This is a genomic window from Mesorhizobium zhangyense (genome assembly GCF_011045115.1).
GTDB lineage: Bacteria > Pseudomonadota > Alphaproteobacteria > Rhizobiales > Rhizobiaceae > Mesorhizobium_M > Mesorhizobium_M zhangyense.
Map to the genome: position 1 here is coordinate 1 of NZ_JAAKZG010000001.1, position 56797 is coordinate 56797.

At 62.2% G+C, this 56797-nt stretch carries 53 protein-coding genes (1 of these 53 cut by a window edge); 22 read left to right on the forward strand and 31 right to left on the reverse strand.

Annotated features, from left to right (window positions below):
• Window positions 1–115: 115 nt before the first annotated feature.
• The 3 genes from G6N74_RS00005 to G6N74_RS00015 all read left to right on the forward strand — a co-directional run bounded on the left by G6N74_RS00005 (window position 116) and on the right by G6N74_RS00015 (window position 3541).
• Window positions 116–676 (forward strand): RNA polymerase sigma factor, encoded by a 561-nt coding sequence (locus G6N74_RS00005; protein WP_165112988.1) that lies wholly within the window; start codon window positions 116–118, stop codon window positions 674–676.
• Between the two features lie 2 nt (window positions 677–678).
• A complete protein-coding gene (locus G6N74_RS00010; RefSeq protein ID WP_165112990.1) occupies window positions 679–2730 on the forward strand; it encodes a vWA domain-containing protein in 2052 nt (683 codons plus the stop codon).
• Between the two features lie 205 nt (window positions 2731–2935).
• A complete protein-coding gene (locus G6N74_RS00015) occupies window positions 2936–3541 on the forward strand; it encodes a PadR family transcriptional regulator (RefSeq protein ID WP_165112992.1) in 606 nt (201 codons plus the stop codon).
• Window positions 3542–3616: 75 nt separating this feature from the next.
• Here the strand turns inward: G6N74_RS00015 and bmt are convergent, their stop codons facing one another.
• The 3 genes from bmt to G6N74_RS00030 form a co-directional block, all read right to left on the reverse strand.
• A complete protein-coding gene (gene bmt / locus G6N74_RS00020; protein ID WP_165112994.1) occupies window positions 3617–4639 on the reverse strand; it encodes a betaine--homocysteine S-methyltransferase in 1023 nt (340 codons plus the stop codon).
• Between the two features lie 105 nt (window positions 4640–4744).
• A complete protein-coding gene (locus G6N74_RS00025) occupies window positions 4745–5350 on the reverse strand; it encodes a DUF1989 domain-containing protein (protein WP_165112996.1) in 606 nt (201 codons plus the stop codon).
• 82 nt (window positions 5351–5432) lie between these two features.
• Window positions 5433–6287, reverse strand: a complete 855-nt coding sequence (locus tag G6N74_RS00030) for a helix-turn-helix domain-containing protein (protein WP_165112998.1) — start codon at window positions 6285–6287, stop codon at window positions 5433–5435.
• A gap of 221 nt (window positions 6288–6508) precedes the next feature.
• On the opposite strand from G6N74_RS00030, the gene G6N74_RS00035 reads away from it, so the two are divergent.
• From G6N74_RS00035 to G6N74_RS00045, 3 genes are all read left to right on the forward strand, one after another.
• Window positions 6509–7522: a fatty acid desaturase gene (locus tag G6N74_RS00035; RefSeq protein WP_165113000.1), complete on the forward strand. Its 1014-nt coding sequence runs from the start codon at window positions 6509–6511 to the stop codon at window positions 7520–7522.
• Window positions 7523–7570: 48 nt separating this feature from the next.
• Window positions 7571–8344, forward strand: a complete 774-nt coding sequence (locus G6N74_RS00040) for a phosphate/phosphite/phosphonate ABC transporter substrate-binding protein (RefSeq protein ID WP_165113002.1) — start codon at window positions 7571–7573, stop codon at window positions 8342–8344.
• A gap of 194 nt (window positions 8345–8538) precedes the next feature.
• Window positions 8539–9504, forward strand: coding sequence for a bile acid:sodium symporter family protein (locus G6N74_RS00045; RefSeq protein WP_165113004.1), 966 nt, complete (start codon window positions 8539–8541; stop codon window positions 9502–9504).
• A 17-nt stretch (window positions 9505–9521) separates the two neighbouring features.
• Here G6N74_RS00045 and G6N74_RS00050 read toward each other — a convergent pair whose 3' ends face one another.
• Genes G6N74_RS00050 through G6N74_RS00065 form a run of 4 tightly spaced genes read right to left on the reverse strand, consistent with a single transcriptional unit; the run spans window position 9522 to window position 15495 of the window.
• Window positions 9522–10898, reverse strand: a complete 1377-nt coding sequence (locus tag G6N74_RS00050; RefSeq protein WP_165113006.1) for a M24 family metallopeptidase — start codon at window positions 10896–10898, stop codon at window positions 9522–9524.
• Window positions 10899–10903: 5 nt separating this feature from the next.
• A complete protein-coding gene (locus G6N74_RS00055; RefSeq protein WP_165113008.1) occupies window positions 10904–13477 on the reverse strand; it encodes a GcvT family protein in 2574 nt (857 codons plus the stop codon).
• A gap of 48 nt (window positions 13478–13525) precedes the next feature.
• Entirely contained in the window at window positions 13526–13909 is a 384-nt protein-coding gene (locus G6N74_RS00060) for a RidA family protein (protein WP_165113010.1), read from the reverse strand.
• An 8-nt stretch (window positions 13910–13917) separates the two neighbouring features.
• Window positions 13918–15495: a trimethylamine methyltransferase family protein gene (locus tag G6N74_RS00065; protein ID WP_165113012.1), complete on the reverse strand. Its 1578-nt coding sequence runs from the start codon at window positions 15493–15495 to the stop codon at window positions 13918–13920.
• A gap of 338 nt (window positions 15496–15833) precedes the next feature.
• Between G6N74_RS00065 and G6N74_RS00070 the strand changes: the two genes are divergently transcribed.
• Genes G6N74_RS00070 through G6N74_RS00080 form a run of 3 tightly spaced genes read left to right on the forward strand, consistent with a single transcriptional unit; the run spans window position 15834 to window position 18048 of the window.
• Window positions 15834–17216 carry an aspartate aminotransferase family protein gene (locus G6N74_RS00070; protein ID WP_165113014.1) on the forward strand — a complete coding sequence of 461 codons (1383 nt, stop codon included), beginning with the start codon at window positions 15834–15836 and terminating at the stop codon, window positions 17214–17216.
• Between the two features lie 58 nt (window positions 17217–17274).
• Window positions 17275–17685 carry a carboxymuconolactone decarboxylase family protein gene (locus tag G6N74_RS00075; RefSeq protein ID WP_165113016.1) on the forward strand — a complete coding sequence of 137 codons (411 nt, stop codon included), beginning with the start codon at window positions 17275–17277 and terminating at the stop codon, window positions 17683–17685.
• 9 nt (window positions 17686–17694) lie between these two features.
• Entirely contained in the window at window positions 17695–18048 is a 354-nt protein-coding gene (locus G6N74_RS00080) for a hypothetical protein (RefSeq protein ID WP_165113018.1), read from the forward strand.
• Window positions 18049–18322: 274 nt separating this feature from the next.
• Here G6N74_RS00080 and mmsB read toward each other — a convergent pair whose 3' ends face one another.
• Both mmsB and G6N74_RS00090 read right to left on the reverse strand, forming a co-directional pair.
• Window positions 18323–19207 carry a 3-hydroxyisobutyrate dehydrogenase gene (gene mmsB, locus G6N74_RS00085; protein ID WP_165113020.1) on the reverse strand — a complete coding sequence of 295 codons (885 nt, stop codon included), beginning with the start codon at window positions 19205–19207 and terminating at the stop codon, window positions 18323–18325.
• Between the two features lie 117 nt (window positions 19208–19324).
• Window positions 19325–20503 (reverse strand): isobutyryl-CoA dehydrogenase, encoded by a 1179-nt coding sequence (locus G6N74_RS00090; RefSeq protein WP_165113022.1) that lies wholly within the window; start codon window positions 20501–20503, stop codon window positions 19325–19327.
• Between the two features lie 215 nt (window positions 20504–20718).
• Between G6N74_RS00090 and G6N74_RS00095 the strand changes: the two genes are divergently transcribed.
• Together G6N74_RS00095 and G6N74_RS00100 are read left to right on the forward strand one after the other, a co-directional pair.
• Window positions 20719–21321: a dimethylsulfonioproprionate lyase family protein gene (locus G6N74_RS00095; protein ID WP_165113024.1), complete on the forward strand. Its 603-nt coding sequence runs from the start codon at window positions 20719–20721 to the stop codon at window positions 21319–21321.
• 5 nt (window positions 21322–21326) lie between these two features.
• A complete protein-coding gene (locus G6N74_RS00100) occupies window positions 21327–22796 on the forward strand; it encodes a cobyric acid synthase (RefSeq protein ID WP_165113026.1) in 1470 nt (489 codons plus the stop codon).
• Here the strand turns inward: G6N74_RS00100 and G6N74_RS00105 are convergent, their stop codons facing one another.
• From G6N74_RS00105 to G6N74_RS00120, 4 genes are all read right to left on the reverse strand, one after another.
• Window positions 22797–23228, reverse strand: coding sequence for a VOC family protein (locus G6N74_RS00105; protein ID WP_165113028.1), 432 nt, complete (start codon window positions 23226–23228; stop codon window positions 22797–22799).
• Between the two features lie 77 nt (window positions 23229–23305).
• Window positions 23306–24145 carry an AraC family transcriptional regulator gene (locus tag G6N74_RS00110; RefSeq protein ID WP_165113030.1) on the reverse strand — a complete coding sequence of 280 codons (840 nt, stop codon included), beginning with the start codon at window positions 24143–24145 and terminating at the stop codon, window positions 23306–23308.
• An 85-nt stretch (window positions 24146–24230) separates the two neighbouring features.
• A complete protein-coding gene (locus G6N74_RS00115; RefSeq protein ID WP_091912345.1) occupies window positions 24231–24401 on the reverse strand; it encodes a hypothetical protein in 171 nt (56 codons plus the stop codon).
• Window positions 24402–24452: 51 nt separating this feature from the next.
• Window positions 24453–25238, reverse strand: coding sequence for a TSUP family transporter (locus G6N74_RS00120; RefSeq protein ID WP_165113032.1), 786 nt, complete (start codon window positions 25236–25238; stop codon window positions 24453–24455).
• A gap of 106 nt (window positions 25239–25344) precedes the next feature.
• On the opposite strand from G6N74_RS00120, the gene G6N74_RS00125 reads away from it, so the two are divergent.
• Window positions 25345–25776, forward strand: a complete 432-nt coding sequence (locus tag G6N74_RS00125; protein WP_165113034.1) for a tellurite resistance TerB family protein — start codon at window positions 25345–25347, stop codon at window positions 25774–25776.
• 113 nt (window positions 25777–25889) lie between these two features.
• Here the strand turns inward: G6N74_RS00125 and G6N74_RS00130 are convergent, their stop codons facing one another.
• The 8 genes from G6N74_RS00130 to G6N74_RS00165 all read right to left on the reverse strand — a co-directional run bounded on the left by G6N74_RS00130 (window position 25890) and on the right by G6N74_RS00165 (window position 35356).
• Window positions 25890–27629 carry an ABC transporter ATP-binding protein gene (locus G6N74_RS00130; RefSeq protein ID WP_165113036.1) on the reverse strand — a complete coding sequence of 580 codons (1740 nt, stop codon included), beginning with the start codon at window positions 27627–27629 and terminating at the stop codon, window positions 25890–25892.
• On the reverse strand, window positions 27626–28498 hold the full coding sequence (locus tag G6N74_RS00135) for an ABC transporter permease (RefSeq protein ID WP_376767668.1): 873 nt from the start codon (window positions 28496–28498) through the stop codon (window positions 27626–27628). Before G6N74_RS00135 ends, G6N74_RS00130 begins: the two co-directional genes overlap by 4 nt.
• A complete protein-coding gene (locus tag G6N74_RS00140; protein WP_165113038.1) occupies window positions 28495–29442 on the reverse strand; it encodes an ABC transporter permease in 948 nt (315 codons plus the stop codon). The genes G6N74_RS00135 and G6N74_RS00140 overlap by 4 nt, the downstream gene beginning before the upstream one ends.
• 232 nt (window positions 29443–29674) lie before the next feature.
• On the reverse strand, window positions 29675–31156 hold the full coding sequence (locus tag G6N74_RS00145; protein WP_165113040.1) for an ABC transporter substrate-binding protein: 1482 nt from the start codon (window positions 31154–31156) through the stop codon (window positions 29675–29677).
• Window positions 31157–31333: 177 nt separating this feature from the next.
• Window positions 31334–32611: an acetylornithine deacetylase/succinyl-diaminopimelate desuccinylase family protein gene (locus G6N74_RS00150; RefSeq protein WP_165113042.1), complete on the reverse strand. Its 1278-nt coding sequence runs from the start codon at window positions 32609–32611 to the stop codon at window positions 31334–31336.
• 113 nt (window positions 32612–32724) lie between these two features.
• Window positions 32725–33225, reverse strand: a complete 501-nt coding sequence (locus G6N74_RS00155) for a RidA family protein (protein ID WP_165113044.1) — start codon at window positions 33223–33225, stop codon at window positions 32725–32727.
• Window positions 33226–33290: 65 nt separating this feature from the next.
• Window positions 33291–33704, reverse strand: coding sequence for a c-type cytochrome (locus tag G6N74_RS00160; RefSeq protein WP_165113046.1), 414 nt, complete (start codon window positions 33702–33704; stop codon window positions 33291–33293).
• A gap of 50 nt (window positions 33705–33754) precedes the next feature.
• Window positions 33755–35356: a flavin monoamine oxidase family protein gene (locus G6N74_RS00165; RefSeq protein WP_165113048.1), complete on the reverse strand. Its 1602-nt coding sequence runs from the start codon at window positions 35354–35356 to the stop codon at window positions 33755–33757.
• Between the two features lie 315 nt (window positions 35357–35671).
• Between G6N74_RS00165 and G6N74_RS00170 the strand changes: the two genes are divergently transcribed.
• From G6N74_RS00170 to G6N74_RS00185, 4 genes are all read left to right on the forward strand, one after another.
• A complete protein-coding gene (locus G6N74_RS00170; RefSeq protein ID WP_165113050.1) occupies window positions 35672–36097 on the forward strand; it encodes a L,D-transpeptidase in 426 nt (141 codons plus the stop codon).
• Window positions 36098–36245: 148 nt separating this feature from the next.
• Window positions 36246–39095 carry a molybdopterin oxidoreductase family protein gene (locus G6N74_RS00175; protein WP_165113052.1) on the forward strand — a complete coding sequence of 950 codons (2850 nt, stop codon included), beginning with the start codon at window positions 36246–36248 and terminating at the stop codon, window positions 39093–39095.
• Window positions 39092–39859, forward strand: coding sequence for a 4Fe-4S dicluster domain-containing protein (locus G6N74_RS00180; RefSeq protein ID WP_165113054.1), 768 nt, complete (start codon window positions 39092–39094; stop codon window positions 39857–39859). The genes G6N74_RS00175 and G6N74_RS00180 overlap by 4 nt, the downstream gene beginning before the upstream one ends.
• A 3-nt stretch (window positions 39860–39862) precedes the next feature.
• Entirely contained in the window at window positions 39863–40789 is a 927-nt protein-coding gene (locus G6N74_RS00185; protein ID WP_165113056.1) for a dimethyl sulfoxide reductase anchor subunit family protein, read from the forward strand.
• 264 nt (window positions 40790–41053) lie between these two features.
• Here G6N74_RS00185 and G6N74_RS00190 read toward each other — a convergent pair whose 3' ends face one another.
• The 6 genes from G6N74_RS00190 to G6N74_RS00215 all read right to left on the reverse strand — a co-directional run bounded on the left by G6N74_RS00190 (window position 41054) and on the right by G6N74_RS00215 (window position 46622).
• On the reverse strand, window positions 41054–41995 hold the full coding sequence (locus tag G6N74_RS00190; protein ID WP_205826498.1) for a lipid A biosynthesis lauroyl acyltransferase: 942 nt from the start codon (window positions 41993–41995) through the stop codon (window positions 41054–41056).
• A gap of 72 nt (window positions 41996–42067) precedes the next feature.
• Window positions 42068–43096: a zinc-binding dehydrogenase gene (locus G6N74_RS00195; RefSeq protein WP_165113060.1), complete on the reverse strand. Its 1029-nt coding sequence runs from the start codon at window positions 43094–43096 to the stop codon at window positions 42068–42070.
• Between the two features lie 30 nt (window positions 43097–43126).
• Window positions 43127–44398: a beta-ketoacyl-ACP synthase gene (locus G6N74_RS00200; RefSeq protein ID WP_165113062.1), complete on the reverse strand. Its 1272-nt coding sequence runs from the start codon at window positions 44396–44398 to the stop codon at window positions 43127–43129.
• Window positions 44399–44415: 17 nt separating this feature from the next.
• The gene (locus G6N74_RS00205) at window positions 44416–45606 is read right to left on the reverse strand and encodes a beta-ketoacyl-ACP synthase (RefSeq protein WP_165113064.1); all 1191 of its coding nucleotides are present in this window, start codon (window positions 45604–45606) and stop codon (window positions 44416–44418) included.
• 43 nt (window positions 45607–45649) lie between these two features.
• Window positions 45650–45934 (reverse strand): acyl carrier protein, encoded by a 285-nt coding sequence (locus tag G6N74_RS00210; RefSeq protein ID WP_165113066.1) that lies wholly within the window; start codon window positions 45932–45934, stop codon window positions 45650–45652.
• 133 nt (window positions 45935–46067) lie between these two features.
• Window positions 46068–46622, reverse strand: coding sequence for a histidine phosphatase family protein (locus G6N74_RS00215; protein WP_165113068.1), 555 nt, complete (start codon window positions 46620–46622; stop codon window positions 46068–46070).
• 116 nt (window positions 46623–46738) lie between these two features.
• Here G6N74_RS00215 and G6N74_RS00220 point away from each other — a divergent pair, with 116 nt between their 5' ends.
• Window positions 46739–47686 carry an AEC family transporter gene (locus G6N74_RS00220; RefSeq protein WP_165113070.1) on the forward strand — a complete coding sequence of 316 codons (948 nt, stop codon included), beginning with the start codon at window positions 46739–46741 and terminating at the stop codon, window positions 47684–47686.
• A 7-nt stretch (window positions 47687–47693) separates the two neighbouring features.
• Here the strand turns inward: G6N74_RS00220 and G6N74_RS00225 are convergent, their stop codons facing one another.
• Window positions 47694–48290: a beta-class carbonic anhydrase gene (locus G6N74_RS00225; protein ID WP_165113072.1), complete on the reverse strand. Its 597-nt coding sequence runs from the start codon at window positions 48288–48290 to the stop codon at window positions 47694–47696.
• Between the two features lie 316 nt (window positions 48291–48606).
• Between G6N74_RS00225 and G6N74_RS00230 the strand changes: the two genes are divergently transcribed.
• Complete coding sequence (locus G6N74_RS00230; protein ID WP_165113074.1) at window positions 48607–50064, forward strand: NAD-dependent succinate-semialdehyde dehydrogenase; 1458 nt, start codon at window positions 48607–48609, stop codon at window positions 50062–50064.
• A 166-nt stretch (window positions 50065–50230) separates the two neighbouring features.
• Complete coding sequence (locus G6N74_RS00235; protein WP_165113076.1) at window positions 50231–51244, forward strand: aldose epimerase family protein; 1014 nt, start codon at window positions 50231–50233, stop codon at window positions 51242–51244.
• Here G6N74_RS00235 and G6N74_RS00240 read toward each other — a convergent pair.
• Together G6N74_RS00240 and G6N74_RS00245 are read right to left on the reverse strand one after the other, a co-directional pair.
• Complete coding sequence (locus G6N74_RS00240) at window positions 51237–51572, reverse strand: hypothetical protein (protein WP_165113078.1); 336 nt, start codon at window positions 51570–51572, stop codon at window positions 51237–51239. The genes G6N74_RS00235 and G6N74_RS00240 overlap by 8 nt on opposite strands.
• 27 nt (window positions 51573–51599) lie before the next feature.
• Window positions 51600–52517 (reverse strand): sugar kinase, encoded by a 918-nt coding sequence (locus G6N74_RS00245; protein ID WP_165113080.1) that lies wholly within the window; start codon window positions 52515–52517, stop codon window positions 51600–51602.
• A gap of 152 nt (window positions 52518–52669) precedes the next feature.
• On the opposite strand from G6N74_RS00245, the gene G6N74_RS00250 reads away from it, so the two are divergent.
• Together G6N74_RS00250 and G6N74_RS00255 are read left to right on the forward strand one after the other, a co-directional pair.
• Entirely contained in the window at window positions 52670–53107 is a 438-nt protein-coding gene (locus G6N74_RS00250) for a FixH family protein (protein ID WP_165113082.1), read from the forward strand.
• Between the two features lie 2 nt (window positions 53108–53109).
• Window positions 53110–54318 (forward strand): cytochrome-c peroxidase, encoded by a 1209-nt coding sequence (locus tag G6N74_RS00255; RefSeq protein WP_165113084.1) that lies wholly within the window; start codon window positions 53110–53112, stop codon window positions 54316–54318.
• Here G6N74_RS00255 and G6N74_RS00260 read toward each other — a convergent pair.
• Window positions 54315–54767: an Lrp/AsnC family transcriptional regulator gene (locus tag G6N74_RS00260; protein ID WP_165113086.1), complete on the reverse strand. Its 453-nt coding sequence runs from the start codon at window positions 54765–54767 to the stop codon at window positions 54315–54317. The two genes, G6N74_RS00255 and G6N74_RS00260, sit on opposite strands and share 4 nt — an antisense overlap.
• Window positions 54768–54907: 140 nt before the next feature.
• Between G6N74_RS00260 and putA the strand changes: the two genes are divergently transcribed.
• A protein-coding gene (putA, locus tag G6N74_RS00265; RefSeq protein ID WP_205826481.1) for a bifunctional proline dehydrogenase/L-glutamate gamma-semialdehyde dehydrogenase PutA crosses the window boundary here: on the forward strand, window positions 54908–56797 show its 5' portion. It continues 1734 nt past the right edge of the window; only the first 1890 of its 3624 coding nucleotides appear in the window; the start codon lies at window positions 54908–54910; the stop codon falls past the right edge of the window.

Below are 56797 nucleotides of genomic sequence, written 5' to 3' on the forward strand. Positions count from 1 at the left end.
TGGAGGCGTCGTCCCAGCATCAAACCTCTCCTCAAGCGACAGGAAATCCCCGCCATCAAAAAAATCCTTCCATCACCCAAAGGATTATCGAATAGCTTTCGTCTCAGGAACGATGATGGCGATGACGTTGGATGAGGGCGAGGCCACCGATGCCGATCTGATCGGGCGGGCGCGCGATGGCGACAGGCAGGCTTTCGGCGAACTCGTCGAGAGGCACTATGATTTCGTGCATCGCGTCGCCTGGCGCTGGTGCGGTCGAAAAACCGACGCCGAAGACATCGCCCAGGAAGTCTGCACCCGGCTTGGCCGTGCCATCCGAGACTATCGCGGCGGCGGTGCCTTCACGACCTGGCTCTATGCCATGACCCTGAACGCGGCGCGCGACATGGTGCGCAAGAACGCCCGCGAGAGGGCCAAGACCGAAGCGTTTGGCGTTCACGCGCTGATTGCGGGCGAGGCGACGGCTGAGCCGGAAGATCAGGCGGAAGCGCTCTGGGCGGCGGTGCGACAACTGCCGGACAAGCAGCGCGAGGCGGTTCTGCTGGTTTATGGCGAAGGCCTGAGCCATGCGGCGGCCGCCGATGCCATGGCCTGCGCCGAGGCGACGGTTTCCTGGCATATCCATGAAGCGAAGAAACGGCTGAAGCTCATCATGCGCCCGGCCGGGGAAGATTGATCATGGTCGACGACAACGAACTCAACCGGCTGCGCGACAGTGCCGTGCCGAAGCCGAGCGCGGACGCCAGGGCGCGCGCGCTTAACGCTGCCTTCGAAGCCTTCGACGAGAAAAAAACATCACCTGCCACCCAAGGATCGCAGCCAAGCCTTCGTCTCACTGACCGGATACACAAACTCTGGAGTGAGATGATGCAGAAGAAACTTTACGCCGCACCCGCACTTGCCGGGCTCGTTGCCCTGCCGGTCGCCGGCTATATGACATTCCAGCTTGTCGAGAACTCGCCGTTCGATTTCGGCACGGAGCGCAAGGTGAGCGAGCCGCGTGAACGTGTCGATCAGCCGGCAACGGTTCAACAGGCTCCCGTCGAAGCCGAGCAGGACAAGGATGAGGTCCGCGACGCGCTTGCCAAGCCTGCCGCTTCCCAGCAGGAGCCGGCGCTTTCCGCCAGCGAGGCCACGCCGCAAGCCGCAGGGGGCAGCGCGCCGCCCAGCCCGGCGGTTGTAGCGCGGTCGAAGGGGATCGTGGCCAATCAGAATGCCGCCGACAGCACTACGCTGATGGTAGAGCCGCAGGCGATCATGCCGGCCCCGGCGGATGTCTACGCGCCGTCCGAGGCTTCCAATGACCGCGTCCAGAAGTTCGACACCAATCCGATCCATTCGGCCAAGCAAGACCCGGTCTCGACCTTCTCGATCGATGTCGACACGGCGTCCTACTCCTTCGTTCGCCGCTCGCTGAAGGAGGGCGTCCTGCCGCAGCCCGACACGGTTCGCGTCGAGGAGATGATCAATTACTTCCCTTACGACTGGGCCGGGCCGGACTCTGCTGCGACGCCGTTCAACTCCACCGTCACGGTCATGCCGACGCCGTGGAACGAGAACACCAAGCTCATGCATATCGCCATCAAGGGCTATGACGTGAAGCCGGCCGAGCAGCCCAAGGCCAATCTCGTCTTCCTGATCGACGTTTCGGGTTCGATGAACGAGCCCGACAAGCTCCCGCTGCTGCAATCGGCGTTCCGGCTGCTGGTCAACAGGCTGGGGCCGGACGATACGGTGTCGATCGTCACCTATGCCGGGGAGGCCGGCACGGTGCTGGAACCGACCGTCGGTTCGGACAAGGTGAAAATCCTCGAGGCCATCGACAGGCTGCAGCCGGGCGGTTCGACCGCAGGTGCGGCGGGCATTGCTGAGGCCTACAGGCTCGCCCAAAAGTCCTTCATCAAGGATGGCATCAACCGGGTCATGCTTGCGACCGACGGCGATTTCAATGTCGGCCAGAGCGACGATGACGACCTGAAGCGCATCATCGAGGAGAAGCGCAAATCCGGCATATTCCTGTCAGTGTTCGGCTTCGGCCGCGGCAATCTCAACGACCAGATGATGCAGACCATCGCCCAGAACGGCAACGGCACCGCAGCCTATATCGATACGCTGGCCGAGGCCGAGAAGGTGCTGGTGCAGGACGCGGGTTCGACCCTGTTTCCGATCGCCAAGGACGTAAAAATCCAGGTCGAGTTCAATCCGGAAAAAGTCTCCGAGTATCGGCTGATCGGCTATGAGACCCGCGCGCTGAAGCGCGAGGATTTCAACAACGACCGTGTCGATGCTGGCGAAATCGGCTCCGGGCATTCGGTGACGGCGGTCTACGAGATTACGCCGAAGGGCAGCCCGGCACAGGCGGTGGACGATCTGCGCTATGGCGAGGCTAAGACCGACAATGCGACCGGTGTCGCCAATGCCGACGAATATGCCTTCGTGAAGATCCGCTACAAGCTGCCTGACGGCGACGTTTCCAAACTCATCACCACGCCGGTGACTTCGGCCAACGAAGTGGGCGCGTTCGATGATGCCAGCGACGACCAGCGGTTTTCCGTGGCAGTCGCGGCTTTCGGCCAGAAGCTGCGCGATGCCGACCAGACCGTGAATTTCGGCTATGACCGCATCAGGGAGATCGCTTCGGCGGCGCGTGGAGCGGACCCGTTCGGCTACCGATCGGAGTTTCTGTCGCTGGTGCGGCTGGCGGCGGCACTCGGCGGCGGAGGGCGGTAGCGCAGTGATGCGCCAGCCTTTGAGAGGGCGATACACCGAAGAAAGCTTACTGAAAGGCCGGCGAGGGAAACTTCGCCGGTCTTTTTTTCTCGTGAGATCAATGGCTTGTGAGATTTCTGGATTTCGTTTCAAAGATGTATCTTGTAAAAGATATATCTTTTGATAGATATATCGCATGAAACACAAAATCTGGAGAGACACTCAAATGTTCAATCATCCCCACAATCACGAAAAACGCTGCGGCGGTTGGTTCATGTCCGGCGGGCCGGATGGCGGCAAGGGCGGCGGCCGCTTCGGCCGTGGCGGCGGCGGTGGAGGCGGCCGGTTCGGCCGTCACCGCGGCGGCCCGTTCGGCGGGCGCGGCCCGCGCATGTTCGATCCCGGCGCGCTGCGTCTGTTCGTTCTCGGCCTGATCGCCGAGGAGCCTCGCCACGGCTACGACATCATCAAGGCGCTGGAAGCGAAGTTCCAGGGCGCCTACAGCCCGAGCCCGGGCGCGATCTATCCGATGCTGCAGATGCTGGAGGAGGCCGATCTGGTCATCTCCGAGACGAACGGCAACAAACGGCTCTATTCGATCACCGAGCAGGGCAAGGCCTATCTCGCCGAGCACGCCGCCGAACTCGACAAGATCAACGCGCAGCTTGACGAGGCTTCGGCCGAGGTCAACGGCGTGGCGCTTGGCGACGAGGTTCGTGCGCTGGCACAGGCCATCTTCGGCCGGTTGCGTGGCGGCGAGCTAAGCGCCGGGCAGGCCGAGAAGGCGCTGGAGATACTGCGCAAAGCACGGCTGGATCTCGAAGGCCTGTAAAGCGCAGACCTGAAATGAAAAAGGCCCTTCCGTGGATCACGGAAGGGCCTTTTCTTATGCGTTATCCGCTGTGGGTTATGCGCGGCTGCGGCGGCGCTCGCGACGGGCTTCGGCGCTTTCGCCAGTGCCGCCGCTCTGGTCGGCGGTCTTGTTGCGCAGCGGGCCGATGCGCTCGACGATCGCCTCGACCGTCGGGCGTTCTCCCTTGTGATGGCCGTCGAGCGCCTTGCGCATGGCGGCCAGATGCTCGAACGAGGTGCCGCAGCAACCGCCGATGATCTTTGCACCGCTGTCGACGGCAAGGCGGACATAGTCGGCCATCAGTTCGGGCGTGCCGGAATAATGGATTTCCGTGCCGCGAAATTCCGGAATGCCGCAATTGCCTTTGACGATCACGGTTGCATCCGGCCTGGCCTCGGTCATGTCGAGCAACGACGACAGGATGTCGGAAGCGCCAACGCCGCAATTGGCGCCGACCCCGACCGGGCCCTGCGGCAAGCCTTCGGAAACGCCGTGAATGTCTTTCGGTGCCAGCCCCATCATCGAACGTCCGGCCGTGTCGAAGGAAACCGTATAGGTGTAGGGCATGCCGGCATCGATTGCCGCCTGCGCCGCCGCCTTGGCCTCGTCGGGCGCGGACATTGTTTCGATCCAGGCGATTTCCGCGCCGCCTTCCTTCAAACCCTTGATCTGCTCGGCGAAAGCCTCGACGGCTTCGTCATAGGTCATGGCGCCAAGCGGCACGAGAAGTTCGCCGGTCGGGCCGACCGAGCCTGCAACGATGACCTTGCGACCGGCCTTGTCGGCGACAGCGCGGGCGATCTCGGCGGCGCGCTTGTTCAGTTCGTGAACGCGGTCCTGTGCATGATGCAGCTTCAGCCGGTGACGGGTGCCGCCGAAGGAATTGGTCAGGATGATGTCGGCGCCGGCGTCGACGAAGTTCTGGTGCAGTGCCGTGATCTTTTCAGGCGCGGTCTCGTTCCAGAGCTCCGGTGCTTCGCCGGCCTCCAGCCCCATGCCGAACAAGTTCGTGCCCGTGGCACCGTCGGCCAGAAGCACGCCTTTTTCTGCGAGCAGTGCGTCAATGGGGTTGATCATAGGAGTGCGCCTTCAGGAAATATTACTGAGATAAGGATATAAAGAAGTCTTTATGTCCAGTCAAGGAAGCGCGCCAAACTGCAAGGCTGGAATGCTGCGGGCAGGTCACGGCAGCCGGGAAGTGACCTCGATCTCGATTTCGGTGCAGATCCCGCCATTCGTCGGGTGATCATCTACCGAACAGGCCGTCACCACGATCAGTAGGTCGAGTTCGGCGCGCAAGGTCACATAGCCGCCCGGCGGATTGATCGAGGCGTAGACGTCGAGATGGCCGTCGGGCTCCGGCAGAGAATTCTGGAAGAAGTCGACCGGATCGGGACAGAAGGGCAGGTCTATGCCTTCGCGCGCAAGCGCATTCAGCATGTTGTCCTGGCAATTCGGGTGATCGGTAAAGCCCGCGCGCTCATAGAGCGCGGGGTTGCAGGCCGGAAACAGCATGTCATGCGGGCCGGGCGAACCGTCTTCGATCAAGGTCAGCATCGGCACGCCATTGGCGCTGTAGAAATGCTGTCCGGCGGAGGGGAACAGCGTTTCGTTGATGTCGCGCGTGTGCGACGTGCTCAGCCAGTCGAGCTTGCCTTCGGTCGTGAACGCCCACAGGTCGGCCACCTGCTGTCCCTTGGGATCGATGACGCGAATGAGATCGCCGCGCGACACGCGGATGGAGCGCCCGGACTGCGGCGGGACAACGAGATGGCGAGGGGCTTGCATGAGACGTCCTGAGCGAAAGCGAAGGAGCCATATCTACGCGCCGGATAAGGAAACTCAACCCAAATGGGATCGTGATCAGTCTTCAGGCGTGGCTGGCAACAGGCATTTCAGCAAGTTTGCGCGCAAAGCCGGCCGCTTCGTGCGCGTTGATTTCGGCGCCGCGGATCAGATTGTCGAAATGGCGGGTCAGCGTGCGGACCGGGGCCGTGGCGTTCAACACCAGATACATATCGCCGACATAGATCGCCGCGCGGTAAGGCCCGAAGATTGTGTAGGGCACGGAATAGCGCATGCGCCCATCGTAGAGGAACAGGCGGAATGTCGGATAAAGATCGTCGAGCAGCGTTGCCATGTGGTTTAGTTGGTCGCGACGCTCCTGTTCGGAAAAGCCGCTCCACACGCCCATGCCGGCGGCGAAGATCTCCAGCGTGTGCCGCGGCATGCACACTTCCATGTCGGTTTCCGGACGCCGGTTGTAGTCGATCCGGTATTGCGTCTCGCCAGCCTGTGACTGACGGCTCTTGTTGGTGATGTCTGCCTCATAATCGACCAGCGCGTCCGTGCGCAGAAGGTCCGGGATGCCGGCGGGCACGTAGCGAATCTTCGTGCCGGCCGCTTCGGCATGCCATTTGGCCAGCAAAGTGCGGTCGAAGCCGCCTGAGCCTTCCTCGATCTCAAGACTGGCGCGGATTTCACCGGTCAGCCCCTCATCCTGGCTAAGGCCGAGCAACCAGTCGAGCGAGACCTTGTGCTCTTCGGCAATCGTCATCAGCGTCTCGGCGCGAGGCAGCCGCGTCGTGTCTTCCGACAGGAGCTGGGAAAGGGCGGAGCGATCTATGCCCACCGATGCGGCGAAGGCCGACTGGTTCTGGCCGGATCGCTGCACCAGCGTCCTCAACCGTTCGCGAAACAGCCCGGAAAGGTCGCGTTTGTCCAAGAGGGTGCTCCCGTGAGGCAGAATTTTGCGCGCGCAACGCTATTCAACGCAGGCAACGATGAGATTGTTCCGCTTGTTTGTTTATAATTCACAACATATGCGCATCAATAAGCGCAATATCAACACTCTGTGCACATTGTCGCGTTGAATCTTGTCATCACTACTGACAGCATAGTGTCAGGAATCATTCGATTCCGGCGCTGGGGGCAGTGGTCGAGGGCATGGCATACAAAAAAAGCATACGGCGAAACGGCACGCCGGCAATCGAATGGCCGACAATAGTGCTCATCACAGCCACTTACGGCTCCTGGGCGGGAGCCTGTTTCTTCCTCTGGCCGAACTATCCGGTTCTGGCGCTTCTGGTTCTGGCCTTCATTCTCGCCATGCAGTCCTCGCTCATGCACGAGGCTTCGCACGGCCACCCCACGCGAAAATCCTGGGTCAATGAATTGCTGGTCGGCCTGCCGATCGGCCTGGTCTATCCCTTCCGCCGTTTCAAATTGCTGCATCTGCGCCATCATGCGGACGAGAGCCTGACCGATCCGTTCGACGATCCGGAAAGCTATTACCAGTCCTTCTGGAAACATGAGGAACTGCCGCGCTGGCTGAAGACGCTGCTTTCCATCAACAACACGATGGTCGGCCGCTTCGTTCTCGGGCCGGCGCTCGGCACCGTTGGCTTCCTGCTGGAGGAGGCGAGGCTGATCGCTGCCGGCGACCGGGCCGTGCGCAAGGCGTGGCTGCTGCATGCCGCTGGTCTCGCCATCGTACTGCCGCTCGTGACCGAGGTCTTCGGCATTCCGTTCTGGCTCTATGTGCTGGTGCCGGTGTGGCTCGGACAGTCCTTCATTTCGCTGCGCACTTTTGCCGAGCATCAGTGGTCGGAGCGGCCGGACGGGCGCACCATCATCATCGAGCGCTCGCCCTTCGCCTTCCTGTTCCTCAACAACAATCTTCATCTTGTTCATCACAAGAGCCCGACCATCCCCTGGTATCGGCTGCCAAAACTGTTCCGTGAGCGGCGCGACGAATGGATCGCGATGAACAAGGGCTATGTGTTTCCGAACTATCTGTCGCTCCTTAGGGAATACGCCTTCCGCGCCAAGGAGCCTGTAGTGCACCCCGCACTTCGGCGTGCGCCGGAGGCCGGCCGTGCGTTCCAGCCGCGTGTGCGTGGCCGTTCGGTGAATGGGCTGGGCACGATCCCTGTGCCGGCCGAGCCGCCGAAGGAATAGGCTGATTTCCGCCTTGCCATTGCTGACCTGATCGGCGGAGATGACGCCATGACCGGATTCGTCGCCGCACTCTCCATGTATGACTGGCCCGAAGCTCGAGCCGAAACTGATGCCGAATGGGCACGGCTACGCGCGGCGTTCCGTGCCGCCGGTATCGATGCGCCGGAACAACTGGTTCGCCGGAACGCCGATCTGCCGCCGGTGCCCGGAGGCATCAGGGACGCGGCAGGCAATGTGATCGCGCCCGATCCGGCAACTCTCCCGTCCCACGAACTCGATTTCCCGACAGTGTGGCTGCACCCGAACCTGCTTTTTGCGCAGACGTGCTGGGGGCCTATGGAGCTTGGCCTCTCGAAATATGTGCGGGTGATCGGCCAGCCGAGCTACGATGCTTTCGAGGGCGGGCAGGGCGAATTGTATTCCAGCGCGATTGTGATGCGGTGGGGTGAGGGCGCTCCGGTGTCTGGGCCATCCGACGGCCGGCCCCTCATTTCCCTCGACCTGATCCGCGGCAAACGCCTTGGCTACAACAGCGACGATTCCATGTCGGGCATCATCGCGCTGACGCGCGATCTGGAGGCGATGGGCGAAAGCCTTGCCATTTTCGCGGAGCGCGTCGAGACAGGCGGCCATCGCAACTCGATCGTTGCCGTGGCCGAGGGCAGGGCTGATGTCTGTGCCATCGACTGCCGCAGCTGGGATCTGGCGAAGCGGTTCGAACCGGCCGCGCGACATGTGCAGGTGGTCGGCTGGACCGCACTTCGCAAGGGGCTGCCTTACATCACATCGCTGACGGCACCGGCTATTTCTCTTCCGATCTGATCGACCATCACACCGCTTCGTTGACATTGCTGCATGGCCTACCCACGGCCGGCGGTCCACTTCCTTTGGGCCAGAAAATGTCGCGTAGGCGGCCAAGGGGTTGCCAACCTGTCAAATAGACGGGAAAAGCGCGCAACTTTCTGTCCCTCCCAAGACAGTCCGCCCCTCCCCAAAATCCTCAAGGAAGTAGGATCGTGAAAACAATAGCTGCTATCTCCGATTTCGTTGGCCGCACCTTCGCCATCTGGGTGATCGTGTTCGCCGTACTCGGTTTCCTCTTGCCGTCGACGTTCAGCCTGTTTGCGCCGTGGATCGTCGTTTTGCTCGGCATCATCATGTTCGGCATGGGCCTTACCCTCTCGGGCAAGGATTTCAGCGAAGTGGTCCGCCGGCCCTTCGACGTGGCGATCGGCGTTCTCGCCCAGTTCATCATCATGCCGCTTCTGGCGGTGCTGCTCACGCGTATCATTCCGATGTCGCCGGAAGTGGCGGCGGGCGTCATCCTCGTCGGCTGCTGCCCGGGCGGTACGGCGAGTAATGTCATGACCTATCTCAGCAAGGGCGATGTGGCGCTCAGCGTTGCCTGCACCAGCGTGACCACGCTGCTTGCGCCGCTCGTCACACCATTCCTGGTCTGGTTCTTCGCCAGCCAGTATCTTCCTGTCGATGCGATGAGCATGTTCCTGTCGATCGTCAAGGTCATCCTGGTGCCGCTGGCACTCGGCTTCCTGTTGCAGAAGATCGTGCCGGGCGTGGTCAAGGCAGCTATTCCGGCGCTGCCGCTGGTCAGCGTCGTCGGCATCGTGCTGATCGTGGCCGCTGTCGTTGCCGTCAACAAGGCTGCTATCGCCCAGTCCGGCCTGCTGATCTTCGCCGTCGTCGTGCTGCATAACGGTTTTGGACTCCTGCTCGGCTACTTCGCCGCGCGCTTTGCCGGCTTGTCGCTTGCCAAGCGCAAGGCCATCAGCATCGAGGTCGGCATGCAGAACAGCGGCCTGGGTGCAGCGCTCGCCAACGCGCATTTCTCGCCGTTGGCCGCTGTACCGAGTGCTGTCTTCAGCGTCTGGCACAATGTTTCCGGGGCGCTGATCGCGAGCTGGTTTGCGCGCATGAGCGACGATGACGCGGAAACGGATGCCGCTACTCAGAAAGCCGGATGAGCCGCGTGCTCGGGCGGTCAGCGTCCGAGCAGCCTCGCATCGAGAGGATAGGAGGACAGTTGCTGGTTGCCGGTTTCGGTGATCAGCACCTGCTCCTCGATCTTCACGCCCTCATGGCCGCCGAGCCGGCCGATATAGCTTTCGACGCACAGCACCATGCCGGGTTCGAGAACGCCGTCCGGCGTGTCGTCGGTCCAGTCGGCGGCGTGGGGCAGCGTCGGATATTCGTCGGCCAGGCCAACGCCGTGATAGAGCACGCCGTAGCGTGCCGGAAAGCAGTCCGGCGGCGGAATTTGCGAGCGCTCTACCAGATCGCGGAATGAAACTCCCGGCTTCATCAATTCGGTGTTGTGAGCGATCTGGTCGGCGGCGATGCGGAACAGGTCCCGCTGCTCGTCGGTCGGCTTGCCGTCGCCGCAGAGCCATGTCCGCGACAGGTCGGCGCAGAAGCCGTAGGGGCCGATGAGGTCGGTGTCGAAGGCGACGAGATCACCGGCTTCGATGATGCGCGATGAGCATTCCTGAAACCACGGATTGGTGCGCGGGCCGGACGACAGGAGCCGCGTTTCGATCCATTCGCCGCCGCGGGCAATGTTGCCGCGATGCAGTTCGGCCCAAAGCTCGTTTTCCGAGATGCCGGGTTTCAGTGCCGTTTCCATCTCAGCCATTGCCGCCTCGCAGGAAACGATCGCGCGGTGCATGCAGCGGATTTCGTCAGGCGATTTGATCAGGCGCGCGTTCTCCATCACGGCTTCGCCATTGCTGACCGAGATGCCGAGCCTTGCCAGTTCGGCGACGCCTTCATGATCGAGATGATCGACCGCGATGCGGCTGTTGCCGCTGCCGTGTTCGCGGACGAGATCAGCGATGCCCGCCGCCCAGCGCTGCACCCGCTTTTCCGTCAGTTCGCCGCCATAGAGATACATCCAGGAGATCGCTGGGCGCACCTCGTCGACGACGCCGGAGTGATCCGACAGGTGCTCGCAGGAAAAATAGTCGAACAGCACGACCGGCCCCTCGGTCGCGACGAAACAATGCCGCGTCGGGTTGTGCGCGACCCAGAGCTGCATATTGGTCGAGTCGGTTGCGTAGCGGATGTTGACCGGGTCGTAGAGCAGGGCGCCGGCATAGTCGCGGTGTTTCAGTTCGGCGCGGATGCGGTCGAGGCGATATTTTCGCATCGCCGGAAGGTCGGGGGCGGGAATGCCTGCGGCCACCCATTCGGCCTCGGCGGTCTCGCCGTAGCCGAGAACGTGCTGGTTGAGGGCGGCGGCTTTTTCGCGCGCCTTGCGGCTTAGGGTTTCGACGGAATTGGGCGGCAAGGAGCCGCCCGGTTCGAATGGCATGATTTTGCGATGCCGACCGAAATTCCCTGAAGAAGATCGCTCGGCCATCGCTTTTACCCCCGCATCTTTTCGCCGGCCGGATCGAACAGCGGCTGGATGTTGATGCGGGCAGGGCGGCGGTGCCCGAGGATTTCGATCTCGAACATGCCTTCATTGTCGTTTTCGGCGAGTGCGGCAGGCAGATAACCCTGCGCCAGGGACTTCTGGACGTAATGCGCATAGCCGCCCGACGTCACCCATCCGACCACGCGCCATTCGCCATCGACGATGCCGCGAATGCTGGAAGCGCCTTCGTCGGCTTCGGACGTGCGGGTTTCTGCACCCGTTTCGTCAAAGCGCGGCGCGCCATAGCCATGCGGCTTTTCGATCGAGCCGTAGTCGGTCGCGCCGACCTTGGCCCAGATCGGTTCGTCGCCCATCACGTCGGCGCCGTTGGCTTCCACGATCATGGACACGCGGCGCAGCTTTGGTCCTTCTGCCTGTTCCTTGGCTGCGGCGTCACGCCCGACGAAATCGTTCTTCTCCAGCCGGGTGAAGCGGTCCATCGAGCCTTCGAATGGCCCATAGATCGGCCGCAACTCGCGGAACCAGGTCGGGAAATTCTTTTCGAGACGCATGGAGAGCAGGGCGCGCATGCCGAAATCAACGATGCCGAATTCCTCGCCGGCGTCCTTGATCGCCTTGTAGACGAGGCGCTGATAGGCCGGCGCCATCCAGATTTCGTAGCCCAGATCGCCGGTGTAGCTGATGCGGTTGACCATGCAGGGCGCGCCGCCGACAGCCATCTCGCGAAAATCCATGAAGCGGAAGGCCTTGGTCGACACGTCGGCATCGACGAGCTTGGCGAGCAGGTCCTGCGAGCGCGGGCCGGCAATCGAGAGGCCGACCAGCGTCTGGTCGAAGCGGTGGATGCGCCCGGAGCCGTCCTTGGGCAACTGCTTTTCGAACCAGCGCATGTGGTATTTCTGCGCCGCCGACGAACCCCAGATCATGAAGCGGTCCTCGGCGCATTTGGCGATGGTGAAGTCGCCGATCAGCTTGCCGAACTCGTTGAGCATCGGCGTCAGCACCAGTCTGCCGGTCTTCGGCATGCGGTTGGTCATCAGCCGGTTGAGGAAGTTCTCCGCGCCGGGGCCGCTCACCTCATATTTGGCGAAGTTGGCGATTTCGGTGACGCCGACGCTTTCGCGGGTCGCGCGAACCTCGTTGCCGATGTGCTCGAAATCGTTGGAGCGGTGGAAGGAGACGATGTCCTTCGGCTCGGTGCCCTTCGGCGCGAACCAGAGCGGCGTTTCCAGGCCCCAGCTGTCGCCCATGACGGCGTTCTGCGCCACCATGGTGTCGTAGAGCGGCGTCGTCTGCGCGGGCCGCGCTGCCGGCAGCTCCTCGTTCGGGAAACGGATCGAGAAACGGCGCGAATAGTTTTCGCGCACCTTGGCGTTGGTGTAGCGCAGGCTTGCCCACTCGCCGTAGCGGGTGACGTCCATGCCCCAGACGTCGAAGCCCGGATCGCCGTTGACCATCCAGTTCGACAGCGCCAGCCCGACGCCGCCGCCCTGTGAAAAGCCGGCCATGACGGCGCAGGCCGTCCAGTAGTTGGTCAGGCCCTGCACCGGGCCGACCAGCGGGTTGCCGTCGGGCGCGAAGGTGAAGGGGCCGTTGATGATCTGCTTGATGCCGGCGTTCGCAATACCCGGAAAATGCTTGAAGCCGATTTCCAGCGACGGCGCGATACGGTCGATATCGGGCTGGAGCAGTTCGTGCCCGAAATCCCAGGGCGTGTTGACCGGCGACCATGGCTTGCAGGCCTTTTCATAAGTGCCGAGCAGGATGCCGTTACGCTCCTGGCGGGTGTAGATCTCGCCCTTGAAATCGAGCACGCCGACCATTTCGCGGCCGGTTTCCTTATTGAACGCCTCGACCTCGGGCATCGGCTCGGTCAGCAGATACATGTGCTCCATGGCCAGCACCGGCAGCTCGAGCCCGACCATGCGGCCGATCTCGCGGGCCCACAGGCCGCCGCAGTTCACCACATGCTCGGCCTTCACCGTTCCCTGTTCGGTGACGACGTTCCATGTGCCGTCGACCTCCTGCGTCAGTTCCTTGACCGGGTTGCGCAGCACGATCTGCGCACCGAGCTTTTGGGCCGCCTTGGCATAGGCGTGGGTGGTGCCGGAGGGGTCGAGATGGCCCTCGACCGGGTCCCACATGGCGCCGACGAAATTCGTCTCGTCCATGAAGGGGAACATCGCCTTGGCTTCGGACGGCGTGATCAGCTCCGTGTCCATGCCGAGATAGCGGCCCTTGGCGTGGGCCAGCCGCAGGAAATCCATGCGCTCCGGCGTATCGGCCATCATGATGCCGCCGGTCAAATGCAGCGAGCAGGACTGGCCGGAAACCTCCTCAAGCTCCTTGTAGAGCTGGACGGTGTAAGCCTGCAACTTGGCGACGTTCGGGTCGCCGTTCAGCGTATGGAAGCCGCCGGCGGCATGCCAGGACGAGCCGGAGGTCAGCTCCGAGCGCTCGATCAGCATGACATCCGTCCAGCCGGCGCGGGCGAGGTGATAGAGCACCGAGCAGCCAACGACGCCGCCACCGATGACTACAGCTTTTACGTGGGATTTCATGTGGTTAGTTCCGTTGATAGGTGTTTTGAGTCAAGGCGTTCGCAGGTCCTATGCGGCCGCGATCGCTTCGATTTCCAGAAGCCAGCTTTCGTCGAAAATGCCGGTAATGATAGTGGTCAGGCCGATCTGCCGACCCTCCAGCACTTCATTCCGGACACGGCGATAGTCGGCGGTGTATTTCCGGTCGGAAAGGAAGATCGTCACCTTGACGAGGTTGTCGAGCGTCATGTCGGCCGCCCGCAACTGGGCGATCACGTTCTGCCAGGCAAGCCGGGCCTGATCCTCGAATTTTTCGGGCACGCTACCGTCGGCTGCTACCGGAATTTGTCCGCTGATATAGAGCGTTCGGCTGGCCCCGGTGACTTCAATGGCCTGCACGTAGCCACCGGCAGGCTGCGGCGCATCGGGTGCGTTGATCGGTTTCAGTTTCATTGTGTCCCTCAAAAATCAGTCGGTGCGCCGCCTTCGGCCCGGCGCTTGGCGACGAAGGCGTCGATCTCCTCGGTGATAGCCGGGTCCATATAGGGCTTCTCGTAGGTGGCGAGGCGCTCTTTCCAGATGCGGTTCGCCCGCTCCATGGCGGTGGGGCTGCCGGCTTCGGCCCAGGTCTCGAAATTGCGCCAGTCCGAGATGATCGGCGAATAGAAGGCGGTCTTGTAGCGGTCCTGCGTGTGCTGCGTGCCGAAGAAATGGCCGCCGGGGCCGACGGATTCGATGGCATTGAAGCCGAGCGCGTCGTCGGAAAGGTCCAGCGGCGTCAGGAATTCCGCCACCATCTGCAAAAGGTCGATGTCGAGGATCGTTTTTTCATAGGAGCAGCGCAGCCCGCCTTCGAGCCAGCCGGCGCCGTGCAGGATGAAGTTGGCTCCGCCCTGGATTGCGCCCCACAGCGAAAACACGCTCTCATAGGCTGCCTGCGCATCGACCGTGTTGGCGGCGCAGACGTTGGAGGTGCGGTAGGGGATCTGGTAACGGCGGGCGAGCTGGCCGCCGATCATCTGCGCCTTCATGTATTCTGGCGTGCCGAAGGCCGGCGCGCCCGATTTCATGTCGACATTGGAGGTGAAGCCGCCATAGCCGACCGGCGCGCCCTTCTTCACCATCTGCGTGAAGGCGATGCCCGAAAGCGCCTCGGCATTCTGCTGCACAAGCGCGCCGGCCACCGTCACCGGGGCCATGGCGCCGGCCAGCGTGAACGGCGTGACGATCACGACCTGGCCACTGCCGGACATCTGGATGATGCCTTCCATCATCGGAATGTCGAGCTTCAGCGGCGAGTTGGTGTTGATAATGGTGTAGACCGAGGGTTCGTCCTGCAGCTGCTCGCGGGAAATGCCGCGCGCGATGCGGGCGATCTCGATGCCGTCGACATTGCGCTCCTTGCCGAGCGAGTAGATGTGAAAGACCTTGTCGGTCAGCGTCGCGAGATCGCGGATGCATTCCAGGTGTCGCACCGACGGGTGGATATCGACCGGCTCGACCGGATATCCGCCTGTCGTCTGCAGGATGTTGTGCATCTGGGCGAGTTTGAGGAAATTGCGATAGTCCGCCTGATTGCCGGGGCGACGGCCGTTGTCGAGATCGGAGCAGTTTGGCGCGGACGCCATCTGCGAAATGACCAGATTGTTGCCGCCGAAGCGGACATTGTGGGCCGGGTTGCGGGCATGAAGCGTGAATTCGGCCGGTGCGTGTGAAATCAGCTCAAGGATCATGTCGCTGTCGAAGCGTACCCGCTCGGTGCCTTCGCGAACGTCGGCACCATGGCGTTTCATGATGGCGCGCGCCTCGTCATGCAGCACGTCGACGCCGATTTCCTTCAGCACGCGCAGCGAAGCGAGGTGGATCGATTCCAGCTCGTCGTCGGAAATTATCTTCGTCGGCGCAAAGGGGATTTTCAGCTGCCGGAAAGGCGGCTGCTCGAAGGCCGCCGAGCCGCCGGCGCGCTTTCCGGCCCGCCCGCCGCGACGGGCGCGGTCAGTGGCGAGAACCGGTTCTGCGGGATTGAGGGCAGCAGTCATGATGGGCCTCGTATTATGCGAAAATCAGGCTGCATAATGGACCGAGCCCAACCCGCTTAGTGCGGATGCGACGACCATTAGCGCGAGCAAAGCGACATGCCGGAGCGGAAGGTGGCCACTGGCCATGCATGCCGGCTTGAACCTTCAGGTCCGCATCGGCTAGAGTGGGCCATGGGCACGATCCACCCGCGAACCCTCGACATAGCCGTGACGCCTTCTTCCAGAACGCGCCACGTCGAGCTTTTGCGCCTGTGCGCCCGCATCGGCTATTCGCCGCCTTCCTCCCGCTGAATTCGCGCCGGCCTTGCCGGATTGATTCAACTGGAAGGAACAAGTCCATGACTTACCAGAACTTTTCGCTAGCGCAGCTGCAGGCGATCGACTCCGCACATCACATTCATCCCTTCACCGACCACAAGGATCTGCGTGCCACCGGCGCGCGCATGATCACCCGCGCCAACGGCCCGTTCATCTATGATTCCGAGGGCAACGAGCTGCTCGACGGCATGGCCGGCCTGTGGTGCGTCAATATCGGCTATGGCCGCAACGAACTCGCCGAAGCCGCCTACGAGCAGATGAAGGAACTGCCTTACTACAACTCCTTCTTCCGCTGTTCGACGCCGACGCCGGTGCTGCTTTCCAAGAAGCTCGCAGAGATCGCGCCGAAGAACATGAACCAGGTCTTCTACGGTTCGTCCGGTTCGGAATCGAATGACACCGCGCTGCGCCTCGTGCGCCACTACTGGGCGCTGGAAGGCAAGCCGCAGAAGAACCGCATCATCTCGCGCAACATGGCCTATCACGGCTCGACCATCACAGGCGCGTCGCTCGGCGGCATGTCGGGCATGCATGAGCAGCTTGGCGGCGCGGTGCCGAACATTGTCCATGTCATGATGCCTTACGCCTATGAACTGGCGCTGCCGGGCGAAAGTGACCACGACTTCGGCCTGCGCGCGGCAAAGGCCGTCGAAGACGCCATCCATGAAGCCGGTGCCGAAAACGTTGCTGCCTTCATCGGCGAGCCGATCATGGGCGCGGGTGGCGTAAAGATTCCGCCGGCAAGCTACTGGCCGGAAATCCAGCGCATCTGCCGCAAATATGATGTGCTTCTGATGCTCGATGAGGTCATCACCGGCTATGGCCGCACCGGCGAATGGTTTGCCGCGCAGACCATGGGCATCGAAGCCGACACGATCACCACCGCCAAGGCGCTCACCTCCGGCTACCAGCCGCTGTCGGCGCTGCTGGTCGGTGACCGTATCGCCACCACGCTGGTGGAGAAGGGCGGCGAGTTCAACCATGGCTACACCTATTCCGGCCATCCGGTGGCCTGTGCCGTCGCTCTGAAGAACCTCGAGCTTATCGAGACGGAAGGGCTGATCGAGCGCGTCAAGACCGACACCGGGCCTTACTTCGCGCAGATGCTGAGGGAGCGTATTTCCGGCCACCCATTGGTTGGCGAGGTTCGCAGCATCGGCCTGATGGGCGCGATCGAGATCGTCAAGGACAAGGCGACGCGCGAACGCTTCCAGCCGGTCGGCAGTGCGGCTGTCGTCGTGCGTGACCACGCCATCGCGCAAGGCATGATGCTGCGTGCGACGGGCGACTCGATGATCCTTTCGCCGCCCTTGATCTGGACCCGCGAAACCATCGACATGGCCGGCGAACGTATCGCCAAGGCGCTCGACCTCGCCGAAGCCGATCTTCGCAAGGCAAGTTGAGACTGAAACGGGCGGGCGCGATGAATTCGCGTCCGTCCATTCACCACCGGAGACCGGCATGAGCGGCAAACCCATCGTTCCTCTGATCGAATACGAAATGGCGAACGATACCGTTCGTGCCGTCTATGACGACATTATGCAGACGCGCAAAACCGACTGGATCAACAATTTCTGGAAGGTTCTGGCGCATGACCCTGCATTGCTGAAGCGCACCTGGGAAACGCTGCGCGAGGTGATGGGGCAGGGCGCGCTCGATCCGCTGGTCAAGGAAATGATTTACATCGCGGTCTCGGCGACGAATGGCTGCGAGTATTGTACCTATTCCCACACCGCATCGGCACGCGCCAAGGGCATGAGCGAGGCTCAGCTCATGGAGTTGCTGGCGGTGGTCGGCATGGCGAATGAAACCAATCGCCTCGCCAACGCTTTACGTCCGCCGGTCGACGTTCAGTTCGAGCCTCGCGGCTAGGAGAATTTCATGAAAAGCCGCAGCAATCGCCGGTCAGCCACGATAGCCGGAAACCTGATGCTCGCACCGATGGTGGCCGCCATGCGGCTGCCGACGATGCTGAGCGAGGACAGAAGCACCAATCCGTGGGGCACGGAGACGCTGCGCGCGATCAACGAGAAGAACGCGGCCATGGCCGAGGGCATGGTGGCGGCGCAGATGTCGCTGATGCAGTCGGCATCGAGTTTCTGGTTCGACGTATTTTCCGGCAGGACGCCGTCTCTGTTCAGCGGCGTTGCTGCCGACCGCGCCGTTCAGGCGGCGCTGAAACCGGCCAGCCAGCGTGTGAAGGCGAATTACCGCCGATTGTCTTCGAAGGGCTGAGGCAGACTTCACGCGGTCTAAAGGCAAAAACCGCGTCCTCCAGGCGGAAGAGCACGGCTTTGCCATTCATACGCATGGCCCTTCGCCACTGAAGATACGCTGCGAAGGTAACGGCTCCGGTACGCAAGACCTGATCCGGAGCGGTAGGCGGCTGCGATGACCGCCTGCTCACTGTTCTAGCCGCACAACGTTACCGCGTGGTTAGCGAGAGCTTAATCAAATCTAAAAATTTGAATCTTTCGGCGAATTTGCGGCGAAAATCTCCGCCGCTCACTTACGCGGCGTCACCGCGCAGGAAGTTGATGATGCCGGAGAAGTCGGCGCCGCCCTGTCCCTGGGCGTTGAACAGCGCGTAGAGTTGAGCGGCTTCCGCACCGAGCGGGGTGACCGCACCGGCTCCCTGCGCGGCCTCCTGCGCCAGCTTCAGGTCCTTCAGCATAAGGGCTGCGGCAAAGCCGGGCTTGTAGTCGCGATTGGCGGGCGAAGTCGGCACCGGGCCGGGGACGGGGCAGTAGGTCGTCAGCGACCAGCACTGGCCCGACGAAGTGGAGGCGACGTCGAAAAGCGCCTGATGCGACAGGCCGAGCTTTTCGGCCAGCACGAAGGCCTCGGCCACGCCGATCATCGAGATGCCGAGGATCATGTTGTTGCAGATCTTGGCGGCCTGACCGGCACCCGCGTCGCCGCAATGCACGATGCGTCCGGCCATCGGCTTGAGGATCGGCTCGGCCTTGGCGAAAGCATCAACCGCGCCGCCAGCCATGAAGGTCAGCGTGCCGGCGGTCGCACCGCCGGTGCCGCCGGAAACCGGCGCATCGATGGAGAGAAGGCCGTGCCTGGCGGCGATGGCATGCGCCTTGCGCGCCGATTCCACATCGATGGTCGAGGAATCGATGAACAGCGCGCCTTTCTCGGCCTTCGGTGCGATGTCCTCATAGACCGACAGCACATGCTTGCCGGCTGGCAGCATCGTTATGACCACCTCGGCATCTTTCAGGGCGGCGACGGCATTGGCCATTACGGTGATGCCATGTTCGCGCGCGACGGTCAGGTTTTCGGGCATAAGGTCGAAACCCTGCACCGCATGACCTGCCTTCACAAGGTTGGCGGCCATCGGATTGCCCATATTGCCGAGGCCGATGAAGGCGATGGTGGTCATGTTGAGGTTCCTCCGGGGGTGTTAGGGGAGTAAGGGAGTAGGGCAGTAAGGCCGTAAGGGAGTGGGGCAGTATGTAGACAGGGAGTTCTTTCCCTACTGCCTTACTGCCCTATTCCCCTACTGCCTTCCGATCAAAGCCCGCGCGATGATCACGCGCATGATCTCGTTGGTGCCTTCGAGAATCTGGTGGACGCGAAGGTCGCGCACCAGTTTTTCGATGCCGTAGTCATGTAGATAGCCGTAGCCGCCATGCAGTTGCAGCGCGTCGTTGGCGACGTTGAAGCCGGTGTCGGTGACGAAGCGCTTGGCCATGGCCGACCATTTGCCGGCGTCCGGCGCCTTGCGGTCCAGCTTGGAGGCGGCGGTGTAGAGGAAGATGCGCGCGGCCTGCAATTCCGTTTCCATGTCGGCGAGCTTGAACTGCAGCGCCTGGAACTGGTTGATCGCCTGGCCGAAAGCCTTGCGCTCGGCAGTATAGCTCACCGCCTTGTCGAGAGCCGATTGCGCACCGCCCAGCGAGCACGCCGCAATGTTCAATCGCCCGCCATCCAGCCCGGACATTGCGATGCCGAAGCCCGCGCCTTCGTCGGACAGGAGGTTCTCGGCCGGCACCTTGCAGTCCTCGAAGATGACCTGGCGGGTCGACTGCATGTGCCAGCCCATCTTGCTCTCGACTGCGCCGAAGGAGAGGCCCGGCGCGTCCTTGGGCACGACGAGGGTGGAGATGCCTTTTGGGCCGTCCTGGCCCGTGCGGACCATCGTCACGTAGATATCGCTGTCGCCGGCACCCGAAATGAACTGCTTTGCGCCGTTCACGACATAGTCGCTGCCATTGCCGCCGCTGCGCACGGCGCGAGTCTTGAGAGCTGCCGCGTCCGAACCTGAGCCGGGCTCGGTCAGGCAGTAGCTCGCCAGCCATTCCATCGAGGTCAGCTTGGGAATGAAGCGCTGGCGCTGTTCCTCGTTGCCGAAGCGGTCGATCATCCACGTTGCCATGTTGTGGATCGAGATGAAGGAGGCGAAGCCGGGGCAGGCTTTCGACAGCGCTTCGAACACCAGCACCGCGTCCAGCCGTCCAAGTGCCGAGCCGCCGACATCGTCGCGCACATAGATGCCGCCGAGCCCGAGCGGGCCGGTTTCGCGAATCACATCTGCTGGGAAATGGCGCTGCTTGTCCCATTCGAGCGCGTTGGGGGCGACGCGATCCTGCGCGAAGGCCTCAGCCATCTCCTGGATGGCGCGTTGATCCTCATTGAGATCGAACTGACCGGCGGTCGGGTCGACTGCGGCGTCCATGGCGTCCTCCCTGACGTTTCCTGGCTTGCGAACATTTTTGCGATCGGACGTTTTTGTCCGGGAAAAGTTCGTTTTGCCGCATGATCTGGTGCCAAAACTCTGCGACTTTTCGCGATCATGCTCTAGGCGTGCCGATCAATCTAGACCAATGATGCACCCGCGCAACCCGACCTCATGCGGAGCGGCTGTGCACAAATACATGCTCGAGGCTATGTGTGACGATATTTTTTGAGGAACTGCTCGACCATTTCCGCGTCTTCCTGGCGACGTTCGAGGATGAGCGCTTGCGTGATTTCACGGCCTCGTGCGACTGGGCGATGTCGCCGCGCGCGCTGGAGCCGAACGAGCTTCCAAGTTCGAGTCTTCTCGAGCGCACCGCCGAACTTGCGGCGGCCACGGCTCGCCCGCTGGCAAAGTTCGTCACGGATCATCGCTCCGAGCTGCGCTGGGGGCAGACCTACACCGCTGCCGATTTCGGCCAGCATTTCATCGACAATTACGGCTGGCTGGAAGTGTTCGGCACGCGCGGGCACTTCGAGAGTGATGCGGTGGCGGGGGGACTGCTGATACTTGGGCCGGGTATCGTCTATCCCGACCACCATCATGAGGCAGAGGAAATCTACATTCCGCTGACCGGCGGTACCGAGTGGCGCAAGGGCGATGGCGATTTCGTCATCCGGGAGGGCGGTGAAGTCATTCATCACCCGTCCAATGTCAATCACGCCATGAAGACCGGGGACGAGCCGCTGCTGGCGCTCTATCTGTGGCGCGGCGGACCGCTTGCAGTGCGTTCGACGATCACCGGCGGGCAGGGCTGAGCATCATGGCCAAGGCGATCATGCTCCAGGGCACCGGCTCGGATGTCGGCAAGACGGTGCTCGTTGCCGGCCTGTGCCGTGCTGCGAAAAAGCGGGGGTTGAATGTGCGGCCATTCAAGCCGCAGAACATGTCCAACAATGCCGCCGTTGCCGACATTCCGGGCGAAGCAGGCGGCGGCGAGATCGGCCGCGCGCAGTGGCTGCAGGCGATCGCCTGTGGCGTCGCACCGTCGATCCACATGAACCCGGTGCTGCTGAAGCCGCAAAGCGATGTCGGCGCGCAGGTGGTCGTGCAGGGCAAGGTTTTCGGCGAGGCCAAGGCACGCGACTATCAGGCGATGAAGCCGCAATTGATGGGTGCGGTGCTCGATTCCTGGCAGAAGCTCGGGGAGGGCGCCGATCTCATTATAGTCGAGGGTGCCGGTTCGCCCGCCGAAATCAATCTGAGGCCGCGCGACATCGCCAATATGGGCTTTGCAACGCGGGCCGATGTGCCGGTCATTCTCGTCGGCGATATTGATCGCGGCGGAGTGATCGCGTCGGTTGCCGGCACGCATCTGATCCTGCCGGAGGAAGACCGGCGCATGATCGTCGGCTATCTCATCAACAAGTTCCGCGGCGACGTGACCCTGTTCGACGACGGTATTGCCGCGATCGAGCGCTTCACCGGCTGGCCCTGCTTCGGCGTCGTGCCGTGGCTGAAGGCGGCGGCGCTGCTGCCTTCGGAGGATTCGGTCATTCTCGAGCGGCTGACCTCAGGCGAAAAGCGGGCGCTGAAGGTCGCCGTTCCCATGCTTGGCCGCATCGCCAATTTCGACGATCTCGACCCGTTGCGCGCCGAACCTCAGGTCGAGGTGGTGTTCGTGCCTCCCGGCCAGAAATTGCCGGAAGATGCCGGGCTCGTTGTGATCCCCGGCTCAAAATCCACCATTGGCGACCTGCTGATGTTCCGGGAAAACGGCTGGGATCGCGATCTGCTCGACCATCGCCGGCGGGGCGGCCATGTCGTCGGCATCTGCGGTGGCTACCAGATGCTTGGCCGCACCGTGCGCGATCCGCACGGCATCGAGGGTAGCGTCAGGGAGGCGGAAGGGCTCGGCCTGCTCGACATCGAGACGGCGATGGAGCCGGAAAAGACGGTGCGCAACGTCACCGCGCGTTCGGTCCATTTCGATGTGCCGCTGTCAGGGTACGAAATTCATCTTGGTGCTACCAGCGGGCCGGATTGCCTGCGCCCCACGGCGATCATCAACAATACCGACGACGGCGCGACGTCGCCCGATGGCAAAGTGTTCGGCACCTATATGCACGGACTTTTCGGCTCTGATGCGTTTCGTGCAAGGTTTCTTGAAAGCCTCGGCATCAAGGGCGGCGGCATCGATTATCGCGCCGAAGTCGAGCGGGCGCTGGACGAGATCGCAGACCACCTCGAAACGCATCTCGAGGTCGACGCGATTTTCGCAGCCGCTCGATAATCAGCCGGCTTTCTCATGCGCTTTCGGCCAATAGGTGCCGAAGGACCAGACGTTGCCTTCGGGATCGGCGCAAATGAAGTCGCGGCTGCCATAGTCGCGGTCGGTCAGGCCTTCGAGAATTTTGGCGCCAGCGGTCTTGGCGCGCGCAAACAGGGCGTCGGGGTCATCGACAGCGACATAGGTGGATTTTCCGCCATTCTGGCCCGGCTCGCCGACCATCTTGCCGTATTCGTCGTCGCGCGCCGTGCCGAGCATGATCATTGCGGAACCCAGTGCCAGTTCGGCATGCTGGACGATGCCCTTGTCGTCGGCGTAGCGGGCGTGCACGGCGAAACCGAAAGCTTTGCCCAACCAGTCGATCATCCCGGCGGCGTCGCGATAGCGGAAGGTCGGGTAAATGCGTGGCGGTTCGATTGAAGCGGTTGCAGGCATGGTTTCCTCCTTCGCCCTGTCAATTGAACCCATTGTGGCGAAGCGCCGTTCCACCGTCTTGAAGAAATGTTACCCGTTCATGCGGCTTGCGCCAGCCAAGCAGCAGGCGTGGTGCCGGCCAGTTCGTGAAAGTCGCGGGCCATATGGGCCTGATCGGCATAGCCGCATTCGGCAGCAATGCCAGCCCATCCATCTCCCTGACTGCTCTTGGAAAGGGTCAGGACGTGGTTGAAGCGGACGATGCGTGACAGCGTTTTGGGTCCGATCCCGATCTCGGCGGCAAAGCGATTGGCAAGATGTTTGCGGCTCCAGCCGATTTCCGTCGCAAGCCTGCTGATCGGCATGCGCCCACCACTCGCCATCAGACGGTCGAAAGCCCAGGAAACCGGGGAGGGTGCTCGCGCCGCGCCGGCAAGGCGTCGGGTTACAAAACGCTGGGCCATTGCAAGACGCTGATCCCACGTTGCCACATCGCTCAAGCGTTCGCGCAAGTTGCGACCTTCGCGTCCCATCACGTCGCCGAGGTCGATCATTCGACCGGTCAACTCGGTCATAGGCATACCGAAGAACCGCCGTGCACCGAGCGGCGTGAAATCGATCTGGATGCAATGGGCGTCACCGAAGGAGTCGATGACGACCGGTCCGGCAAACAGGCCGGCGGCGAAGCTTGTTACCCTGTCTTCGAAACCTGGCGTTCGGCCAAGCCCGATCGAAAACGCACCGCCGAAGCTGATGATCAGCGGCACCGTCAGCGAGGCGGCCTCGGTCTGGCGAAAATGCCCGGCCACGAGTTCGCGATAGCCGGTGATGCGCGTGACCAGACCGGTCAAAGCAGCGTCCGGCGCATGTTGCACCATCTCGAAGGCGCCCGCTTGAGGCGCAGCCAGTATCGAACGCGTTTCGGATAATTCGCTCATTCGGCGTTTCCTTCACGCCGAATCTAGCAGAACCGTGTGGTGACCAAAAGCACCCGACAATGTGCCGGATGCTTTTGTAAAAGTTCTAGACGCCCTTCAGCAGGCAGCCTGCCGCAAGGACGATATAGGCGATGGTCAAGATCCAGACTGACGCCAGAGGAATGAACGCAAGAACACCGAGCGCGGCTATGACACCGATTACGGCGATCACGAGTGAAATCAGGAAAACGATTTGGGTGGGCGCACTGAGATTCATGGTTGTCTCCCTCCGCATGATTCGTGCAATGAGAGTGTAACCTCTGGGCGCTCAGACACCAAACATCGTCCGCAGTGGGTTGGTCGGGTCCGCCAGCAGCTTGATCGCGAGCGCTATGCAGGTCAGGACCAATAGCGGTTTGATCAGCTTCGCACCGCTCTTGATCGCCAGGCTGGCGCCTACACGCGCGCCGAGAAACTGCGCGACGCCCATCATCAGCCCGATCTTCCACGAGACAACGCCGACAACTGCAAACACGGCAAAGCCGCCGATGTTCGACGCGAAGTTGAGAAGCTTGGTATGCGCCGTCGCCTTGAGCATGCCGTAGCCGGCCAGTGCTACGAAGGAAAGCATCAGGAAAGAGCCGGTCCCGGGGCCGAAAACGCCGTCATAAAAGCCGATTGCCGGCACGATCGTCAGCCCGAACAGGAAGGGCGTCAGGCGCTGCACGCGGTCGACATCATCCATATTCGGCTTCAGCGCAAAATAAAGCGCGATTGCAATCAACACGATGGGCAATACGAGACGCAGCAGGTCGCTGGGCAGGACGGTTGCCAGAAGGGCCCCAAGAACGCTGCCGAGACAGGCCAGCAACGCCGACGGCAATTGCTTTTTCAGGTCGACATGTCCCTTGGCGGCGTAGGTGATCGTGGCCGAGCCCGTGCCGAACAGACCTTGCAGCTTGTTGGTGCCGAGCGTCTCGATCGGCGAGAAACCGGCCAGCAACAGCGCCGGGATGGTGATCAGCCCACCGCCGCCGGCGATCGAATCGATGAAGCCAGCAATGAAGGCCGCCGCAGCAAGAAGCGCGATTGTTTCGGAAGCAATGTCGAACATGGGATTGACTGGTGGGAAGAATTAACCGCTTCGACCACAGGAGACCCGTTTGCGCAAGGCGGATTTCACGCTACTCATCGTCATGAGGGAGAGAAACGAGGATTCCATGGCTGCCAGCTTGCTGACGCAAATACGCAATCTCTTCGAGGGCGACCCCGGTGTCCGCAAGGTTGCCGACGATCCGGTGCTGTCGGCGGAACTGCTTCTGCTGTTTCGAATGATCCTCGCGGACGGCACTGTCAGCGAGAGCGAGATGGTGGTGTTCCGCCGCATCTGCGAGGAATCCTTCGGCATCGGGGGCGATAGCCTCGATGCGGTTGTCGAATATCTCAACGATTATGGCTACGAAACCACCGGGGCACAGGCTGTGGCGCTGTTCCGCGACCTGGATATCGAGCGGCGCAAACTGCTCGCCCGCCATATGGCCGAGATCGCCAAGGCGGACCACCAGCTAGCGGAAAACGAAGTGCGGCTGCTGCGGCGCACGCTGGATATGCTGGGGATCAGCCCGGTGGATGTGGTTAAGCCTGAGGGTTGAGATTAGTGGATAGGCCGCCCGGCCGGGTCCCCGATGCTTCGCATCGTCCCGGCGTTCGCTGGCCTTTCATCGTGCCACTGGCACGATGAATTCGCGTTCCGCGAACCGGCTGCTCACCCCTGTTCCTGCAAGCGCCTGGCAATCGCCCGGCGCAGATCCGGCGTTGCGGCAACCAGCGCCTTTCCGGCCTCCGACTGCGGATTGTCGAGAACCTCACCCGTCCTGCCGCGCTCGACGATTTTTCCCTCATGCATGACCATGACCTCGTCGGTGATGGCGCGGGCGACCGATAGGTCGTGCGTGATGAAGAGGTAGGCGACGCCGAGCCGCTGGTTGAGATCGGCGAACAGGTCGAGGATCTGCGCCCGGATCGACACGTCCAGCGCTGAGACGGGCTCGTCGGCGACGACGAGCTTCGGCCGTGTGATGATGGCGCGGGCGATCGACAGGCGCTGGCGCTGGCCACCGGAAAATTCGTGCGGATATTTGTCCATGTCGGCCGGCTTCAGGCCGACTTCGTGCAGCGCGCGCGCCACCATCTCGCGCCGCTCGCCGGCTTCGGGCTGTCTTTCCAGTACATGCAGCGGCTCGGCCACCAGCCGTTCGACCTTGTGGCGGGGATTGAACGAGCCGTAGGGGTCCTGAAACACCACCTGCATATTGCGGCGCGCCGGTTTTAGCTGGGCCTCGTCCTTGCCCGTCAGCGTTTCACCCATGAAGCGAATGGCGCCGTCGGTCGGCTTGTCGAGCGCCAGGATCATGCGGGCAAGCGTCGATTTTCCGCAGCCTGAACGCCCGACCAGCGCTGTCGACTGGCCCTGTTTCATTGCGAAGGAAACGTCGTTCACGGCACGAACCGGTTCCGGCTTTCGGAATAGTGATGTGCGTCTGCCGGGATAGTCGCGCGTAACGTTTTCAACGACGAGTAGCGGCGTTCTCTCCCCCCTTGAGGGGGAGATGGCCGCGGAGCGGCCAGAGGGGGTCACCTCGGCAGTGCTCGGCCCATGGGCGGTTCCTCCTGCGCCAACCCTCTCTGTCGCCTTTGGCGACATCTCCCCCTCGAGAGGGGAGAAAGGGCGGCGCGCGGGGACATGCATCGACGCCAAAGCCAGCTGGCGCGTATAGGGATGGGACTGCTCCGACAGCGTTCGCGCCGTGTCGCCTTCTTCCATCACCTCACCATTGCGCAGGATAGTTATGCGGTCTGCCATTTCGGTAACGACCGCCAGATCATGCGAGATCAGCAGCAGCGCCATGCGGTTCTCGTCGACCAGATCGCGCAGCAGGTCGAGGATTTGCGCCTGTAAAACAACGTCGAGCGCGGTGGTCGGCTCGTCGGCAATTAGCAGTTTTGGTTTCAGCGCGCAGGCAATCGCGATGACCACGCGCTGGCGCTGGCCGCCGGACAGTTCATGCGGATAGCGCGACAGCGGGAATTTTGCCTCGGGCAGGCCGACGCGGTCGAGGATTTTTCGGGCGCGTTCTTCGGCTTCCGCACGGTTCGCGCCGGTGTGCCAGCGTATGCCTTCCGCGACCTGCTCGCCGATCGTCTTGACCGGGTTCAGCGCGGTCATCGGCTCCTGGAACACCATGCCGATATCGTCGCCGCGCAGGGCGCACATCTGGTCTTCGGTCGCAGCCAGAATGTCGATGCCGTCGAAGCGGACCTTGCCCTGCGCGTGCGCGGCCTGCGGCAGAAGCCGCATGATGGTCAGCGCTGTCATCGATTTGCCGGAGCCGGACTCGCCGACCAGCCCCATGACCTCGCCGGCACTGAGCGTCAGGTCGATATTTTTCAGGATCGGGGTTTTGCCGATCGACAGCGTCAGGTTTTCGATTTCCAGCAGGCTCATCGCTGCCGCCGCAGTTTGGGGTCGATGATGTCGCTGATGCCGTCGCCGAGCAGGTTGAGGCCGAGCACGGTGAAGACGATGGCAAAGCCGGGGATCAGCGCCAGATAGGGTGCCACCATCATGCGCGTCTGCGCATCGAACAGCATGCGCCCCCAACTCGGCATGGGCGGCTGCACGCCGAGCCCGACATAGGACAGGCCGGCCTCGGCCAATATGCCGAGCGCGAACTGGATCGTGCCCTGCACCAGCAAAAGGTTGGCGATGTTGGGCAATATGTGTTCGACGGTGATCTGCGTCCTGTTCTTTCCGGCAGCGCGGGCGGCGAGGATGAATTCGCGCGGCCAGATGGCCAGCGCGCCGGCGCGCGCGACGCGGGCGAAAACCGGGATGTTGAAGATGCCGATGGCGATAACGGCGTTGGTCGCGCTTGGCCCGAGGATAGCCGTGATGATGATTGCTGAAAGCAAGGCAGGAAAGGCGAAGACCACATCATTGAACCGCATCAACAGATCATCGACGATGCCACCGCGAGCCGCAGCCCAGCAACCGAGCGGCACGCCGAGCCCCATGCCGATGCCGACCGCGACAAGCGCTACCGCGATGGAACTGCGCGCGCCCACCATGATCATCGACAGCACGTCGCGGCCGAACTGGTCGGTGCCGAACAAATGGGTTGCCGAGGGCGGCAGCATGCGGTCGGCGACGATCAGTTTCGTCACGTCGTAGGGCGTCCAGAAGAACGATAGCAAAGCCATGCCGGCGATGAACACGGTGATGACGAAGCCGATGAGGAAGGACCGGTTGCGCAATGCCTGCGCGACGAAGCCGGCCTCTTGGCTGTTGGTTGGTTCGGCTGCCGGCATCGTCATCGGTTGGTCCTCAGGCGAGGATCAACGATCGCGTAGGAGAGATCGACCAGCAGGTTGACGACGACGACCATGGCGACCAGCAGCATGACGACGCTTTCGACCACGATCAGGTCGCGCTGGGTGATGGCCTGGAAGATCAGCCGGCCGAGGCCGGGGAGATAAAACACATTCTCGATGATGATCGTGCCGGCAAGCAGGAAAGCGAATTGCAGGCCGAGAATGGTCAGCACCGGGATCATCGCATTGCGCAGCGCATGCCGCCACAGGACCGTGCGGCGCGGCATGCCCTTGGCGCGGGCGGTGCGGATATAGTCCTCGCCAAGCACTTCCAGCATGGCCGAGCGCGTCACGCGGGCGAGGATCGCCGCTTGCGGCAGGGCCAGCGCAATGGCTGGCAAGATCAGAGCCTTCAGCGCCGGCCAGATGCCTGCGCTCCAGCCAGGAAAGCCGCCGGCGGGCACCAACCGCAGCCAGACGGCGAAAATGTAGATAAGCAGCAGCGCGAACCAGAAGTTTGGAACCGCAACGCCGATCTGGGCTGCGCCCATCGAGATGGTGTCGGCTGCGCGGCCGCGCCGTTCGGCGGAAAAAATGCCGACGGGAATGGCGATCAGCGTCGACAGCGCCAGCGCGATCAGCGCCAGCGGCAGCGATACCACGACGCGCTCGGTGACGAGATCGAGGACCGGCACCGAATAGGTGTAGGACTTGCCGAAATCCAGCGTCAGCAAGCCGCCGATCCATTCGAAATAGCGGACGATCACCGGCTGGTCGAGACCCATCTGGTCACGCAACGCCTGCACCGCGTCCGGCGTGGCGTTCATGCCGAGCATCAGCCGGGCGGGGTCGCCCGGTACGATTTCCAGCATGGAAAACACGACGATGGAAGCGACTGCGAGCGTCGCGATGCCGATCAGCAGGCGTTTGAGGAGATAGGCGGTCATGTGGTTTGGACCGCGTTCAACACGTTGATGAAGCGCCCTACGTTGCCCCCCTCTGTCCTGCCGGACATCTCCCCCACAGGTGGGGAGATCAGCCGGCAGCTACCTTGCAGCTCTTCCTGCCAGGTCGAAGGCTGGCGAAATCCGTCAAGACATCTGATCTCCCCACCTGTGGGGGAGATGTCCGGCAGGACAGAGGGGGGCAACGTCAAGCGATGACCTCAATTTTATAAGATCAATCCGCCCACTTCACCTTGGTCAGATCCGTCGCCTGGATCGGCGCGTTGTCCCACAGTCCCTCGACCTTGGCGTCCCAGACGCCGATCTTGGGCAATTCGAACAGGAAACCGACCACGGCGTCGTCGGCGAGGATTTTTTGGGCCTGGCCGTAGAGTTCCTTGCGCTTGGCCTCGTCGGAGGTCAGGTTCAACTCTTCGATGACCTTGTTGAAGGCCGGATTGTCGTAGTTGAAGTAATAATCCTTGCGCGAATAGATATCGATGTCGTTCGGCTCGGTGTGCGAGACGATCGACATGTCGTAGTCCTTCTCGGTGAAGACCTGCTTCAGCCAGTCGGCCCATTCGAGCGGGATGATCTCGGCGTCGATGCCGATCTCGCGCAGTTCCGACGCGATGATCTGGCCACCGTCACGCGCATAGGGCGGAGGCGGCAGCTTCAGCGTGGTCTTGAAGCCGTTTTCGAGACCGGCCTCCTTCAGCAGTTCCTTGGCCTTGGCGACATCGTGCGGATAGGTGCCGGTGAGGTCGACATAGGCCGGATTGTGCGGAGCGAAATGCGAGCCGATCGGTGTGCCGAAACCGTTCGAGGCGCCGTCGATGATCGCCTTGCGATCGAGCGCATAGGAGATGGCCTGGCGCACCTTCAGATTGTCGAAGGGCGGCTTCTTGTTGTTCATCGACAGAATGGTTTCGCCTTCCGTCGAGCCGATCACCACCTTGAAGCGCGGATCGGACTGTATCTGCGGCAGGCCATCGCCCAGCGGCATGTTGGGGAACGCCTGCACGTCGCCCGAAAGCAGGGCAGGGATCGCGGCTGCGGCATCGGGGATGATGCGGAACTCGGCCTTGTCGAGGAATACGGGATCGCCCCAATAGCCGTCGGCCTTGACGAGCTTGATCGAAGAACCCTTGGCCCAGCTTTCGAATTTGAACGGTCCGGTGCCGATCGGCTTTTCCTTGTTGGTCTCAGCCGATTCCGGCGCCACGATCACCGCGTCGCCCCAGCCGAGATTGTAGAGGAACGAGCCCTGCGGCTGCTTCAGCGTCACCTTCACGGTTGCCGGATCGATGACTTCGACGGTGTCGATTGCCGCAAACAGGGTCTTCTGCGCATTGGTCGAATTTTCGGCGCGGGCGCGGTCGAGCGAGAATTTCACGTCGTCGGCGTTGAAGTCGGTGCCGTCATGGAATTTCACGCCGGTATGGAGCTTGAACGTATACACCTTGCCGTCGTCGGAGACGGTCCAGCTTTCGGCGAGGTCAGGCAGAATCTCGCCCTTGGAGCCGATGCGCGTCAGACCTTCGAAGACGTTGGCGTAGACGACTTCGTCGATGGCTGCGGCAGCACCCGCCGTCGGGTCGAGATGCGGCGGCTCAAGGACCACGCCGAGCACGAGATCGGTGCGCGCGGCCATTGCCGCCGTGCTTGAAGCCAGCGCGAGTGCCGCTGCCGCCAGGATCGTCTTCCAGGATTTCATCGTCGCCAACTCCCATTGCCCTCAGTTGTCTGCCGGTCAAACCGGTTCCCGTTCGTTCGAAATCGACGGATAGAAGCGTGAATTCGCAGCCGAGTAAATCACGTTTGTTGCTGGCCAAGGCCTCAAACGGAAATCTTTTTCCTTTCAAAACAATCGCGCCAGCAATTCGCGCAAAAATCAACGCGTTTTGCCGCGCAGCAGCAGGTCGAGGCCGATCGCCATCACCTTTGCCGATTGCACCATGTCCTCGATGCCGACCCACTCGTCGGGACGATGGGCGAGGTCGAGAATGCCGGGGCCGTAGGCGATGCAATCGTAGATATGGCCAATGCGGGCGACGTGCTTCTGGTCGTAGGTGCCAGGCGAGATGACATAATCCGGCTCGCGGTCGAATATTTCGTGGATGCCTTGCGCGATGGCCTTCACCACCGGCGCGTCGCGCTCGGTCATGATCGGCTGCACTTCCATGATGTCGCGGATGTCGTAGTCGAATTTCGGCCGCTCGCGCTTCAGCCGATCGAGGATGGACGTGACCTCGCTCTTCACCTCGGCGATGTTTTCTTCCAGCAGGAAACGCCGGTCGATGGTCAGCCGGCACCAGTCCGGCACGTTGGGCGAGGGCAGGCCGGGGCGGAAATCCTCGGTCTGGCCGCCATGGATCGAGTTGATGTTCATGGTCGAGCGCCGCGCACCCTCCGGCACCACCGGCATTTTTGTCTGCTTGCGGTCGAGCGCTGGGAATAGCTCTTCCTCGAAGGCTTGCAGCACCGCACCCATATGGCGCACTGCATTGTCGCCGAGGAAGGGCATCGAGCCATGGGCGATCTCGCCCATGGTCTCGATTTCGGCCCACCACACGCCGCGATGGCCGAGGCAGATGCGGTCTTTGTTCAGCGGTTCGGGGATGATGACGTGATCGACGCGCGGCTTGGAGAAATAGCCCTTGCCGGCGAGATAGGCGACGCCGCCATAGCCGCCGGATTCCTCGTCCACAGTGCCGGAAATCTCGATCGCGCCGGGAAAGTCGGGATAGACATCCATGAAGGCTTCGACCGCGATGATCGATGCGGCCAGCCCGCCCTTCATGTCGCAGGCGCCGCGGCCATAGACCCGGCCGTCTTTGACCACGCCGGCGAAGGGATCGACCGTCCAGCCGTCGCCGGCCTCGACCACGTCGATATGCGAGTTGAAATGAACGGTCGGGCCGGGGCTGCGGCCATCGAAACGGGCGACGACATTGACGCGCGGGTAGCGGTCGGTGTCGCCGGGCGTGCCTTCGCCGCGAATATATTCAACGCCGAAGCTGCGTTTCTTCAACCGTTCGCCGATATATTCGGCGCAGGGGCGATAGGCCTCGCCGGGCGGGTTGATGGTCGGAAAGCGGATCAGGTCGGCGGTGAGTTCGACAAGATCGTCGACCCGGCCCTCGATTGTTTTCAGCAGCTTTTCATTCATGCGGGCGACGCGAACCGGAACCTTTTTGACGATCGCATCCAGTGTTGCGCATCGCTTGCGTGAAGTCGAGGAAGGAAAAACCGCTCCGGCGGACCGGAGCGGTGGAAAGGCTTTTACGGACGCACCGCCGTCACCTCGATCTCCACCAGGAAACCCGGGGCTGCGAGGCCGGCAACTTGAAACACCGAGCGCGTCGGCAGGTTCGGCTGTTCCTTGGTGCCGAAGAATTGGGTGTAGCCTTCCATGAAGCCTGAGAAATCCATCTTGCCGTCCTTGGCCGGATCGCCGACGAGGAACACCTGCATCTTGATGACGTCGCTCATTTTCAGGTTGAGGCCGGTGAGCGTCTTCTCGATGGATTTCAGCACCGTTTCGGTCTGGGTCTTGGTATCGCCATAGGCGGCAAGTGAGCCCTTCTCGGCTTTTTCATCGACAACCGAGGGCACCGCACCGCTGACGTAGACGGTTGTCTTGCCCGCGGGCACCTCGACGGCCTGGGCGATCGGGAAGTCGGAGTTCGGGATCTTGTGGCGCACGACATCTTGCGCCAGCGCGCTTCCCGCAATCATCAAGCCAGCCACCAGCGTGGCGGCGCCGATCCGCATCTTTTTCATCGCATTCTCCTTCATTCGGTAATTGGAGAGGCGGCGGAAGACAGAATTCCGCCGCCTCTCGTTTATTATCGGGTGCCGGCGACGTCCGCAGCCGTCACAGCATCCTTGTAGTCGTTGCCGAAATTGGTCCTGACATAATTGACCACGGCAGCGATCTGATCGTCGTCCATCATCTTGCCGACCGGGGGCATGCCCTTCAGACCGTTCAACAGCACGTAGATGGGATAGCCGCTGGACTCCAGATTGGCATTCTTGGCCAGCGCCGGATAATGGCCGGCGCCGACCGCGCCCTGGCCTTCGCTCATGTGGCAGGCGGCGCAGACATTGGCGTAGAGTTCTTCACCGGTCTTTTCGGTGAAGTTGTTGCCGGAGCTGAAGGTGACGCCCGCCGAATCGGCAAGCGCGCCCGACACCGCGAACAGGCTGAAAGCGACGGTGGCGGCGAGGCGGCCGAGCGGCCGGTGAGAGTGGGTGGTCATGATGACATGCCTTCCGGAATTGAGGGGAGAGGGATGGTTCGTCATGGCCGTCACCCCGCAACCACGCGCTGATGCAGCCGGGTGATCGCATCCAGCGAGGACAGTATCGCGCCCTCCATCCAGGCCGGGATGTAGGATGCGTGTTCGCCGGCAAGCACGATGCGCCCGTCGATCTTGCACAGGTTTTCGTAGTGCTCCTTGCGCGCCTCGTCGGTCCAGTCGCCGGCGCAGCCCAGCGTGAAGGGCGAGCGGTGCCAGGCCCAGGAGACGCCGTTCTCGAACTCATCCTTGTATTGCGGATGGATCTGCGAGCCGTAATCCACAGCGCGCTGGACCCGTTCTTCCGGCGACATCGAGGTGAATTCGTAGGAATTCGGCCCGTTCCAGGTGTAGCAGCCGAGCAGCACGCCCTTGCCGGCCTTGTTGAAGTCGGTGCTCGGGTAGGAAATCTGCGTGATCGGCAGGTCGGTGTAGCTGACGCCGCCGAAGATCAGATCGTCCTCTTCCCAGAAGCGACGCTTGAACTGCAGCCCGACCTTGACCGAGGAAGCGTAGGGGACGGCTTCGATCGCCGCCTGCATCGGCGCGCCGACATTGATCTCGATCTGGCTGAGGATCGTCAGCGGGATCGTGCAGACGCACCAGTCGGCACTTGCCTGCTGGGTGGTTCCGGGCTTTTGCGTGTCCTCATAGGTCACGGTCACGCCCTTGTCGTCCTGCGCGATCTTGGTGACCTTGGCATTGTAGGTGATGAGGTCGCCGACTTCCTTGGCGAAGGCCTTGCCGATCATGTCGATGCCGCCGACCGGCTGGAACATCGTCGTCTGGAACTCATAAAGCGCAAAGTTCTCCAGGCTACCCCAGAGGCCTGAGCTCAGTATGTCCGACAGATCTATCGGCTTGCCGGGCACCGGAACCGCGGTAAGGCCACCGCCGGGGTCTTTCTCATAGCCGCGATATTCGCTCGTATGCAGGCTCTGCTTGTAGGAATAGTCGCTGTCGAGCGCGCCCCACGACTTGAGCGCTTCGAGCAGCATTTCCTGGTCTTCCTTGGTGACATCGCCCTCGAGCTTGCCCTTCTGGGTGACCTTGGCGAGCAGTTCGGAGACGTGGCCCTGGAAATCCGTCTTGATGTCGCGGATGCGCTGCGGCTTGCCGCCGAAGCCTTTTGACGAATGCAGGAAGGCGTTGTGGTTGATCTGCTGGAAAGGCTGCAACGTCACGCCGAGCCGCTTGCAATAGGCGAGCAGGCCGTTGTGGTGATAGGGGATGCGCCACGGGCCCGGATTGACGTAAAGCCCTTCGTCGAACTCGCATTTCTGCGTCGCGCCGGCGATGTCGGTAAAACTGTCGCCGCCGCGGATAGTCCAGTTACGGCCGCCGGGGCGGGCGTTATATTCAAGTATCTGCACCTTGTAGCCGGCTTGCCTCAATTCGAGCGCGGCCGTCATTCCGGCAAGTCCCGAACCCAGGATAAGCACCGAGGCTCCCTTCGGGTCGCCTTCCAGCTTGACCGGCCCCTTGTAGCCGGACTCACTCGCCAGCCCCATGCTGGTCATGGCCTGATACATGGCCGCACTGCCGGCTGTCATGCCGATCAGGGATAGCAGTTTGCGCCGGCTCAAGCCGGTAAGTTGGGAATATTGTTGCATTTTTCATCCCTCCGTGGCGGCGGCTTGCACAGGCAGTCGCGCCGTTTCGTACTGGAGTGCGATTGGTCCGCTCCAGTCGCATGGATGAACCTATGCCGATGCCTCGCAGTGTCAACGGAGGCACTTGGGATGGAGCAATGGTCCAAGGGTTCTGGCGCAATTTTGGCAGCACAGCGGGACTGCTGCTCGCAAGATTGTCGGGTTGCATCGTTGCTGTGACGTATTCGCCACAGCAAATTTACCCCGTGTATAGAATTTCACAGTCTTCTTGGATTGCGAACTGTAAAGCCTCGGAAAGAAGAGGGGGCTATTCACATGTACAAAGCAATGCTTTTCGCGATTACGCTGATGCTTTCTGGCGCGGCTTCTCCAGCTCTGGCGGATAATCTTGTGGCCAGGGTCAGTGTTTCGTCACAGACGATGACGGTCAGTAAACAGGGCCGTGTGATCCACACCTGGAAAGTATCGACCGCGCGCAGGGGGTATTCCACGCCGCGCGGAAGCTGGCGGCCGACGCGCATGCACCGCATGTGGTACTCGCGCAAATACGAGATGTCGCCGATGCCCTATTCGGTATTCTTCCGCGGCGGCTATGCCATCCATGGCACCGGCTACGTCAAGCAGCTCGGACGGCCCGCATCACATGGCTGCGTGCGTCTGGCGACCTCGAATGCGGCGCAGTTCTATTCCCTGGTCAGGGAAATGGGACCGGGCAACACGCGGATCATCGTCACCAACTGATCGATTCGATATTCCAAGTTCCGACCATATCCCGCAATCACTTTGCGGCATGTTGTTTATGTCTAGACGAAAATTGCCGTGAAATGACGCCTTCGGGCATTTCATTTCAGGCGCGTGCTCTGTAGGAATCGGCAGAGGAGCACTGCCGATGACATCCGAGCCGCGTCTTGCGCTATCGACGCCCGTTGCCGACGAGGTCCGCAAGACCACCTGCTACATGTGCGCCTGCCGTTGCGGCATCAATGTGCACATCAAGGACGGCAAGATCCGCTACATCGAGGGCAACCGCGACCATCCGGTCAATCGCGGCGTGCTCTGCGCGAAGGGTTCGGCGGGCATCATGCAGCATTATGCACCGGCACGGCTGCGCGCGCCGCTGAAGCGTACAGGCCCGCGCGGCTCCGGCGAATTCCAGGAAATCTCGTGGGAAGAAGCGCTGACGATCGCTACCGGTTGGCTCGACGGCGTGCGCCACGACGATCCGAAGAAGCTCGCCTTCTTCACCGGGCGCGACCAGTCGCAGTCGCTCACAGGCTTCTGGGCACAGCAGTTCGGAACGCCCAACTATGCGGCGCATGGCGGCTTCTGCTCGGTCAACATGGCAGCCGGTGGCATCATGACCATCGGCGGCGCCTTCTGGGAATTCGGCGCGCCCGACTGGGACAGGACCAAGCTGTTCGTCATGTTCGGGGTCGCGGAAGACCACGATTCCAATCCGATCAAGATGGGCATCGCCAAGGTCAAGAAAAACGGCGCGCGCTTCGTGTCGGTCAATCCCGTGCGCACCGGCTATTCGGCGGTCGCCGACAACTGGATCGGCATCCGCCCCGGCACGGACGGGCTGCTGATCCTTGCGGTCGTGCACGAACTGCTGAAAGCGCGCAGGATCGATGTCGATTACCTAGTCCGCTACTCCAATGCGCCCTGGCTGGTCATCGATGCACCCGGCACTGCCGAGCATGGCCTGTTCGCGCGCGATGCCGATGGCAAGCCGCTGATCTTCGAAACGGTCACCGAGCGCGCGGTGCCCGTCGGCACGAAAGGTGCACGACCGGCGCTTTCCGGCCGGCATGAGCTGCCGGACGGACGTTTTGCCGTGCCGTCTTTCCAGCTTCTGGCCGAAAAATATCTCGATCCGAAATATGCGCCTGAAGCGGCTTCCGTGGAAACCGGGGTGGCGGTCGATGTCATTCGCGGGCTTGCCGCCGAGATTGCTCGCGTTGCCTTCGACGAGGCGATCACCATCGAGCAACCGTGGACCGATGTGCACGGCGAACGCCACCATCATTTCGTTGGCAGGCCGGTATCGTTCCATGCCATGCGCGGCCTTTCGGCCCATTCCAACGGCTTCCAGACGGCGCGCGCGCTGCACATGCTGCAGGTGCTGATCGGTGCCGTCGATTGCCCCGGCGCCTTCCGCTTCGAGCCGCCTTATCCGAAGCCGCTGGAGGCGCATCCGACACCGCATGGCAAGGCCGAGCATTTCGGCTCGGCCAAGCCGCTGTCGGGGCCGCATCTGGGTTTCCCGCGCGGGCCGGAGGATCTGCTGATCGATGCCGAGGGCAAGCCGACCCGCATCGACAAGGCGTTTTCATGGGACGCGCCGATTTCCGCGCATGGCCTGATGCATATGGTCATCGCCAATGCCCATGCCGGCGATCCGTATCCGATCGACGTTCTGTTCCTCTACATGGCCAACATGGCCTGGAACTCCTCCATGAACACCGCCGGAGTCATGAAGATGCTGGAGGACAAGGACCCCGAGACCGGCGAATACCGCATCCCCAAGATCATCTACTCCGACGCCTATGCTTCCGAAATGGTCGCCTATGCCGACCTCGTATTACCCGACACGACCTATCTGGAGCGGCATGACTGCATCTCGCTGCTGGACCGGCCGATCTCCGAGCCCGACGCCGTGCAGGATGCCATCCGCTGGCCGGTGGTCGAGCCCGACCGCGACGTGCGCGGCTTCCAGAGCGTGCTTATCGATCTCGGCGCACGGCTGAAGCTGCCGGCCTTTGTCGATTCGCGCGGTACCGCGATCTACAAGGATTATGCCGACTACATCGTGCGCCATGAGCGCCGCCCGGGCATCGGGCCGCTGGCCGGTTTTCGCGGCTTGAACGGCGACAAAGCAGGGCGCGGTGCCGCCAATCCCGACCAGCTCAAGCGCTATATCGAAAACGGCTCGTTCTTCTCGGCGCATATCCCGCTCGAAGCGCAGTTCTTCAAGCATGCGAACCAGGCCTATCAGGATTTTGCCGTGCGCATGGGCTTCTTCGACACGCCGCAGCCGGTGACGTTCCAGCTCTACAGCGAGCCGCTGCAGAAGTTCCGCCTGTCCGCCGAGGGCCTGCGCGCGCCGTTCGCGCCCGAAACGCACCGCCAGCGCATTCTGGACAGTTTTACGCCGCTGCCCGACTGGTATCGGCCTTTCGAGGAAGCACTGGTCGACCGCGAGACCTATCCCTACCACGCCATCACCCAGCGGCCGGCGGCGATGTATCATTCCTGGGGTTCGATGAACGCCTGGCTGCGCCAGATCCATACCCGCAACCCGCTCTATGTGCCGGGGCCGATCTGCGACGAGCATGGGCTTGTCGACGGCGATTGGGTCTGGGTCATCTCGCATCATGGCCGCATCAAGGTCGAGATGGCGCGCATGGAGGCGGTTAATTCCTCGACGATCTGGACCTGGAACGCCATCGGCAAACGCAAGGGCGCCTGGGGGCTGGACGAGGATGCGCCGGAAGCCAAAAAAGGCTTCCTGATGAATCACTTGATCCACGAACTTCTACCGCCGAAAGGCGATGGCATGCGCTGGTCGAACTCCGATCCGATCACCGGGCAGGCGGCCTGGTACGACCTGCGCGTGCGCATCGAGACGGCGGAAAAGGCGCAGATCAGCGAACCGCATTTTCCTGCCATCTCCGAGCCGGGCAGGGCTCATGAGCATGTGGACGAACTGCGCTACGGGCAGGAGTGGGCGAAATGACCATGCTGCCCGCCCACTCGACGCCCAAAAAACTCGGACTCGTCATCGACCTCGACGTCTGCGTCGGATGTCATGCCTGCGTCGTCAGTTGCAAGGAATGGAACACCGGCGGCTACGGCTCGGCGCTGTCCGACCAAGACCCATACGGTGCCGACGTTTCAGGCGCTTGGCTCAATCGCGTCCACACATTCGAAGTGGTACCGGAAGGCGGCGAGATCGTCGGCGAGGCGGGCGATGCGCGCATCGTGCATTTCCCGAAATCCTGCCTGCATTGTGAGGACGCGCCCTGCGTTACCGTGTGCCCCACCGGTGCGTCCTACAAACGCTCGGCTGACGGCATCGTGCTGGTCGATGAGGACAAGTGCATAGGCTGCGGTCTTTGCGCTTGGGCCTGCCCCTATGGCGCGCGTGAGATGGACCTGGCCGCCGGCGTGATGAAGAAATGCACGCTCTGCATCGACCGCATCTACAACGAGACGTTTGAGGAAGTGGACCGCGTGCCGTCCTGCGTGCGCACATGCCCCGCCAATGCCCGTCATTTCGGCGATCTTGCCGACCCGCAATCCGACGTTTCGATCATGGTTGCCCAGCGTGGCGGTATGGACCTGATGCCGGAGCAGGGCACGCGGCCGGTGAACAAATATCTGCCGCCGCGCCCGCGAAAATCATTGGCCGATAGCGCGAGGGGTTTGCCGCTGGCGGAAAACACCGACGGTGCCAAGGGGTTCTTTGCGTGGCTCGACGGCATGCTGGATCGTATCTGATCCATGCATCCAGCTCCCTCGATCATCCTCTTCACGACGCTTTCCGGCCTCGGCTACGGGTTAGCTGCCGTTCTCGGCCTCGGCCTGCTCGATCCTGCCGCAATCGCCACGAAATTCGCCCATGTGCTGGCACTGGCGCTGATCGGCGGCGGGCTCTTGTCCTCAACGCTGCATCTCGGCAATCCGCAGCGCGCCTGGCGGGCGCTGTCTCAGTGGCGGTCGAGCTGGCTGTCGCGCGAGGGTGTTATGGCGATCATCACCTTCCTGCCGCTCGTCTTCTCGGCGTGGATGGCGGTCTTCGAAAGCCGCTATCTGCTGCTTCCCGGCCTGCTCGGCACGGTGCTGTGCCTCGTGACGGTCTACTGCACCGGCATGATCTACGCTTCGCTGAAATCCGTCCAGACGTGGCACACGCCGCTGACGCCGCTCTGCTATCTGCTGTTTGCCGTTGCCGGCGGTTTCGTCCTGGCTGGGTTCTTTGCTTTCTGCGGCAGCGGGCGGACGGTTCTTGTTCCGGTCCTGGCTATCATCTTCCTGATCGCTGCCTGGGCAGCAAAGGCGCTGTGGCGCGATCACATGAAAAGGCTGGTGCCGCTGTCGACGCCTGAAAGTGCGACTGGGCTCGGCAATATCGGCCATGTGCGCCTGTTCGAGCGGCCACATGTCACGGAAAACTACCTGACCAGCGAAATGGGCTTCAAGGTCGCGCGCAAGCATGCGGCCAAGCTTTGGTTTGTCGCCCTGATTGCGGGTGGGGTCATCCCTGCGGGGCTGTTTCTCAGCCTGCTGCTAACCGGGGCAGAAAACGGGCCATTCACCGCCTTCATAGCCACGCTTGCCGTTGTAACACACATGCTTGGCATGCTGACGGAACGATGGCTGTTCTTCGCGGAGGCCCGGCACGCGGTGATGAATTACTACGGCGGTTGAAGGCGGAGGCTGCCTTTCGTGCGGACCTATCCGGCCGGTTTTAGCTTGCCGCGTCTGTTGAGCGCGGCGAGGCGCTTTATCAGCCGTTGAATTGCAAGCTTCTGCGCGTTGCGCTCGGGGCGGTGCTGGATGCCCCACGGGGTCCAGAGTGCCGCTCCTGCGGAGGTAGTCTGAGGTTTTTCCGTGCGGTTTTCCATAGCCATTCTCATTATCACGAAATATGAACGGCTGAAATCCGACTTTGTTACGACCAGAATACCTTTATCACGCCGATGTGTTCGGCGTTTGGGCAGGTGCCTGCTTGCCGCCACGGCCACGCTTCTTCTTCGACAGCACCCAGCGCTTGTGGAACCACATCCATTGGCCGGGATCCTCGCGCACCCAGCGCTCGACGACGTCGTTGACGAGCTGAGCGGTGGCGGTCAGATCAACCGAGCCGTCGTCTTCGCGCGGCAGTTCGAGCTTGTTCTCGATCACCAGCCTGAACCGGTTGTTCGGCAGGCGGATGCAGCGGGCGGGGTAGACGTCGCAATCATATTGCCGCGCAAGTTTCGACAGCAGCGGGCTGGTCTCGCATTCGCGCCCGAAAAACATCGTGCGCAGGCCGCGCGTGAATTTCTGGTCGACGAGCACGCCGATGGTTCCGTTGTTTTCCAATATGCGCGCCAGGGTGAAGGACGCACCCGTCTTGGAAGCGAGCAGGTCGCCCATCGTCGAGCGGCGCGTCGAGAGGATGTAATCGGCGATGTAGGGATTGTTGGGCGGCCGAAACAGCGCCGTCACCTTCATGCCGAAGGTCGCGCCGGCGATCGGCAGCAGCTCGAAATTGCCGAAATGGCCGGTGAACAGGATATGCGGCTTCTGCTCGGCTGCGATGTGCTCGAAAATGCGCTCGCCCTGGACCTCGACGCGGCCGGGTTCCGTGGCTTTCGGGTCGTAGTCGAAGAGCTGGTCGAGGAAGATATATTCCGCTGCCAGCCGGGCCATGTTGCCCCACATGTCGAGCGCGATGGCGCGGATTTCGTCTTCGCTCTTTTCAGGAAAGGCCTGGCGCAGATTGTCGAGCGCCACCTGATGACGCCCGACCAGCGGGCCGACACGGCGGCCGGCGCGGTCGGCAAAATTCAGCGCCTTGTCGGTGGGCAGCAGGCGCAGGATGGAAAGCAGCGCTTTCGCAAGCTGCGCGACCAGCCAGTAATTGGCCATCTTCAGCCGTTGCGACAGGCGATAGAGAAAGGCTTTCACGGTCTCACCGGGCCTGTAGCTTGAGTGACTGCATCAATTGACGCGCAGAATGATCTTGCCGAACACGTCGCGGCCTTCCATGCGCTTCAACGCGGCGTCGATGGAATTGAAATCGACCTCCGTGTCGATCACCGGCGCGACCAGGCCGGCGGCCATCTTCTGCATGGCATCGGCCATGTTTTCCATGCGGCAACCGAAGGAGCCGAGCAGCTTCAGCTGCTGCTGGAACAGCATCATCAGGTTGATTTCGGTCGAAACGCCCGAGGTCGAGCCGCAGGTGACGAGGCGGCCGCCGCGCTTCAGGCTGAACATCGAGCCTGCCCAGGTGTCCTTGCCGACATGCTCGAAGACGACGTCGACGCCCTTCTTCTTCGTCAGCTTGCGCACGACACCTTCGAAGCGGTCCTCGCGGTAGTTGATGACGTGGTCGGCGCCCAGCGCCTTGGCCTTGTCGATCTTGTCGTTGGAGCCGACGGTGGTGATGACCGTGCAGCCCATCTTCTTGGCAAGCTGGATCGCGGCCGAGCCGATGCCCGAGCCGCCGGCATGGACGAGGATCGTCTCGCCGGGCTGGAGCTTCGCATTGTCGAACAGCATGTGCTCGACCGTGCCGAAGGTGACCGGTGCTACCGCCGCGCCGATATCCGAAACGCCGGGAGGGGCAGGGACCAGCAGGCGCGCCGGCAGGTTGATCTTCTCCTGCGCAAAGCCGTCGAGGTGGAAGCCATGCACGCCGGAAACGTGCTCGCAGAGATTGTCGCGGCCTTCGCGGCAGGGGCGGCAGAGGCCGCAGGTGCGCGCGCCGTAGATCGAGACGAGCTGGCCGGGTGCGAGGTTCGAAACGCCGGGGCCGACGGCCTCGACTTCGCCCGAGGCTTCCGCGCCGACGACCAGCGGCAGCTTGCGCTTGGCAAACGCCATGCCGCGCCAGCCCCAGACATCGATGTGGTTGAGCGCCACGGCCTTGATGCGCAGCGTGACCTCGCCGAGCGCCGGTGCCGGCGGCGGTGCGATATCCACGGTTTCGAGTTTGCGATCCTCGACGAGTTGCAATGCGCGCATCGGCGGTCCTTCAAATGTTGAAGGCGTCGCTTAGACCGGTTCCCGCGCCATGACAAGGCAGGTGTTCTGGCCGCCGAAGCCGAAGGAATTGGAAAGCACCGTGGCGACCTCGGCATCGCGCTTCCTGTTCGGCACGACATCGAGTTCTATCGCCGGGTCGGGATTGTCGTAATTGATCGTCGGCGGGATGACGCCTTCGCGCATCGTCAGCAACGAGAATGCCGCCTCGATGGCGCCGGCTGCCGACAGCGTGTGGCCGATCATCGACTTGTTGGACGAGATCGGCATGGAGCGCATGCGCTCGCCGAAGACCGTCGAAAGCGACATATGCTCCATCTTGTCGTTTTCCGGCGTTGAGGTGCCGTGCGCGTTGACATAGGCAATGCCATTCTCGCCAAGCCCGGCGTCGGAAAGTGCCGCCTTCACCGCACCGATGGCTGGCGAGCCGTCGGGCTTGGAGCGGGTCCGATGGAAGTCGTCGGCCTTTTCGCCGCAGCCCTGCAGAATGCCGAGCACGGTCGCGCCGCGCGCCAGCGCGCTTTCGAGTGATTCGAGCACGAGCGCCGCCGAACCTTCGGCGATCACGAAGCCGTCGCGATCCTTGGAGAAGGGTTTGGATGCCTTTTCGGGAATGTCGTTATGCGTCGACAGGGCCGACAGCAGCGAGAATCGGATCAGCGCTTCCGCCGTCACCGAGCCGTCCGCGCCGATCGACAGCGCGCGGTCGCATTCGCCGCGCCGGATCGCTTCGACGCCGAGCTGGATCGCGGTCGCACCAGAGGCGCAGGCGGTCGACAACGTGATCGGCAGGCCGCGCGTGCCGAACTCGTCGGCGAGGCGGGCGGCGATCGAGCCGAATTGCGAGGTTTCGAAAGTGTCCAGTGTCGGCAGGTTGCGGGCAACCGTCAGCAGGCGGTCGGAGGCGCTGCCTTCCGTGCCGGTGTTGTAGAGCGAGAAGCGCTCGCGCCAGTCGAGTTCGACCGGCGGGGAGGCGAGGAACAGTGGGCCGCCGAAATCGTCGGGGTCGAGGCCGGATTCCGCGATCGCCTCGCGGCCGGCGGTCTCGGCCAGTTCATAGGTCAGCGCGCTGGCGCCCTTGTCGCTCGATGGCAGGAAATCGACGGTGCCGGCGATGCGCGTGTTGAGATGATCGATGGGGAACCGGGTGATCGGATGAATGCCGGAGCGGCCGGAGGTCAGGGCCGCCCAATTGTCGGCCTTGCCGACGCCAAGCGAGGTGACAACGCCAATGCCGGTTACGGCGACGATCGGCCTGCCGAGATGGTCGTTGTATTTAGCCATGTCCGTTTCCCGGCGGTTCAATCAGAAGCGGCGACGAGCGCCATGCCCTCGAAATAGTGATAGCCGACCGCCGTTGCCAGAACGGTGTGCGGAATTCCTTCGAAAGGTTTTTCCACCGTCGCGTCGAAGGCCGGATAGGCGGCCTTGCGGTCGATGGCGAGCGCTGCCAGTGCGACGGCGAAAGGAAACTGCGCTTCCTTCATGTGGCCCGTAAGCGTGCCGAACGCACGCGCGGCAAGTGCTACGTTCTTGTCGAGTGCGGCTTTCTCGGCCTTGGTCGCGGCATGCGCGCCCGACGCGCCCGACAAGGTCAGCAATGGACCGTCCAGCAGGGCTGTTTTTTCAAGCATTGCGCCGACGACCGCAGCGAGATCTTCCTTGCGGCGGCGGGCACGGCCGGAAATCACCGGGCCGAGCTGGGCGTAGATGTGGCGACCGCGCGCCTTGGCATGTTCGCGTGATTCTAGCACGAGGAATGCTGCACCCGATCCGCTGACGACGCCGCCGCCTTCCGAACCGTCGCGCTGCCATACCGGCTTCCACGGGCCGCGGTGCAGATAGCCGCCGAGTTCGTAGCCGAGCAGCATGTCGGGATGTTCGGTCTGGAATGCGCCGCCGACCAGCATATGGGTCGACTGGCCCGAACTGATGCGCGCCGCAGCCGTTTCCACGGCCGAGACGCCAGCGCCTTCCTCGCCCATGAAGGTGCGGGACGAGCCGGTCACCTTGTGGACGATGGAGATGTTGCCGGCGAGCAGATTGGAAAGCTGTGCCAGGAACAGCGTCGGGCGCAGTTCGGTCGTCAGCTTTTCGTTGAGAAGCACGTCGCGGTCGTTGCGGCTTTCGGAAGCGGCGAGGATGGCGTTGTCGACCGTCTCGTCGCGCTCGCCGCCGCCAGCAGCCACCACCATGTCCATCGTCGCGCAGAGCGCTTCATCGGCCTTGATGCCGGCATCGTCCAGCGCAAGGCCGGCCGTATAGGTGCCGAGCCGCTGCCAGGTCTCCATCTGGCGCTGGTCGCCGCGCTTGGCGATCTGCAGGCCCCAGTCGATCTCGGGCAGGGGATGGATGGAGTAGGGCGCATAGCGTGACGAATCGACAACCGGCTCGGCGCCGGCCGCGGTCAATTTCTGCCAATGCGCATCGGTGCCTTCGCCAAGAGACGAGACAAGGCCGATACCGGTGATGACGACGTCGTGTGCGCTCATGGGCGGTTGTTGTCGGTCGGGCGGCCTGTCCCCGTCAAGGGGGTCAGACTGCTGCCTTTGCCGCGACGAGGCCGTCGATCTTGGCGCAGAGGTTCTTCATCAGGAAGTAATCGTCGGTGGATGCCTTGCCGTCATTGACGTCCTGCGTCCACTTTTCCAGCGGCACCTTGATGCCGAATTCCTTGTCGATCGCGAACACGATGTCGAGGAAATCAAGGCTGTCGATGCCGAGATCGTCGATCGTGTGGCTTTCGGGGGTGATGGTTTCGATGTCGATCTCGCTCGTGTCGGCGATGATCTTGGCAACTTTCTCGAATGTCGTGGACACGGCTTTTCCTTCAAGTGCGGGCGGATTCCATCCGCATGTTTGTTCGGCTCTCTAATCCGTTTTTCCGGGCAGGAAAAGACCAAATCGGCCTTTACCGGCTAGGTGCAAGGGAGCGCGGGCAATTCCCGTGCCATCAATTGAAGACGATTCGCCCCAGAATATGCAGTCCCTCACCCTCCGGGCGCACGATCACGGCCTCGCCTTCTCGCGACGGTCCCCCGGTAAGTGCGGTGATATTTTCCACATGTGTGACGAGAATAAGGTTGCCTGAACCGCTGTATGAGCGGATTTCCTGCATGACCGCTTCGTCTTGTGCCTTCAGTGTCGAACCATCCGGGGCAGGCCGGTCGAGTGCTGCGAAAGGTTCGACGATGCGGTCGCCGAACGCCAGGCGGGCGGTTTCAAGCGCATTGCAGTAGCGGCTGGACAATACACGGTCGGTGGTATCGGCACGGGCTGCGAAAAGCGCGCCGATCTTGCGCGCCTGCTGCTTTCCGCGATCCGACAGATTGCGCTGCGTGCCGCATTTCTCGATGTCGAAATTCGTCGGCTCGCCGGTTCCGGGCGTCATTGCATGACGAAGAAGCACGACATGGCCGCCGTCGCGCAGCAGGGCCCAACCCGCTTCCGTGGCCTGTGCCGGTGACAGCGAAAACAATAAAAACAAGGCGATGAAGAATTTCTGCATACGTTACCCTAACCCCACAAGAGGGATATAGGGATGCGAAAGCGTCATGAAAGGCAAGCCGGGCGAGATGTCGGTGGCGATTGCGCTAAAGCCTTCGCTCGCCTATCAGGGGAAAAATGTCTCCCCTCGTCGAAACCGTCCTTTTCGTATTCGGGCTTGTGACGCTTGGCTATCTCGCCGGGCTGACGGGCTATCTGAAGACGGAAGTGGGTGATGCGCTTTCACAGTTCGCGGTCGGTGTCGCTCTGCCTATGCTGTTGTTCCGAACGATGGTGAGCGCCGATTTTCACGGCTCGGCTCCGTGGGCGCTTTGGGCGACCTACTTCACCGCGGTGGCGGTGACATGGACCGCCGGGCATCTCGCGATGACGAGAATCTTCGGGCGGGATTCGCAGGCGGGTGTCGTCGGTGGTGTTGCGGCTTCGTTTTCCAATGTGCTCCTACTTGGATTTCCCTTCATGCTTGGCGTCTTCGGGCAGCAAGGGGTCGAGATATTGTCGCTGATCATCTCGGTGCATCTGCCGACCATGCTGGCCGCCTCGATCATCCTGTTCGAGATTTCCGGCGGCAAGAAGAACGGCGTCCATCCGCTGCACATTGCCCGCGATTTTCTGCGTCGTCTTTACAGGAACTCGCTGATCATCGGCATTTTTGCGGGCGTGCTCTGGCGTCTTACTGGTATTCCATTGCCGGGACTGGCCACCCGGCTTGTCGACGCGCTTGCAGATGTTGCCGGACCGCTGGCGCTTTTTGCGATGGGCCTTGGCCTGCGCAGGTTCGGCATTTCGGGGAATGTACGGCCCGCGCTGGTTCTTTCGACGCTTAAGCTGTTCCTGATGCCGGCGGCGGCGCTCGGGGTGGCATGGCTGTTCGGCCTTCCGCCGATGTCGGCCAAGGTCGCGGTGGCCGCAGCCTCGCTGCCAGCAGGCGTCAATTCCTATCTCATTGCCGCCCAGTTCGGCACCGGGCAGGCGCTCGCCTCGAACCAGATGACGATCGCCACCGCCTGCGCCGTCGTTACAACGGCGCTGTGGCTGACAATCGCACAGATGGTCTTCGGATAGGGCTGTTTCAGGCGGGTCGGCCTGCCGCACTTGCTGTTTCGACCTCGATCAGCTTTCCCGTCTTCACGTCATAGATGAAGCCGAAGATCGGAATGTAGGGCGGCACCAGCGGATGCTCGCGGATGCGGCGAACGTCCTGCACCACGCTTTCTTCCGGATTGCTGATGGTGTGCCATTTGATGAAATGGCCATGGGCATGGCCGCCGCGATGCTTCGGGTTCGACCATTGCTTGCCGTCGAAGGATGCGGTTTCGAGGTCGTCTTCCAGCAAGGTTCCGATCACCTCGTCCGAGAACAGCTCCATGCCGCAATTGGTGTGGTGGATGACGAACCAGGTGCGGGTGCCGAGCAGTTTGTGCGAGATGACGAGCGAGCGTATCGCGTCGTCGGAAGCCCGCCCGCCGGCATTGCGGATGACATGGGCATCGCCTTCCGCCAGGCCGGCATATTTGGCGGGGTCGAGGCGAGCGTCCATGCAGGTCAGGATCGCAAAGCCGCGCGCCGGCGGGAGTGCGAGTTCGCTCTTGTCGCCGAAATCGTCGGCATAATGGGCATTTGCTGCGAGAACTTCGTCATAAATCAGAGAGTTTTGCTGCTTCGCCATCGCGACATCCCTTCATCGGTTGCTGATCGCGGCAGGATCGTTTCACGCAGATAGGTCATGGCAAAGGCGCGGACGTCTATAATCCGGCCGGAAATTGAAATTTTGAGCCCGTTTTTGCCGAGAGTGCTGGACCACTCGGTCCATGGCTCAAGGCGATTGATCCAACAGTACTCCCTAAGGTAAGAGGTGGCGCGATCGTCGATCGAGCCTATACTCAAAGGCCAGACACGACGGCCCGCCGGGCGCTGCGTTCGTCCGGTTCATCGAATTCCAGAGGATCAGCGTGCTCCGACACGCTGCACGAGAGGCGAGAACGATGTTGCAGAAAACCAGCCACTTCATGAAGCAGTCCAACCTCATCAACGGCGAGTGGGTGCAGGCCGATTCCGGCAAGACCATCGACGTGATCAACCCGGCGACGGGCCTGAAGATCGGCACCGTTCCGCGCTCGGGTGCTGCCGAGACGCGCCGCGCCATCGAGGCTGCCAGCGAGGCCTTCAAGACTTTCCGCAAGACCTCGGCGCTTGAGCGTTCCAAGTGGCTCCGCAAGCTGCATGACGCCATCATGGACAACCAGGACGCGCTGGCCGAACTGCTTACGCTCGAGCAGGGCAAGTCGCTGACCGAAGCCAAGGGCGAAGTCGGCTCATCTGCGGCGTATGTGCTGTGGTTTGCCGAAGAAGCACGCCGCGCCTATGGCGATGTCGTGCCGTCGCCATGGGCGGACCGCCGCATCCTCGTCACCAAGGAGCCGGTCGGCGTCGTCGCCGCGATCACGCCGTGGAACTTCCCGTCCTCGATGCTGTCGCGCAAGATCGGCCCCGCACTCGCCGCCGGCTGCACCGCCGTCGTCAAGCCTGCCTCGCAGACGCCTTACTCGGGCCTCGCATGGGGTGCGCTGTGCGAGGAAGTCGGCATTCCGAAGGGCGTCGTCAACATCATCACCGGCTCGGCAGGCGAGATCGGCGACGAGATCTGCGCCAACCCGCTGGTCAAGAAGATCACCTTCACCGGCTCTACCGAGGTCGGCAAGATGTTGATCGAGAAGTCGGCTTCGACGGTGAAGAAGGTTTCGATGGAACTCGGCGGCAACGCGCCGTTCCTGGTCTTCGACGATGCCGATCTCGACCGCGCCGTCGAAGGCGCCATCACCGCGAAGTTCCGCAATTCGGGCCAGACCTGCGTCTGCACCAACCGCTTCTTCGTGCAGGCTGGCATCTATGACAAGTTCGTCGAGAAACTGGCCGCTGCCTCCAACAATCTCAAGGTGGGCTCCGGTCTGGAGGCTGGCGTGCAGCAGGGCCCGCTGATCGACGAAAAGGCTGTCGAGAAGGTCGAGGAGTTCATCGCTGACGCCACCGCCAATGGTGGCAAGGTTGTTGCCGGCGGCAAGCGCCATGCGCTGGGCGGTTCCTTCTTCCAGCCGACCGTCATCGCCAACGCCACGCCGAAAATGAAGTTCATGAAGGACGAGATTTTTGGCCCCGTCGCACCCGTCTTCAAGTTCGAAACAGAAGAAGAAGGCGTGGCGCTCGCCAACGATACCGAGTTCGGTCTCGCTTCCTACTTCTACACCGGCGACCTGGGTCGCGCCTTCCGCGTGATGGAAGGCCTGAAATACGGCATGGTCGGCGTCAATGAAGGCCTGATCACGACACCGGAAGCGCCGTTCGGCGGCGTCAAAGAATCCGGCCTCGGCCGCGAGGGTGGCCATCAGGGTATGGATGACTATCTCGACACCAAATATGTCTGCATCGGCGGCCTTGGCCTCTGATCCTTGTCAGGCACCAAACCGTCCGCTTGGACACGCGGTTTTCTGACGATTGAAATCGATCGACAGCCCCAGAAACCTGTTCCGGTTTCTGGGGTTGTTTGTTAGAGCGCTTGTCTGGTTGAGCTCGACGCGAGCTCTCCCGGATTTGCGCCTGATCGGAGGGGATATGGCGAACGGCGAAGTTTTCGGCACGTCGAGCGACGGCAAGCCGGTCCGGCGGTTCTCGATCGCCTCGGGCGGGCTTACGGCAAATATCATCACCTGGGGTGCTGTCGTTCAGGATCTGCGCCTGGCCGATCACGATGCGCCGCTGGTGCTGGGCTTCGAACGGTTCGAGGATTATCTCGCATCGCCCGGTTATTTTGGCGCCATAGCCGGACGTCATGCCAACCGCATCCGCGACGGACGCTTCATGCTTGATGGCAAGCGTTTCCAGATCGATCAGGACAAGCCCGAGGCGCATGGCCTGCATGGCGGCTCGGAAGGATACTTCACCAGAGTCTGGGATGTGATTGATAATGGCCGGGATTTCGTCACGCTCGGCCTGCAAGATCCCGACGGTTCGATGGGCTTTCCCGGCACGCTGGATGCGCGCTGCACCTATCGCATCAAGGGGTCCGGCACGCTTTCGATCGAACTCACGGCGGCCAGCGACGAGCCGACGCTCTGCAACCTGGCGCAGCATTCCTATTTCAATCTCGATGATGGCGGCAGCGGCGAGATTCTCGATCATCGGCTCATGCTAGCGGCCGGCGCTTATCTTCCGGTTGACGAAAAACTCATCCCCACCGGCGTTGTCCAGCCGGTCGAGGGCACGCAGTTCGACTTCCGGCAGGCCCGCCAGTTGCGAGCCGCGAAGGGTGAGGCGCAGGTCGACTACGACAACAATTTCTGCCTTGCCGCCGCGCGTGGGCCGCTCAAGCAGGCCGCGTGGGTGCAGGGCGCGGCTTCAGGCGTCGAGATGGAGGTCTGGACGACGGAGCCGGGCATCCAGCTCTATATCGGCCAGTATGTCGCGCCGGAGGCCAAGGGTTTGGGCGGCCGCCGCTACAAGGCCTATTCCGGCCTCTGCCTCGAGGCGCAGACCTGGCCGGATTCACCCAATCGCCCCTATTTCCCGCAGGCTGTGCTGCGGCCGGGAGAAACCTATCGGCAGGTGACGGAATATCGGTTCAGGTAGTATCAGAACGGTCCACGCCCGTTACATCTTTGATGATTTTACGAACGATCTCATGAATATTCGTGACGAAGTTGTCGTAATCTCGTTCGATCGACTCGTTAACACATCTCTCCCGATACATTGCTGCACTGAAAGGAAGAGACCATATTCCGCCGATTATTTCTAACTTTTCTATGTCAGTTAAATTTTTGAGCTCTATGTTTTTTAGTTTGGACAAGATAGCGAGTGCCTTGTCTTTTTCGAAGCGCATTTTCCGGGCTTCGTAAAAGAAGCCTTTTGGAGCAAATTCTTCCGAAATAGCTTCTAGGATAACCTTTGCACTCGTCATCCGTTTTCTCTTGCTACCCAATGAAGGTCACCGGTCGAACGCCAGTTTCAGGATGTCGAAGGGCGCCAGCGCGCCGCGCACCTGCACGACCGCTCCAGCCACGCGATGGGCGCGCTTCACGGCGTCTGTCGGCGCAATGCCGAGCAGGCGGGCCGACAGGTAGGCGCCGTTGAAGCTGTCGCCCGCACCGGTCGTGTCGACCGGCAGGACGGAGACCGCGGGGACCGAGACGGTGTTCTCGTAATGCGAGATGAGGGCGTCGTGCTCGCCGTTCTTGACGACGATCTCCGCGACGCCGGCCTTCTCTAGCCGCGCGATAGTGACTTCGGGCGAAGCATCCCCGTAAAGTTCCTGCTCGTCGGGAAAGGTCGGCAGGGCGATGTCCGTCACTTTCAATGCTTCGCCGATCGCTTCGCGGGCGGTGGCAACGTCCGGCCAGAGGCGTGCGCGATAGTTTGGATCGAAGGCGATATGGCAGCCATGCGCCCGCGCCGTCGCGATGGCCTGCAGCAGCGTGCGCCTGGCTGCCGGTTCCAGAATTGCCAAAGTGATTCCGGAAAAGTAGACAAGTGACCGATTTTCAAGGCTTTTTGCCAATGCGGCGGCATTGCTGGCGAGCTGGCGCGCGGCGGCGTCACCCCGCCAATAGGTGAAGGATCGCTCCGCTCCCGTCAGCTTGATCGCATAGAGGCCGGGGCGTGCGCCGGGAATGACAGGGCTCGAAGCGATGCCGATATCGTGCTCGCGGAAGAAGGCGATCTGGTCGGCCGAAAACGGGTCGTCGCCGAAGGCCGAGACGAAGTCGACATGATGGCCGGGGCTCAGCGCGCGCATCGCCCACAGTGTGTTGAACGTGTCGCCGGCAAACCCCATGCGCCATACCTGCGAGCTTTGCCCCGACAGTTCGATCATGCATTCGCCGATCGCCGCAATGCCGTTTGTCATCCCTATCTCCTCTCGCCGTACTGATGTTTTTAGCGCCTCAGCGGCGTACTGGCTACCTGTCTGATATGGAAGGATATTTGCCTGCTTTTCGTTGGTGTCTTCACAGACTAACGTGCCGCTTGCGCAAACGGGATTCGGCGAGGAGTGCGAAAATGATTTCCAACTGGCGTTATCTCGTCGCGATCATCGGCATTGCTGCCATCGCTGCCATCGCTTTCTCCAAGATGCACATGGCGCCGCCGCCGTCCGAACTCGACCTTGCACGCTCCAAACCGAGCGAAAAGGGTATTTATGCCGTCTCGATTGACCCGGAGGCGGGGGAGGTGAAGCAGGGCGAGCTTCACAACTGGATCGTTGCGTTGAAAACGCCGGACGGGAAGGCCGTCGACGGTGCGAAGATCGCGGTCGATGGCGGCATGCCGCAGCATGGTCACGGCCTGCCGACGGCGCCGCAAATGACCGGCGAGCTTGGTGAGGGCCGCTACCGCATCGAAGGCGTGAAATTCAACATGGGCGGCTGGTGGGAGCTGAAATTCGCCATTTCCGCGCCGCAGGGCGACGATAATGTGGTGTTCAATCTGGTGCTGTAGAAATGCGCCGTCTCCTTTCGTCAGTTTCCATCGCCGTGATTGTCGCAGCTGGGTTGCTGACAGCGTGCAAGCCGCCGGAGCTGACCGAGGCGGAGAAGAAGACGGTCGCCTCGTTGTCGCTTTCGGCCCTGCCGCCGCTACCCCCTGATCCGACCAATAAATATGCCGATCTGCCGGCTGCCGCAGCCTTCGGCGCGACGCTGTTCTTCGAGCAGAGGATGAGCATCGATGGCGTGGTGTCATGCGCCACCTGCCATCAGCTCGACCGGCAGTTCCAGGACGACCTGCCGCTGGCCAAGGCCATCGGCACCACCGACCGCCGCACAATGCCGCTAGCCGATGTTGCACGCAGCCCGTTCCTGTTCTGGGACGGCCGCCGCGACAGCCTGTGGGCGCAGGCGCTGACGCCGCTGGAGGAGCCCCGCGAGCACGGCGGCAACCGCACCTTCTCTGCGCATTTCATCAAGGCTCATCTCGCCGACCGCTACGAGCGGATTTTCGGACCGTTGCCCGATCTTTCCGCCTTGCCGGCAAATGCCGGGCCGCTCGGCAACGATGCCGAAAAGGCTGCCTGGGCTGAAATGAGCGAGGACCAGCGGCAGGCGGTCAACCGCGTATTCTCCAATCTCGGCAAGGCGATCGCCGCCTTCGAGCGCTCGATCGTTCATGAAAAAACGCGCTTCGACCGCTTTGCCGATGCCGTTACCGTAGGCAAAACGCCGGAGGGCGATGCGGCACTTTCCGACGAGGAAATCTATGGCTTGCGGCTTTTCACCGGCAAGGCGAACTGCATCGAGTGCCACAACGGCCCGCGCTTCACCGACGATCATTTCCACAATACCGGCATTCCCGCCGTCGCCGGCCTGCCGGAGGATCTCGGTCGCGAGACGGCGGTGAAGCAGGTCCAGAGCGACCCGTTCAACTGCCTCGGTGCCTTCAGCGATGCCAGGCCAGAAGCCTGCGGCGAGCTTCGCTTCATGGTGACCTCCGGCCCGCAACTCACGCGCGCCTACAAGACGCCATCCCTGCGCGGCGCAGCCGGCAGGCCGCCCTATATGCATGCCGGCCAGATCAAGCGGCTCGAGGATGTCATCGACCACTATGTCCGCGCGCCGGCAAGCCCGAGCGGAAAATCGGAAGTCGTGCCGCTGTCGATCTCGGAGCGCGAGCGAGCTGCGTTGGTGGCGTTCCTGAAGACGATCTCCGACTAACGATCCTTCACCGTCTCCATGGCCACGAAGGTCGATGTCTGCGCGACGTGGGGCAAGGCCGAAATGCGCTCGCCCAGCACGCGGCGATAGGCGGCGATGTCGGTGGTGCGGACTTTCAGCAGGTAGTCGAAACTTGCCGCCATCATGTGGCATTGCTCGATCTCGCGCACGGCTTGCACCGAACGGTTGAAGGCATCGAGTGCTGCAGAGCGCGTGTCCGACAATTTTACCTGCACGAAGGCGACATGGCCTTCGCCCATGCGTTCGCGGTCGATCACCGCCGAATAGCCGCGGATGAAGCCGTCCTGCTCCAGCCGCCGCACGCGTGCCTGCACCGGCGTTTTCGAGAGGCCGACCTGCGCGGCAAGTTCGGCCATGGAAAGCCGGCCGTCGCGCGAAAGTGCTGCCAGGATGTTGCGGTCGATGCGGTCCAGTTGGTCTTTTGACATTCGAAATGAAGTCCAGAGATGTAGGAAACTGACTAATCTATAGTCTATTTAGGCTTTCTAGCGCAATATTTTGGACCGATTGAAAAACGGGGTTATGATAGATCTCGAAGCCGTCTCCAAACCGTTTCAGCGCCAGCAGGATGTCCATGACCGCTCCATTGCTCGACACCATTCGTACCCAGATACGCGCCAACTATCTGCCCGACGAAGACGAGGCTCTGGCCCGGCTTGTCGAGACGGCGAGGCTGAGCAAGACCGAGCGCAAAGCGATCACGGCGCGGGCGGTGCAACTGGTCAAGGCGGTGCGCGGCTCCACCGATCCGCGGCTGATGGAAGTGTTTCTGTCCGCTTACGGCCTCTCCACCAAGGAAGGCGTGGCGCTGATGTGCCTGGCCGAGGCGCTGCTGCGCGTGCCGGACACGCAGACCATGGACGACCTGATCCAGGACAAGATCGCCCCGCATGACTGGTCGGCGCATTCCGGCGGGTCGAGCTCGATCTTCGTCAACGCCTCGACATGGGCGCTGATGCTGACCGGCCGGGTGCTGGACGAGGGCGAGGACGGCATTGCCGGCACGCTGCACAACATGGTGCGCCGGCTTGGCGAGCCGGTCATCCGCAAGGCTGTGGCGGCTGCGATGCGCGAAATGGGCGAACAGTTCGTGCTTGGCCGCACCATCGCCGAGGCCGTCAAGCGCGGCCGCTCGATGACTGCCAAGGGCTATCTCTATTCCTACGACATGCTGGGCGAAGCGGCCCGCACGGAAGCTGACGCTCTGCGCTATCACCGCGCCTATGCCGATGCGATCTCGTCGCTCAACAGCGGCTCGAACAGCCCGGATATCCGCACCAATCCGGGTATTTCGGTAAAGCTTTCCGCGCTTCACCCGCGCTACGAGGTGGCGCAGAAGGAAACCATGCTGCCGGTCATGGCCAAGCGCCTGCTGTCGCTGGCGGTCGCCGCGCGTCACGCCCGCATGGGGCTCAACATCGACGCTGAAGAGGCCGACCGGCTCGACCTGTCGCTGGACCTCATCGAGCGGGTTCTGGCCGATCCGGAGCTGGAAGACTGGGACGGTTTCGGCGTCGTCGTGCAGGCCTATGGCCCACGCTGCGCCTTCGTCATCGACTGGCTGCATGCGCTGGCCAAGCGGCTCGACCGCCGCATCATGGTGCGGCTGGTCAAGGGTGCTTACTGGGACACCGAGATCAAGCGCGCGCAGACACTCGGCCTCGATGGCTATCCGGTGTTCACGCGCAAGGTCAATACCGACGTTTCCTACATCGCCTGCGCCAAGAAGCTGCTGTCGATGACTGACCGCATCTACCCGCAATTCGCCACCCACAATGCGCATACGGTTGCGGCGATCCTGGCGATGGCGCCCGACCGCGATTGTTTCGAGTTCCAGCGCCTGCACGGCATGGGCGAATCCCTGCACGAGACGGTGCGCAAGACCGAGGGCACGCGCTGCCGCATCTATGCACCGGTTGGCGCGCATTCCGATCTGCTCGCCTATCTGGTGCGCCGCCTGCTCGAAAACGGCGCCAACTCCTCCTTCGTGCACCAGTTGACGGACGAGGACGTGAAGCCGGAAGACATCGCCCGCGATCCGATTGAGGCGGCTGAAACGCAAGGGTCGGCCGCCAACCCGGCAATCGCGCGGCCATTGGCAATCTTTGGGGCAGGGCGACTCAACGCCAAGGGTTTTGATATTACCGACCCGGTGACGCTGGCCGCCATCGACAAGGCCAGGCTGGACTTCGCCACGCCTGAGCGCTGGGCAGCAAAGCCCGTCACGCGCGCTGCCGGCTATGGCAGCCAGCGCAAACTCGTCAATCCGGCCAAGCCCGACGACATTGTCGGCACGGTTCATGAAGCCGCCGCCAAGCAGGTGTCGACCGCCGTGCGCATCGCGGTCGAGGCACAGCCGGCCTGGGCCAAGCGCCCCGTTGCCGAGCGCGCCGCGATCCTGCGTCGCGCCGCCGAGCTCTATGAGACCAATGCGGTGGAGTTTTTCGCGCTGGCGACG

Coding starts and splice junctions, on each gene's coding strand:
- G6N74_RS00220 (WP_165113070.1), top strand. CDS start 46,739: ATGTCTCCCCTCGTCGAAACCGTCCTTTTCGTATTCGGGCTTGTGACG.
- G6N74_RS00255 (WP_165113084.1), top strand. CDS start 53,110: ATGCGCCGTCTCCTTTCGTCAGTTTCCATCGCCGTGATTGTCGCAGCT.
- G6N74_RS00110 (WP_165113030.1), bottom strand. CDS start 24,145: ATGAGCGAATTATCCGAAACGCGTTCGATACTGGCTGCGCCTCAAGCG.
- G6N74_RS00125 (WP_165113034.1), top strand. CDS start 25,345: ATGGCTGCCAGCTTGCTGACGCAAATACGCAATCTCTTCGAGGGCGAC.
- G6N74_RS00165 (WP_165113048.1), bottom strand. CDS start 35,356: ATGCAACAATATTCCCAACTTACCGGCTTGAGCCGGCGCAAACTGCTA.
- G6N74_RS00035 (WP_165113000.1), top strand. CDS start 6,509: ATGGCATACAAAAAAAGCATACGGCGAAACGGCACGCCGGCAATCGAA.
- bmt (WP_165112994.1), bottom strand. CDS start 4,639: ATGATCAACCCCATTGACGCACTGCTCGCAGAAAAAGGCGTGCTTCTG.
- G6N74_RS00155 (WP_165113044.1), bottom strand. CDS start 33,225: ATGAAAAAGATGCGGATCGGCGCCGCCACGCTGGTGGCTGGCTTGATG.
- mmsB (WP_165113020.1), bottom strand. CDS start 19,207: ATGACCACCATCGCCTTCATCGGCCTCGGCAATATGGGCAATCCGATG.
- G6N74_RS00180 (WP_165113054.1), top strand. CDS start 39,092: ATGACCATGCTGCCCGCCCACTCGACGCCCAAAAAACTCGGACTCGTC.
- G6N74_RS00175 (WP_165113052.1), top strand. CDS start 36,246: ATGACATCCGAGCCGCGTCTTGCGCTATCGACGCCCGTTGCCGACGAG.
- G6N74_RS00230 (WP_165113074.1), top strand. CDS start 48,607: ATGTTGCAGAAAACCAGCCACTTCATGAAGCAGTCCAACCTCATCAAC.
- G6N74_RS00120 (WP_165113032.1), bottom strand. CDS start 25,238: ATGTTCGACATTGCTTCCGAAACAATCGCGCTTCTTGCTGCGGCGGCC.
- G6N74_RS00225 (WP_165113072.1), bottom strand. CDS start 48,290: ATGGCGAAGCAGCAAAACTCTCTGATTTATGACGAAGTTCTCGCAGCA.
- G6N74_RS00040 (WP_165113002.1), top strand. CDS start 7,571: ATGACCGGATTCGTCGCCGCACTCTCCATGTATGACTGGCCCGAAGCT.
- G6N74_RS00100 (WP_165113026.1), top strand. CDS start 21,327: ATGGCCAAGGCGATCATGCTCCAGGGCACCGGCTCGGATGTCGGCAAG.
- G6N74_RS00145 (WP_165113040.1), bottom strand. CDS start 31,156: ATGAAATCCTGGAAGACGATCCTGGCGGCAGCGGCACTCGCGCTGGCT.
- G6N74_RS00070 (WP_165113014.1), top strand. CDS start 15,834: ATGACTTACCAGAACTTTTCGCTAGCGCAGCTGCAGGCGATCGACTCC.
- G6N74_RS00015 (WP_165112992.1), top strand. CDS start 2,936: ATGTTCAATCATCCCCACAATCACGAAAAACGCTGCGGCGGTTGGTTC.
- G6N74_RS00215 (WP_165113068.1), bottom strand. CDS start 46,622: ATGCAGAAATTCTTCATCGCCTTGTTTTTATTGTTTTCGCTGTCACCG.
- G6N74_RS00235 (WP_165113076.1), top strand. CDS start 50,231: ATGGCGAACGGCGAAGTTTTCGGCACGTCGAGCGACGGCAAGCCGGTC.
- G6N74_RS00200 (WP_165113062.1), bottom strand. CDS start 44,398: ATGGCTAAATACAACGACCATCTCGGCAGGCCGATCGTCGCCGTAACC.
- G6N74_RS00060 (WP_165113010.1), bottom strand. CDS start 13,909: ATGAAACTGAAACCGATCAACGCACCCGATGCGCCGCAGCCTGCCGGT.
- G6N74_RS00075 (WP_165113016.1), top strand. CDS start 17,275: ATGAGCGGCAAACCCATCGTTCCTCTGATCGAATACGAAATGGCGAAC.
- G6N74_RS00185 (WP_165113056.1), top strand. CDS start 39,863: ATGCATCCAGCTCCCTCGATCATCCTCTTCACGACGCTTTCCGGCCTC.
- G6N74_RS00260 (WP_165113086.1), bottom strand. CDS start 54,767: ATGTCAAAAGACCAACTGGACCGCATCGACCGCAACATCCTGGCAGCA.
- G6N74_RS00135 (WP_376767668.1), bottom strand. CDS start 28,498: ATGACGATGCCGGCAGCCGAACCAACCAACAGCCAAGAGGCCGGCTTC.
- G6N74_RS00025 (WP_165112996.1), bottom strand. CDS start 5,350: ATGCAAGCCCCTCGCCATCTCGTTGTCCCGCCGCAGTCCGGGCGCTCC.
- G6N74_RS00080 (WP_165113018.1), top strand. CDS start 17,695: ATGAAAAGCCGCAGCAATCGCCGGTCAGCCACGATAGCCGGAAACCTG.
- G6N74_RS00150 (WP_165113042.1), bottom strand. CDS start 32,611: ATGAATGAAAAGCTGCTGAAAACAATCGAGGGCCGGGTCGACGATCTT.
- G6N74_RS00250 (WP_165113082.1), top strand. CDS start 52,670: ATGATTTCCAACTGGCGTTATCTCGTCGCGATCATCGGCATTGCTGCC.
- G6N74_RS00205 (WP_165113064.1), bottom strand. CDS start 45,606: ATGAGCGCACACGACGTCGTCATCACCGGTATCGGCCTTGTCTCGTCT.
- G6N74_RS00160 (WP_165113046.1), bottom strand. CDS start 33,704: ATGACCACCCACTCTCACCGGCCGCTCGGCCGCCTCGCCGCCACCGTC.
- G6N74_RS00105 (WP_165113028.1), bottom strand. CDS start 23,228: ATGCCTGCAACCGCTTCAATCGAACCGCCACGCATTTACCCGACCTTC.
- G6N74_RS00055 (WP_165113008.1), bottom strand. CDS start 13,477: ATGAAATCCCACGTAAAAGCTGTAGTCATCGGTGGCGGCGTCGTTGGC.
- G6N74_RS00195 (WP_165113060.1), bottom strand. CDS start 43,096: ATGCGCGCATTGCAACTCGTCGAGGATCGCAAACTCGAAACCGTGGAT.
- G6N74_RS00065 (WP_165113012.1), bottom strand. CDS start 15,495: ATGACTGCTGCCCTCAATCCCGCAGAACCGGTTCTCGCCACTGACCGC.
- G6N74_RS00140 (WP_165113038.1), bottom strand. CDS start 29,442: ATGACCGCCTATCTCCTCAAACGCCTGCTGATCGGCATCGCGACGCTC.
- G6N74_RS00115 (WP_091912345.1), bottom strand. CDS start 24,401: ATGAATCTCAGTGCGCCCACCCAAATCGTTTTCCTGATTTCACTCGTG.
- G6N74_RS00190 (WP_205826498.1), bottom strand. CDS start 41,995: ATGGCCAATTACTGGCTGGTCGCGCAGCTTGCGAAAGCGCTGCTTTCC.
- G6N74_RS00170 (WP_165113050.1), top strand. CDS start 35,672: ATGTACAAAGCAATGCTTTTCGCGATTACGCTGATGCTTTCTGGCGCG.
- G6N74_RS00005 (WP_165112988.1), top strand. CDS start 116: ATGGCGATGACGTTGGATGAGGGCGAGGCCACCGATGCCGATCTGATC.
- G6N74_RS00130 (WP_165113036.1), bottom strand. CDS start 27,629: ATGAGCCTGCTGGAAATCGAAAACCTGACGCTGTCGATCGGCAAAACC.
- G6N74_RS00050 (WP_165113006.1), bottom strand. CDS start 10,898: ATGGCCGAGCGATCTTCTTCAGGGAATTTCGGTCGGCATCGCAAAATC.
- G6N74_RS00090 (WP_165113022.1), bottom strand. CDS start 20,503: ATGGACGCCGCAGTCGACCCGACCGCCGGTCAGTTCGATCTCAATGAG.
- G6N74_RS00245 (WP_165113080.1), bottom strand. CDS start 52,517: ATGACAAACGGCATTGCGGCGATCGGCGAATGCATGATCGAACTGTCG.
- G6N74_RS00010 (WP_165112990.1), top strand. CDS start 679: ATGGTCGACGACAACGAACTCAACCGGCTGCGCGACAGTGCCGTGCCG.
- G6N74_RS00240 (WP_165113078.1), bottom strand. CDS start 51,572: ATGACGAGTGCAAAGGTTATCCTAGAAGCTATTTCGGAAGAATTTGCT.